This window comes from Photorhabdus noenieputensis, from assembly GCF_018448935.1.
Taxonomy (GTDB): Bacteria; Pseudomonadota; Gammaproteobacteria; order Enterobacterales; family Enterobacteriaceae; genus Photorhabdus; species Photorhabdus noenieputensis.
Map to the genome: position 1 here is coordinate 57672 of NZ_RCWC01000005.1, position 57671 is coordinate 115342.

The window sequence follows — 57671 nt, forward strand, 5'->3', positions numbered from 1 at the left end:
CTTATAACGCATATCATCGTCAGTAAGAGGAACAAGTGGTGGGTTATTCCAGGCATGTAAATGCATACCAATTTCCCCCTGTCCTCTGGCAATAATATCTTTGGCAAATTCAATGTATAAATCATCCATTGCCATTTCATAGTTCGTCAACCAAACTGGCTTAAAACCAAAGCGCTCACATAAACGCTGAAATCTTGGTAAATAATGAGTATTTTTTGTCGAGATCTGACCGTGATTTTGCCACAGGTCATCGCCCTCAGTATCAATAGTGATAATAAATGCAGGTCGAGTCATCAGAATATGCCCACAATAGAATAAAATGATGGCTTTATAGTACTCAGATCTATAAAATAGTGCAATTATCTTATCATACGTATAGCAGCTCTATATCTTAATTAAATTTCATACTTCATATTGTTAAATCAACAATATAGATGTTATCTCAGCTCATAATACACTTACTATTAAGCAATATATGGAAATATCAGAGAATATTATTAATTTCGGTTTCAGTGACTGTAAAGTAACAAACTTTGCTTTTCTGGGCGATAAATTTGATCCCTCTGTGGGATATTTTGATGTTTTCTTTGGCGTAACCAATGATTATTTAAAGCATGCAATAACGACTACTGCCTCAATAATTGAGAATAACAAAAACATTAGTTTTGTATATCACTTTATTTCTTCTGATGATTTATTAAATTACCAACACTCCATTCTTCAGCAAAATCAAGAATTGAATTTTTAGGTCTAAAAGATAACAATTATTTCAATTCAGGAATTCTTGTTTTTAATAATAAACCCTGGATAGAAAAGCAATTAACGAAAAGAATCATTAATTTTGTTTTGAATGATACTAGAGAGTTTGATTTTCCCGATCAAGATGCTATAAATGGTTGTTTATCCAACGAGATAAAATGTTTAGATGATAAATACGATTATCTAGTAAACTCAAATACACTAAATACAGATAAAATTGTATTCCTACATTTTGCTGGTGATAAGAAGCCCTGGTTTCCATAGTATTCAGAATTACCTTGTTCAAAACTCTACATAAAAGCCACCGCCTATTCTCCCTGGAAAAATTCACCTCATATTTTAGAAACTAAAAATATAGTACAATTAAGAGCAGCTTATAAATTTTACGCAAAAAATAAAATGATTATCCATTTTCTAAAATATTATGCAAAGTACCGATACTATAAAATGAAATTATAAATATTTTGTATCTATAAAAGCGCTGATAAAGTCATCAGTGCTTTTATTACTATATCTTTATATATCTTTATATATCTTTATATATCTTTATTAAATAATCCCAATAAATAGAAATCCAATATGTACACAATATCATAATATCTAATGGATTGAGAATATCTTATCCGTTATCGCTACGTAGATATCAGACAATGGAATATCACCTATTTTCCCATTTTTACTAATGAGTTGGGTTGCATTTTTATTTCCAGGTCCCCAAACGTCATTATTTACAAACTTACCATGAAGATCATTACCATATAATGCGATTGTATTTTTTTCATAAGCGGCTGCCACATGGACTATTGATGTATCCGGAGAGATTATTAAATCAGCATTCTTTATTATTTCCACCGCACTCAAAAAATCACCAAAGGGGTTACAGATACTCCCATTCAAATAAGAAAGGGATTTTAACTTATCAGATTTACCAATAAGAATAATATTAACTTTCCTATCCAAGCTTTTAAAATAATCAACAATGCCAATTAATTGCTCTCTGGATATATCTCTTTTCCTTTCCGCCGCAAACGGATTAATGACTACGGTAATACCACCTAATAGTCCTAATAAAAAATTATTTACTTTTTCAATCGTATCCGCTGGAATATGAATATCATACCTCATATTATATTGATTAATATCCATAGCGCTCAAAAGAAGTTTATATCTTTCTGTAATATGAGAGTTATATTCCAAATATTTAATGCTCTTACTATAGGTGTTAATATTTTCTTTATTAAATCCAATAACATATTTAGCATTAATTATTCTTATGAATAAAAGATAGATAATGGGTATCTGTTCACCCATATCAATGATCAGATCAAAGTTTTCCTTTCTTAAGGAAAATGCTAATTTTATAATAGCAAAAGTTTTTTGGGGATAAAAATATACTCTACCAATATATGGATTACTCTCAATCACACAGTAGTTTGCTTTCCCTGATAATACATGGAGCTTTATCCCTTTTTTATCCAATTCTCTAAAAACAGGCGTGGATACAATCATATCACCAATCTTATCATCATCTCGAAGAAATAAAACTTTTTTGATGTCTGATGATATAAAATTATCTCTTCTGATTTTATCGATAAATAATTTTAAAAAATCAAATCTTAGAGATTTCAAAAAGTAATTTTTTCTTCTATTTAGCTCTCTTAATTTCTGGAACTTTTTTTTCTTCATTCTTTTACCTCAACAACCAAGCTTAAAAAGCTCATACAACAATACTTACTATTTTAGCAAAGTTAAATATTTTACCAAAATAATATCTAAATCAAACTTCTTATACATATTCTCTGTAATCACAGGAGGTTCATCGTAGACAAACTTTATTTTCTCTGCAAGCGAATCAACTGTCAGCTCTGATTTATATTTTTCCAATTCACCAACCATAATTTCATTAACGCCACCAGGACACATCGTGCTAACAATTGGCGTATCGCAAATCAATGATTCAATCAGTACGTTACCTAATCCCTCGCTATCAGAACTCAAGACCACGGCTTTAGCTCCACGGATAACAGGTAATGGGTTTTCAAGGAATCCCGTTAAAATAACTTTAGACTGTAAGTTTAAATCCACAATCTTCTGCTTTATCTGTTGAGTAATAGCCTCATCTCCGTGGCCAACAATCAATAACTTACACGGAATATCTGCTTTCGCAAACGCTTCTAATAAACGATCATGACGCTTAACCCGGTGAAATCTACCAACATGTAATAAATAGGTTTCATCCGAATAAGGGTTATTTTGCAGAGATTTTTCTTTAATATCTGAGATATTGAAAGGATTATAAATCGTCACCGTTTCATTAGGCGTAAGTAACAAATTATTTTTTAAATCTTTCCCTACAGCATCAGATACGCAAATTAAATTCCGGTTATTATATGTCCACTTGATTTTTTGTTTCTTGACCCAGCGAGATAATCCCGTTTTATTACCAAGATATGAGCTAGAGAATACACCATGAATACAAAACCATACATTTAACCCCGCTAACACTTTTGATTGCACGACAATGCGATCAGTCTTATGCAAGTTTGAGACAATTAATGCAGGAATTCCCTTGCGAAGAAAAACTTTTTCTAAAACCTTATCCATAGATTTAGCCCTACGGCAAATCTCAGTCTGTCTCCTAAAAGGCCCTTTGTACCTATCAGCATCAATGATCAGTTCAACACCATCAGGTACTGAATATTCACATTTCTCTGCCAAAGAGAGCAGCGTAACATCATATCCTCTCTGTTGCAGACCATCACAAAGCCGGATAGTGACATTTTCTGCACCGCCACCAGGTAATCCATCAATGATAAATAATATATGTCCTTTCATGATGAGAGCACTCTTTCATATAATCCAATGAGCTGTTGTGATAAATGTTCCGGTGTATAACCAAGTATTCCCGTTCTCGCTAATTCTGACATTTTATTATTCAAATGATTTGAAGGCGTATTCTGAATCGCTTCCGTAATATCTGATATAGCCAGAGCATCACATACAAACCCGTTATTCCCAGAGTTAATAAATTCAGCGCCACCACATGTCGTACTGGTTATTACCGGAAGCCCGCAAGCCATTGCCTCCAGTATCACATTCGGGAATGGATCATATAAGGTCGGTAGCAACAAGCCATCTGCAAGCTGATAAAAAGGCAGTGTTCTTTTCTGAACCCCCATAAACCTAATTCGTTCGTTACATCCCAGTGAATTGGCTAACTGCTTATATTTTTTTTCTTCTTTATCTTGTCCCACAACGATTAAATAGGCATCAGTCGCACTCACTGCTTGAATCGCTGCTTTTAATCCCTTTCGCTCAAACCCCGAACCAACATAAACTAAACATTTAGCCTGAACAGGAAGGTTATGTTCTTTCCTTAATTCTATTCTCTGAGATTCCGTTGCCGGAAAAAATTGTTTATTGTCTATCGAATTATAAATAACCGATATTTTTTCCTCAGAAAGCCCAAAATCTGTCATGACCTCCCTTTTTACCATTTCCGAGTTACAAATAACCCTTTTTAACTCTGGTGCCGAATACATCTTTTGCTCAGCATCCATCACATAACGATGGTAACGACTCGTAAAAAGCAATTTGCTTCGCCAAGGAGATAAAACACGCGCACGCTGCTGTAGCCAGCGCTGATGAACACCATCACCCGCACGATAAATATCGCAACCAGCAATACGTTCATGACTTTGAACAAGATCAAATTGCTCTTTTTCCCATATTATTTTAGCAGCTTTGGCAAATCCTCTCTCACGGCTGATGCGCCCCCATTTATGAGGATTTGCTAAATGCACATGCCAATCAGGATTAATGTCTCCCTGCCAGGAGCGCGTAATAACGTTAAGCTCCAGATTTTCATTCCCTAAAGCTTCTAAGGCGCGGGAGACAAAACGTTCTGCACCACCATCCGGACGATATTTCTGCCGAACAATCGCAAGACGTACTAATTTCATAATAAATTTCTCCGGGCGGCAGCAATAACCATATCACTGGGAATGACATTCAGATAACGTATATCCGTTTTAGTATCAACATCATCAGGATCAGGTAAATCACCATAATCACCAGCCCAAACAACTTCACCTTTCGCTTCCCACGGACGCCAGAATACTAACTTTGATGGCCCAAATAAAGCGATAACCGGTGTTTTCAACGCAGCGGCCATATGCATAGCAACAGAATCCATCCCTATGAATAAATTAGCCCCCTCAATCAGCACTGCAAGTTGCGGTAAAGTTAACTGGCCCGCAAAAGAAACGACTCTTTCTTTTGGGCAGCTTGATAAAATCTTCTCCACCATCTCCTCCTCTTTACGATCTGGCCCGGAGGTAACAACAATTGTCCAGCCATCAGACTGCAATGCACTGATCGTTTCACTCATCTTTTTTTCATCCCAACATTTAAAAAGCCAGCGAGATGTTGGTTGCACAACAATATATTTTTGATTCACACCACGCTTATCAAGAAGCGCTAAAACAATCTCTTTATCCTCCTGGCGGTAACTCATCGTCACTTTAGTGTTGATCAACGGAAGATTTAACAGCGAAAGAGCTGACAAATTCTGCTCAACAATATGCAAAAACTGGCTATGCTCTGTCGGAACAAGATTTGTGAAACATTTTTTCCAAAACAGGCTTCGTCGTTTTACTAAATCGAACCCAATACGCACTTTTGCGCCAGTAAATCGTGCCACAAATGCACTATACCATTGATCAGCAAGATTAATAACCAAGTCGTATTGACGATATCTTAATCGTCTAAGCAATCTCCATTCATGACCAAGATGTGCTTTGGTTCCTTGTTTTTTCCATTGTCTATCTATAGAAAATAGATTATCCACGGAAGAAAAATCAGCCAATATTGGTTCGGTTTCTTTATAGAGTAAAACATCAATTTCCACCTCAGAATAATTATCCTTAAGGGTATTAATAACTGGTGTAATTAATAATACATCACCATGATGTCGTAACTTTATTATCAGAATACGGTTAAATTGAGTTTGTAATTTACTCATTGCATTCCCAGTATAAAGATACAGATATAAAGAAAAAGCTGCCGCGACCATATGCAGAAGCTGCAAAAAATCTGTACTACTTTCACTTAATAGAAGCACGATCTTACTCAAAGATCCTAATTTACCTTTCTAATTCTGTTCAGATTCTAGAAGCCATACGCATTTTCATACTTTCTTTGAAGCAATGTGATACTATTGGCGCTAATTTATGTAAATGAATTTGATAGAATGTTACTGCGTTTATATCAGGTACTTCTCTACCTTATCCAACCTCTGATTTGGTTGCGTTTATTGCTCCGCAGTCGCCAAGCCCCTGCTTACCGTCAGCGCTGGGGTGAACGCTACGGTTTTTGTGCTGGTAAAGTTGCCGCTGGAGGCATCCTGCTCCATTCCGTTTCCGTTGGTGAGACGTTGGCCGCAATCCCTTTAGTCAGAGCCTTGCGCCATCACTACCCTTTTTTACCAATTACCGTGACAACGATGACGCCAACAGGCTCAGAAAGAGTGCTTTCTGCTCTGGGAAATGATGTTAATCACGTCTATTTGCCATACGATCTTCCCGGCTCTATGGAGCGCTTCCTCAATCAAGTTAATCCAAAGTTAGTCATTATTATGGAAACAGAACTTTGGCCTAATCTGATTTTCCAACTTCACCAACGTAACATTCCTCTGGTCATTGCTAATGCCCGTTTGTCTGCACGTTCCGCTGCGGGATACCAAAAGGTAGGGAATTTCGTAAAAACAATTTTGCGCAGCATTACCTTGATTGCCGCTCAGAATCCGGAAGATGGCGAACGCTTTATTGAACTGGGTTTAAAACGCTCTCAACTGACTATTACCGGCAGTTTGAAATTCGATATCTCAGTAACGCCTGAATTGGCCGCTAAAGCAGTGACATTACGACGCCAATGGGCTGCTCGCCGACCGGTCTGGATAGCCACCAGCACCCATGATGGGGAAGAGAGTATTATTCTGGACGCTCATTGCAAGTTACTGAAACAGTGTCCAAGTCTGCTACTGATCTTAGTTCCTCGTCATCCTGAACGTTTTATTAAAGCTGAAGAGTTAACCAAGAAAGCTGGACTCAGCTATATTCTTCGCAGTTCTGATAAAATCCCTGACGCCAATATTCAGGTTGTTATCGGCGATACGATGGGTGAACTGATGCTGCTCTATGGTATTGCCGATCTGGCCTTTGTTGGCGGCAGCCTAGTTGAACGTGGCGGCCACAATCCACTAGAAGCGGCAGCCCATGCTATTCCGGTGCTAATGGGCCCACATACCTTTAACTTTAAGGATATTTGCGCCAAGCTGAATCAGGCTAATGGTCTGATTACCGTTACGGACAGCCACTCTTTGTTCACCGAGATCAACAGTTTACTGACTGACGAAGATTATCGCCTATATTATGGTCGCCATGCAGCAGAAGTGCTGCATGAAAATCAGGGCGCTCTTCAACGTCTGCTTAAACTGCTGGAACCCTATCTCCCACCTCGGAGCCACTGAATGAGTGACAAAAAACGTCTTTCCGTTGTCATGATCGCCAAGAATTCAGCGGATCTGATAGCAGATTGTCTGGCCTCAGTCCATTGGGCTGATGAAATCATCGTGCTCGATTCTGGTAGTTCAGACAATACTTGCCAGATAGCACAGGCAATGGGCGCAAAAGTATTTTCCAACACAAAATGGCCCGGGTTTGGTCGTCAGCGTCAGCTAGCTCAGCAATATGCCTCTGGCAATTATATTTTCATGATCGATACTGATGAACGTGTAACACCAGAACTCAGAGCATCCATAGAGCAAGTGCTAGCACATGCTGATAACAGCAAAGTCTACAGTTGCGCCCGCCGGAATCTGTTTCTTGGCCGTTTCATGAAACACAGCGGCTGGTACCCGGATCGCGTCATCCGCCTCTATGCCCGTGACCGTTATCAATACAATAACAATCAGGTTCATGAATCCCTTGAAACCAATGGTTCTCCGGTTGTTACTCTGCAAGGGGATTTACTCCATCTTACTTGCCGTGATCTGATGGAATTTCAGAGAAAACAACTAAATTATGCTAAAGCTTGGGCAGAACAGCGCTATGAACAAGGTAAACAGTGCAGTTATTTCTCAATTTTCAGTCACACTTTTGGGGCTTTTTTTAAAACCTGGCTGTTGCGAGCCGGCTTTCTTGATGGTAAACAAGGGTTAGTACTGGCTATTGTCAATGCTCAATATACGTTTAATAAGTACGTCGCGTTGTGGGAAAAGAGACAACAGAAGGGTAAAAATTGATGAAAACTAAAGCCATTTATCCCGGAACATTTGATCCTGTTACCTACGGTCATATTGATATCGTCACCCGAGCTGCGGATATGTTTGACCACATTCTACTTGCTATCGCCAATAGTGCCAGAAAGAATCCTATGTTTACTCTGGATGAGCGCATTACCCTGGCAAAAGAGGTGACCTCACATCTGGATAATGTAGAAGTGGTAGGTTTCTGTGAATTGATGGCTAATTTCGCTAAAAAACAACAGGCCACTATCCTTATCCGTGGCCTTCGTTCAGTATCTGATTTTGAGTATGAATGGCAGCTTGCCAATATGAACCGCCACTTTATGCCCGAATTAGAGAGCGTTTTTCTGCTGCCATCACAAAATCTCTCGTTTGTCTCTTCATCCTTGATTAAAGATGTCGCTCTCCACGATGGCGATATCTCATCATTCCTACCAGAACCTGTCGCCCAAGCCATGCTAAAAAAACTGGGCAAGTAATTTACTCCATTCACTGGAGGCGGCACAAAGCAGGATATTCCCTATGCAACGCCTCCCCGAACTATCCAATATCAACTAATACTGACAGTGACGGCAAAAGAAAGTACTGCGCTGCCCAAGCTTAATACTCTCTATTTTTTCACCACAAATTCGGCATGGCTCTCCTGCTCTGCCATAAACAAACAACTCCTGAGCAAAATAGCCCGGTTTACCATCAGATTGCAGGAAATCCCTGAGTGTCGTACCACCCTGCTCAATAGATCGTTGTAGAACCTTCTTAATCGTTTCTGCCAATAAATTGGCTTCACGCTCAGTTAAAGTATGCGCGGGACGATCAGGCTGAATACGAGCAGTAAATAACGCTTCATTCGCATAGATATTTCCGACTCCAACAACTAATTTGTTATCCATTAACCAAGGCTTAATCAAGGTTTTTTTCTTACTTGATCGGGTGTAAAGATAAGAACCATTAAAATCATCAGAAAGCGGCTCCGGCCCTAAATGAGCCAATACCGAACACCGCTCAAGGTCATTACTCCATAACCACGCACCAAATCGTCTGGGATCGGTATAACGCAAAACCTTACCATCTGCCATCACTAAATCCACATGATCGTGTTTCTCCGCTGGGCGCTCCTCTGGCAAGATACGCAAGCTACCCGACATTCCCAAATGGACAATCATCCAACCATTTGCCAGTTCAATCAGCAAATATTTGGCCCGGCGTTGAATGCTAAGCACAAGCTGGTCACTCAACTTCATTATTTCTTCCGCCACCGGCCAACGTAACCGACCATTCCTGACTACCGCATACTGGATCACATTCCCTACCAGATGTGGCTCTATTCCCCTCCGGCTGGTTTCTACTTCTGGTAGTTCTGGCATGGTAATAACTCCTAACGATGTATATTGTTTCAACTCTATTGCATCTAAGCAGATTAAGATAATCTTTTCATGTATTATTTCCAACCAAACTCAACAGAAACGAAAGCAGATTGATGAATATGTTTAATATTAAAAGTCGTGATAAAAGATCATTATGGAATCTATCCATCATTGGGATTTATATAGCCCTTGTTTATCTGCCCGATATAACGAGATATAAAAACCTAGTTATCGCTCTTATTGGCATTACAGCACTAACCTACCTGGTGACAGATTTTCGTCAAGTGATGCGCTCCATGAGTAATTCTCTGTTTCTATCCATTCTGTTATTCATTTTAGCCATGTTCTATTCAGTGGCGATTTCCGTCGATCCGGCATTGAGTTTTAAGGATATGAATAAACCTATCTTAAATGGACTATTATTGTTCAGTTTTACTTTTCCTGTTGTCTTGTACAAAGAAAACAAAGAAAGTATTGCCAAGATGATCCTGTTCTCATTTGCCATTGGTATGCTGGCAATATGCCTCACTGATATTGGTAAATACATTATTAACTACAATAAAGGTGAAATGCCTTTTACTGATTTCAATCACCGAGAATTTTCTTACGGTTTTATTTTCTATTTTCCCATCTTGCTTTGTACTTGGGCATTGTGGAAGAAACATACCTTAGTGAGTTGGCTGATACTGGCTGTTGCTTCCGCTATCAGTCTGTTTTTATTATTAGGTACCTTAGCTCGTGGCGCTTGGGTCGCCGTTGCCGTCATCACTGCTTTTATCATCATCATTAATCGGGAATGGAAACTGACCATAATAGCGAGTTTAATCCTTAGTTTTTCAGTTGTACTTTCTCACACCACGATCATAGCTAATGAAAATACTAAATTATTATTTTGGAAGCTTACTCAAACTGATAGCAGCCATCGTTATAAAAATGGCACACAGGGTGCTGCTTTTGAGTTGATCCAAGAAAACCCGATTAAAGGCTACGGTTTTGGCAATAAAGTCTATCACAAGGTCTACAATGAACGAGCTGCTGACTATCCAGACTGGATATATCGCACATCCATCGGCCCCCATAATATCTTTCTGGCACTCTGGTTTGCCGGTGGAATCATTGGTTTGCTTACCACTCTACTGATGACCTTCTCAGCACTGTACACAGGTAGCCAAATTATTAGACGTAACAATGGCGTAATAAAGCAAGCCAGTATTATTCTACTGACAGGATTTATCGGATTATTTATCGTCCGAGGAGCCTTTGAAAATACCTATATCAATGAAATAGGTATTCTATTCGGCCTGATGATCGCGCTATACCAGCAGAAAAACGATTAACCAGGCATCTCCCCTATACTATCAAACCGATTATTATGCAGAAATATCCTTTGATATTGTCTGCATAATAAGCTTCGCTCGCTGCTCCCAATTAAAACGTTCTGTCACCAACATTTTCGCATAACTGACTTGTGACTTAACTTTTTCTGGATTATCCCTCAGTAACTGAATTTGTTGAGCAAAACTCTCCGCGTTTTCACTGTCAGCAAAACTGACCGCGTTTTCATCAGCTACATCACGAATCGAAGGAAAATCGGAGATAACCACAGGCTTATCCATCGCCATATATTCAAATAGTTTCAGTGGCGAAGTATAGCGACTGCCAATGCTAGTTTTAGTTAATGGCAACAGACAAATATCATTATCTGCAATTATCTGAAAACGTAACTTAGGTTGAATAAACCCAAGAAAATTGATTTTATCGCCAACCCCCATTTGCTGAGCAATCTGTCGTAATTGCTGAATTTGCTCTGGTTCACCACCAGCAATATTCAATATTGCATTTTCAAGGTAAGCCATCGCTTTAATCGCCGTAGGAACACCTTTCCAACGATGCAAGCTGCCCAAATAAAGGATCTGGGTTGGTAATTCACCGTCGTCTGGTGCATGATTATCTAATGACATCGATTCGACTGCCAGCATATCCACACCATCTGGCGCAACAACTATTGGCGTGCTGACATTATATTCACTAATAATATCATCACTGAGTAACGACGTGAGAACGAAAATAATCCTGGACTGACGATAAACAAAGTGTTCGATTTCTCTCAGTTTTTGATATTTACGCTGATTTTTGTTTTTACTTAAATCATGCGATTCTTTAAACGACTGGGCAAAAATCTCATGACTCTCAAAAAACAGCGGAATTTCTGGATGTTCACATAATAAATACTTTGCCATTTTCAGATTACGGGTGAAAACGGCATCTACCCCATTTCTCTTCAACCAATGGGAAACCTGGAAATAGAACATTTTTTGGGTATTGAATGGGAAATACCATTTACGCCGAATATTGCGTAAAGATATCAGCTTAGCTGATGGTGATAATGAACGTCCCAGTATCTCTTCTGCGGTATTTTTACCTTCCGGTGTAACCAGATATACGTTAGCTACTTGGCGAGCAAACGCATCAACATTCTGCAAAATTTGCAATGATGCTACCCGATAATCAGGAACCGGATAGGGATCAATATAGGCAATCTTCATTATTTATCGCTTTCAGTAAACGATTTGCTGAATGCTCCCAGGTATACACTGTTTCAATCCGCTGGCGAGCTGCTTTTCCCATTTCTTCCCTCCTGTCTGGTTGAAACAATAAAAAATTAACCGCATCGGCAATTGCTGAAACATCCCCTGGCGTGACCAAAATACCCGAATTATTTTCGTTACCGACAACTTCAGGTATGCCTCCGATATAACTAGCAATGACTGGTCTGCCACACGCCATCGCTTCCGCAATCGTAATCCCAAACGCTTCGTCACCAATACTTGGGAAAATCCCCGCGTCACCAGCAGCATAATATTCAGGCAACTGATCATGTCCTACAGGTGGATGGAAGATGACCTGTTTTTCCAACTGTAGTTCTGCAACCCGCTTTTCCAAGCGTTTCAGATCTTCACCGGACCCGATAATCAGTAATTTAACATCTTTATCCTGTAGCTGAGCCATTGCATCAATAGCCACATGCATGCCTTTCCAGCCAACCAACCGCCCGGCAAAGGTCAGCAAAAATGTTTTATCACTGATCCCAAGACGAGTTCTGACAGAAGAGTCTATCGGCTTGAATTTATTAATATCAACACCATTGTAAATCACCTTCGGAAATTGTTTAAAATGGTGTTGAATCTGCCAGGCATTAAAATGGCTGCATGCCACCCAAGCTGAAATTCGCTTACTCAGTTTTCTGTCACCTCTGAAAAAACTGGTGCCACCGCTCATATAGCAAAATTTAGTGCGGCTCTCTTTTGGCATCATTCGAGGCCAGAAAAAATCAAATGGCTTCGTCAGAATAACCCAGTCAAAATCTTCAGCAATAACTGTATCGCGAGCATGGCGAGCAAATGAGTAGCGTTCAATAATACGTTGAAAACGGCGACCAATATTAATCACCTTCTCTCTGGGAATGAATGGAAAAGTATGAACCTGGATTACTCTTCCATTGAGTTCCGGCTGGACATCACCCTTCCCGCCAAAAATATGGATCTCATGCCCGGCATCAGTCAACGCTTTCGCAAGTTCCCAGACTGCCGTCTGAATACCACCGTAAGACATAGTTACAGTGACATCAACCAAACCTATTTTCATCTTTTCTTCCTGACGACGTAGTTTCTAGTAACTTTTGCGTTGCCTGCCAAACTTGTTCAACAGATATTGCAGACATCGGGTCTTTGCGGGTGGCTTGCATATAGTGAACCGGATGTTCAATAACCGCCAAATGTGAATGCTGTTGAGGCGCTAAAAAGCAGCCTGGGTGAAAACTATGATACATAGCAACCATCGGAATACCCAATGCACCGGCTAAGTGTGTTGGCCCGGTATCAACACCAACATACAAATCAAGTTGACTCATTATTGCTGCATTATGTCGCATTGTTAGTCTGCCAACCAATGAAGTACACTTTTCAGCCCCTAATCTTTTTGCCAGTGACTGTGCAGCAATTTTACCGTCAGTACTGCCTAATAACATAATATGCGACTGGGGATAACGGCTATAAATGTGTTGCGCTAATTGGTAAAAATGTTCAACCGGCCAATCACGATAAGCTTTTGCCGGGAAACTTTGTAACTGAAAACCAATCAGGAGTTTATTCTCTAAATGATACTGCCGCATGAAACCATCGGCAAAATGTAACTCCTTTTCACTAACACAATAATTCAACCGCCAGTCACTTACCTCAACATCTACCGCACCAGCAAGCATGGCCCGTTCCTGTTGAGCTGGCATTAACACCTTTGGCTTTTCCACAGTCAACCAACCAGATTGCAACGCAGACTTATCTGAAAACGAAACTGTTAAGCGCGATTTACGCTTTGCGTACTGCAATAAAGGTTTATCGTCACTATATACTAAAGCCAGATCATAATGTTTACGGGTAAACCAACCACACCATTTTGCCTTACCTTTCGAAAAAGCAGTCAATTTATTGATATCATTTATATTTTCAAGGATCTGTTTCGTCCTTTTATGAGCCATAACATCAATATTCGCACCAGGCCATTTCTGTTTTAAAGCACGAATCACCGGCGTTACCAGTAAGGTATCACCAAAACGTGCTATAACAATGACCAGAATATTCTTGATCTGCATAAGACAATTATCTAATTAATCTGCTATAAAATTCAACAAAATATACAAAAAACCATTTTGCATACAATTGATTGCAACAGAGTGATTTAACGAATAATCAACCTTAAAGTGATTTTATATCAATAAGTTGATATTACCCAAAACCATAAGCCAAAGAATCAGGACCAGAATAAATCTTAAAAAATGTTAATGTTTTTTACCTTTAATGCTGTGAAAAAAGATATTTTCCATTTTATCCAACATATTATCCATGCCAAATAAAGCAATCGCCCGCTTTAATGAAGAATGACTAAATTGCAAGCGCAGTTCATTATTATGAATCAACAAATCTAAACTTTTCGTCAATAACGCTGTATTTCTGGGTTCCACGATATAGCCCGTTTCACCATCAACGACCGCTTCGGCAATTGCACCAACGGAGGTTGATACAACAGGTATCCCACACGCCATTGCTTGCATAATGCCTTGTGGCACGCCTTCATTGCCAAAAGAAGGTAATGCAAATAAATCCATCGCATTCAAACAATCAGGAACATCCTGACGGTTCCCTAAAAAAATAACGCTGTTTGACAAACCCTCTCGCTTTACTAATGGTTCCAATGATTTACGTTGTGGCCCATCACCAACAAATAAAAGTTGCCAATCAGGATATTTCTGGTGCAGAACTTTCCAGCTTTCTAACAGATAACGATGCCCTTTCCAGGTTCTCATGGTCGCAACGACACCTAACGTCGGTTTATCTTGAATCCCAATCCGCTGACGGCAAACTTTCTTATCTTCCGGTCGAAAACGATCTAAATCGATGCCGGTAGGCACTGATGTCATATGCTGTAATGGATAACGATTATTAGCATGCAGATGTTGGCGTAGTTTTTCACCGGTAGTCACAATATGTCGGCATGCTCTCAGATACAACCAACGGGTTGATATTGAATTAGAAACATGGGTAGAAACATGCCTGGTTCTGACTATTGGCGGCATATGCCTTAACGTTGTGCAAGCCGCAGCAACCAACCATGCATCTGTCGAGCTATGTGTATTAATCACGTCAAATTGACGGCCTTCTTTTTTCAGCCAATGACGCATAGCACGAAAGCAGGACAACCGCTTTTTCTCAATAGGCAGAGCTACTGCTGGTACACCATAAGATTTTGCTTCACGGTAGATATTCGAACCAGGACAACAGACAATAACTACCTTGTGTCCACGTCTTATCATTCCTTGGGATTCCGTCAGAATACGTATTTCCTGACCACCCCAACCACAAGAAGATTCCGTATGTAAAATATTTAGTTTTTCTTTAGCCATTTCGGTTTCATATCCAGCCTACCGGAAGGCGTTAGTATAGCGAAACAACATCTTACGTCTACGAATAACAGGATATATATGAAATGCAGAGAAGAATCAGTGAATATCTGTTAAAACTCTTCAGACAACAAAAAACCCGACCTAAGCCGGGTTTTTATCAAATCAACCAAAATCTTATTTAATCTTGGCTTCTTTATACATAACATGCTGACGAACAACTGGATCAAATTTTTTCATTTCCAGTTTCTCAGGCATAGTACGCTTGTTCTTCGTAGTGGTATAGAAGTGACCAGTACCAGCCGAAGAAACTAGCTTAATTTTATCGCGAATACCTTTAGCCATTTTTCAGCTCCTTAGTACTTCTCACCGCGGGTACGAAGCTCAGCCAAAACTGCATCGATACCCTTCTTATCAATCACACGCATACCTTTAACAGATACACGCAGAGTCACAAAGCGCTTCTCGGACTCAACCCAGAAACGGTGGGAATGCAGGTTAGGCAGAAAACGACGCTTAGTCGCATTCAGTGCATGAGAGCGGTTATTACCACTCATCGGGCGTTTGCCAGTAACTTGGCAGACTCGGGACATGTCTATTCTCCAAAAATCAAATCAGCTCGAGCTTTGTATTGGGTATGGCCGCCTCGTCAGGCTTAGGAGCCCATCTCAGCAAATTCTACTGAAAAGACTCACATTTACTCAGAAAATGTGCTGAGATAGGCTCTTCTCGCCAAACCAAAGATCCTCAAAGGTGGCGTAGTATACGCCCTCAATCGCTGACGCTCAAGTCCCGCACAACCAAAGATCCACAAGGATCTTGAAAAAGTTAGCTTAAATCCATCCTCGCTCAGCAAATGAGACACAACATTGCCGGCCAATAACCAGATGATCCAGCACTTTTATACCCACCAAATTACAGGCATCAATCACTTTATCCGTAACAATCTTATCTGCCAAACTCGGCTCTGCATGACCTGATGGATGATTATGAGCCAAAATAACGGATGAGGCATTCACCTTTATCGCCGATCGGACAATTTCACGAGGATGAACTTCAACTTTATTGATTGTGCCTTTAAACATCTCCTCATGACAAATGACTCTATTTTGATTGTTGAGAAACAACACAACAAATATTTCCCTATCACGCCCTGACAATAGATTTTGCAAATACTCTTGAGTCACACTTGGACTACTCATAATATCCTCATGCATGAACTGGCTGGAAAAAAAACGTTTTGCCAGTTCTGCAATAGCCTGTAATTGTGCATACTTGGCTAATCCCATTCCTTTATGAGAACAAAAAGTGTCATAATCAGCAGAGAGTAAATGGTATAAAGACCCAAATTCTTTCAATAGAAATTCCGCCATTCGTAAAACAGGAAGTCCTCTGGTCCCGGTACGCAAAAAAATAGCCAGTAACTCAGCATCTGTCAGAGAAACCGAACCATAAGCCAGTAATTTCTCTCTGGGAGCTAAATTTGAATATATTTCTCCTATATTTTCAGCGATATCAACTCCCATATAGTCATCTCCCTGCTCTGTTTCACCTGATACAAACAGTATTCCATGCCTTAAATATCAGGGCGAATATCATATTCAAGAGCTGCGTAGCCGCTCGCAAACTTATTCTTTTTTACAATCAAAGCTCAGACTCTGCTCAACTCTGTAATCTCTTGTGATAAAATCTTGGCCCCTTGCAACTTAATATTCGGACAATCATGATGGCAGGACTTTCCGGCAAACAGATTGTGCTCGGTATTAGCGGCGGAATAGCCGCTTACAAAACTCCCGAGCTGGTACGTCGCCTGCGTGATCGCGGCGCACAAATACGTGTCGTGATGACACCAGCAGCAGAAGCGTTTATTACACCAATGACGTTGCAGGCAGTTTCTGGTTATCCCGTTTCTGATGATTTGTTAGATCCAGCAGCAGAAGCTGCTATGGGGCATATTGAACTTGGCAAGTGGGCTGATCTGATTATTCTCGCCCCTGCTACCGCTGATTTACTGGCGCGCCTGGTCGTCGGTATGGCAAATGATCTCGTGACAACTGTCTGTTTGGCTTCCTCGGCCCCAATTGCCGCAGTGCCCGCAATGAATCAACAGATGTTCCGAGCTCAAGCAACACAACATAATCTCAAGCTCCTTGAAGAACGAGGCATTCTCCTGTGGGGACCAGACGATGGCAGCCAAGCTTGTGGCGACGTTGGTCCCGGCAGGATGCTAAATCCCCTAGCAATTGTCGAACTCGCCGAACAACATTTTCAAACCAACCAAGACTTAGCTCACCTAAAACTTGCTATTACCGCCGGACCAACCCGGGAAGCATTGGACCCAGTTCGCTTTATCAGCAATCACAGCTCAGGCAAAATGGGGTTTGCTATTGCTCAAGCTGCGGCAACACGTGGTGCAGACGTCACCCTAATCACTGGCCCCGTTAATTTACCGACACCACCGGGAGTCAAACGAATCGATGTTACCAGCGCTCTGGAAATGAATGAACAAGTACAGGCAGTAGCGGGTTCACAGCATATCTTCATTGGTTGTGCCGCGGTTGCAGACTATCGCGCTAAACAGATTGCCGAAGAAAAAATTAAAAAACAGGGTGATGAAATCACTTTTACCCTGATCAAAAACCCGGATATTGTTGCCAATGTAGCTGCAATGCAAGAAAACCGCCCCTTTGTGGTTGGATTTGCGGCTGAAACCCAGAATGTGGAAGAATACGCACGAAAAAAACTGAACCAAAAACATTTGGATCTGATTTGTGCAAATGATGTATCCCTTACTGGCCACGGCTTTAACAGTGATACTAATGCATTACATTTGTTCTGGCATGAGGGAGAAATTCGCTTACCTCATAGTAATAAGTTATTACTTAGCCACCATTTATTAGACGAGATAGTCAGACGCTATGATGAAAAAAATCGACGTTAAAATTCTTGACCCACGTATCGGGGAAGAATTTCCTTTGCCAACTTACGCCACGCCAGGCTCCGCAGGTTTAGATTTGCGGGCTTGCCTGGACAATGCGATAGAACTGGCTCCAGGGCAAACCGAACTGCTGCCAACCGGGCTTGCTATTCATATTGGCGATGAACAATTGGCAGCCGTTATTCTGCCCCGTTCTGGCCTTGGACATAAACATGGCGTCGTTCTGGGTAATCTGGTGGGTTTGATCGATTCTGATTACCAAGGTCAGCTCATGGTTTCCGTCTGGAATCGTGGTGATAAAACTTTCACTATCCAGCCAGGCGAACGTATCGCTCAGATGGTTTTTGTACCCGTTGTCCAAGCTGAATTCAATCTGGTAGCAGATTTTGAAACCAGCGAAAGAGGCAGCGGTGGTTTTGGTCATTCTGGTCGCCAATAAATCTCTGTAAAACCTAATACCATTTAACCCATTATCATATTCTTTGCCCAAAATACCCTTGGGCAAAGAATGACTGATTTGTTTGTTTTGCTGTTCTTAACAAAGGTCTTGTCAGACATGGCAGAAAACGAAAATACGAAGAAAAGAAACAGGCGCGAGGAGATCTTGCAGGCGCTGGCGCATATGTTGCAATCCAGTGATGGTAGCCATCGAATCACTACCGCTAAACTGGCCGCCAACGTGGGCGTTTCCGAAGCTGCCTTATACCGGCATTTTCCTAGTAAAACCCGGATGTTTGACAGCTTGATTGAGTTCATTGAAGACTCATTAATTTCCCGGATTAACCTGATTCTGCAAGATGAGAAAGATACTACGACTCGTATTCGCTTGATATTGATCCTGATTCTGGGTTTTTCAGAAAAAAATCCCGGTCTGACCCGCATCATGACAGGTCATGCTCTAATGTTTGAACAAAACCGGCTGCAAGGGCGCATAAATCAGTTATTTGAACGAATTGAAGTACAGATCCGTCAAGTTTTAAAAGAGAAAAAATTACGTGATGGGCAAGGTTTCAGTTATGATGAGTCGTTATTAGCTTCCCAGTTACTCGCGTTTTGTGAAGGGATGCTATCACGTTTTGTACGCTCTGAGTTCCACTATCGTCCAACGCAGGAATTTGAAGCACGCTGGCCATTATTATTGGCTCAGTTACAATAAGTTATTCTACTACTCACCCCGCCCGTTATTGGGCGAGGGCTTTTTTTGAAGCTTATCTATCAGATTCCGTACTGTGCACGATAGGCTTCTACTGCATCCAGATGAGCTTTCATCTCTGGCTGACCACTCAAATAATTAATCAAATCATTCAAAGTAATGATAGAAAACACTTTGCAACCATAATCTCTTTCCACTTCCTGAATTGCCGAGATTTCACCATTCCCACGCTCCTGACGATCAAGACAAATCATCACGCCGGCAAGCGTCGCATTATGCTGCTTGATAATCTCCATAGATTCACGGATAGCTGTGCCTGCGGTAATAACATCATCAACCAGAACAACATTGCCTTTAAGTGAGCTACCAACCAAAGTACCACCTTCGCCATGATCTTTAGCTTCCTTACGGTTAAAACAGTATGGCATATCAATATCATGATGCTCTGCTAGTGCAACTGCCGTTGTCGTTGCAATTGGAATACCCTTGTAAGCCGGTCCGAATAACAAATCGCACTGAATACCGCTATCCAACAATGCTGCTGCATAAAAACGCCCGATTAACGCCAAATCACGCCCAGTATTAAACAGCCCGGCATTAAAAAAATACGGGCTTTTACGTCCTGATTTCAGGGTAAACTCCCCAAATTTCAGTACCTGTTTTTTTAGCGCAAGCTCGATAAATTCGCGCTGATAGGCTTTCATTGGTGTCTCTCCTCTCTATTTAGTCATCGTTATCGCCATACAACAGGCACAAAAAAGGCGACTACTCCGTCGCCTAATCAATTTATTATTTTAATGCATTTCTCTGTGCTGCAAAAATATCCTCTAATCCTCCCTTGGCAAGGGCCAGTAAGGATAATAACTCATCATGACTAAATGGCTCGCCTTCCGCGGTGCCTTGCACTTCAATCATTCGGCCATCTTCCATCATCACGACGTTCATATCAGTTTCAGCGGCGGAATCTTCCACATATTCCAGATCACAACGGCCTTCACCATCCACAATGCCAACAGAGACCGCAGCAACCATTGATTTCAGAGGACTCTCTTTCAGCCTGCCTGCTTCAACCATTTTATTCAACGCATCAGCTAGCGCGACACAAGCCCCCGTAATAGAAGCTGTACGGGTACCGCCATCAGCCTGAATAACATCACAATCCAGTGTAATGGTGTATTCACCCAGTTTTTTTAGATCAACAGCGGCGCGTAGCGAACGAGCGATTAAACGCTGGATTTCCATCGTACGCCCGCCCTGTTTGCCTTTAGCTGCTTCACGAGCATTTCGGGTATGAGTAGAACGCGGTAACATGCCATATTCCGCCGTCACCCAACCCTGCCCCTGACCTTTCAAGAAACGAGGAACCCCTTCTTCAACGGATGCATTACATAACACTTTGGTGTCCCCAAACTCTACTAGAACCGAACCTTCCGCGTGCTTAGTATAATGACGGGTTATAGTGATAGGACGCACTTGTTCTGCCGCTCTTCCTGTTGGGCGCATAGTGTTATCTCCGTTGTTAAACCATTATTGGGGGCGCATTATACGGCCTAACAGGGCTAATTCCTATCCTGCATCTACAACGAGCGTTATAATCCCTTAATCTTTTGTTTAAATTGGGAACGAATCATGATCCGTAGTATGACTGCTTTTGCACGGCGAGATATCAAAAGTGAATGGGGAAATGCGGCCTGGGAACTACGCTCCGTTAATCAGCGTTATTTAGAAACTTATATTCGCCTACCAGAACAATTCAGAAGCTTGGAACCGGTAATCCGTGAACGTATTCGTTCCCGTCTGACTCGCGGGAAAGTTGAGTGCAACCTGCGTTTTGAACTGGACTCACGCGCACAAGGCGAACTTATCCTGAATGAAACTTTAGCAAAACAGCTAGTCAATGCGGCGAACTGGGTCAAACAGCAGAGTAACGAAGGTGAAATCAATCCTGTTGATATTCTGCGTTGGCCTGGCGTTATGGCCGCAGAAGAGCAAGACCTGGATACTATCAGCACTCAATTGTTGCAAGAACTGGATACAACACTGGATGCCTTTATTCAAAGCCGTGAAGCCGAAGGCAATGCACTTAAGATTATGATTGAACAACGTTTGGACGCGGTGACCGAAGAAGTCGGTAAAGTTCGCCAACAAATGCCTGAAATCATGCAATGGCAACGGGAACGCCTGCAAACCAAACTAGAAGAGGCACAGGTACAGCTTGAAAATAACCGTCTTGAGCAAGAGTTAGTTTTACTGGCTCAACGCCTCGATGTGGCAGAAGAGTTAGATCGCCTTGATGCCCACACCAAAGAAACCCGTAATATTCTAAAGAAAAAAGAAGCCGTTGGTCGCCGCCTGGATTTTATGATGCAGGAATTCAACCGCGAATCTAATACGCTTGCCTCCAAATCTATCAACGCCGATATCACTAACTCCGCTATTGAATTGAAGGTGCTGATTGAGCAGATGAGAGAGCAGATTCAGAATATTGAGTGACGTTTCTTAGCATTGCAGAGCGAATCACAGTAGCGCATGATTAGCGTGTACCCAAAGCGCATTCAAAAAACCATTTTGGGTACACCCCCTATTTCATACTGGAAATTGCACAAGTGCCTAAATTCACAGATAAAGAAATCAGGGCATGGATAAAGTCAGGCGAAAGGTTCGAATTTTCAAAAATAACAATGACCCGTGGTTTATTGCTGCGGACGTGTGTAAGGCTTTGGGGATCACGAACCCAAGTAAAGCTCTAAAGGCTTTAGATTTGGATGAAAAAAATACTGTAACTTTAAGTTATGGTATTCAGGGAAATCCAAAACGAGCTGGCATTTCAGAGTCTGGTTTTTACAAACTAATCACTCGTAGCCGCAAGGCCACCAAGCAAGGAACGTTTGCCCATAGATTCGCTAATTGGGTATTCCGTGAGGTTATCCCGTCTATCCGCAAAACGGGTTCTTATGGTGTGCCATTTGCCGCGCTGAACGACTTCACCCGGCGACAAAACGAATACAAAGCAATTGCGTCTCAACGTGGGCGCGATCTTCAATCATGCAAAGGAGAACTAGCCAGCTTAAATAAAGAAGGACGGGAACTGTGGAGAACATACCAGCCTGACCTTTTGGAAGAAGCAGAGTGATGATCATTGTTAACTGCGTAGACTCCTTGAGGTTAAAGAGTCCTACTTTTGAAGTCCTCACTTCGGCTGCTCCGATAATTTCGGGTCAGTTACCTAACCCATTGAAATATAGTCACACGGCATATTTGCAATCTGGTCATAATATGCTCGTATCATTTAGCGACGCGGTTAATTTGCGATCCTCATTGAGTGGAGCACAAAAAGAAAAGGATGGCACGAAGAAAGCAAAAGAACACATCATCGATAATCGCCACGGTCACAGGGAAGGTAACCGTAGCGCCTAGGCGTATTAAGTGCCAAACAGATAAAGTCTACCATGCAGGCACAGAGTGAAAAGCGCAGTGATTACCCGCTGCGTGTAGTGGGCTTTGATGAAATAGCGCTGTCGGTGATGCTATTGCGGAAAGGTCAGGTGATCACTGTTATGGGAGGATCTTCTTATTGGCAGGGATATCAGTTAGCTGTCTCCTCAATCACTCAATAGGTTCCGACGCAATACGTCGCGACTTCTATAGCTCAGAACGTTAAACGTACCAACCTACTCACTGAATTTGCAGGGCTTAATTTTAAGCTTTGCCATGAAAACAATGAGTAACAGAATGGTGAGCCCAGTTCTTCTATTCACTTCCGACGATATTCGTTGTCAGTCATTAGCTCAGTGCGTTTAGTGTACTGACTTCACTTCATTGATTGTGGGGATATCAGATAACGACAAAGAAAATGATTAATAAAGTGAAAGGTAACAAAATAATGCGGAGGTTCAACTACCGAGGATTTTCCGGTAGTTCGATAGCCACGGTGAGATTACGGAGAGGGTTATTCTTGGATGGCATAACAGTATTTGAATTACACTAAAGGTAAGCTATCCGTATTATCAATCTATACCACTACAAATATGAGAGGTTCGATACATGGAGCAACACCACCAGCCATTTGAAGAAATAAAAAGAATTGATGAATCTGATATTGAATTCTGGTCGGCTAGAGAGCTTTCTAAGCTTCTTGAATATTCAGAGTACCGTCACTTCACGCCTGTTTTAGAACGAGCTAAAGAAGCCTGCTCCCATAGCGGACACAATATTGAAGACCATTTCGAGGATGTCCTCGATATGGTCAATATTGGCTCCGGTGCACAAAGAAAATTAAAGGATGTAATACTGTCTCGCTATGCCTGCTATCTCGTTGTACAAAATGGCGATCCTAGCAAGCTAGTGATAGCGGCAGGGCAGACATATTTTGCGATTCAAACTAGGCGGCAAGAGCTAGCAGATGATGCGACATTTAAAAGACTACAAGAAGATGAAAAGCGGCTATTCCTGCGTAATGAGCTAAAAGAGCATAACAAGCAGTTAGTTGAAACAGCCCAGCGAGCAGGCGTAGAAACAAATACTGATTTTGCCATTTTCCAAAATCACGGCTACCAAGGTTTATACGGTGGACTAGACCAGAAAGCAATCCACCAGCGAAAAGGCTTAAAAAAATCACAACGAATATTAGATCACATGGGGTCAACAGAGCTTGCTGCTAACTTGTTTAGAGCAACCCAAGCCGAGGAAAAGCTGAGACGAGATAACGTAAAAACCAAAACACAAGCAAACCAGACTCATTTTGACGTTGGAAGAAAAGTTAGAGATACGATCCAAGAGTTGGGCGGAACAATGCCAGAGGATTTACCATCACCAGAGAAAAGCACCAAACAATTAGAAACGATAGCAAAGAAAAAACTCAAAAAGTAATCACATCGCTAATATGTAACTTTCATGATTGTACACATTTCAATCATCCCAGAGGTACACCTCGATTTAGCGTGTACCCAAGGGTGTACCCCTATAAAATATTGAATAGATCAAACCCAGTAATGACGCAACCTAACTCCTCATACTCAATGAATTGATTCAAGAGTAAGGTTTCAGACGATATCACATTGTCTCAGCCTAACTAACCACTCCCCTAATAGCCGTAACCCCATAAAGTTGAACAGGTTACATTACGCGGCTAACAAGGTCTGAGTTCGGAACTCTACCGGACTCAGGCCGTTTAACTTCAGACTAATATGCTCGTTATTGTAATAATGGATGTATTCATCGATAGCCTTTCGCAACTCGCTAATACTCATGAGCTGGCGAAGGTAAAAACACTCTGATTTGAATGCGAGGTGGTGGGTACCGTGGTACCTGCAATTAACGCGGGAAAGTCGATATCAAGCTAAACCCAAAAATCGGCGCTGACGGGTATTTAAAAAGGCAGCAGAAACGTATCGTGACACCAAGAAAAAATCAAAAACATTACTTTGCGGGTTGCCTAAATGTTCAATCGGGGAAAATCACTTATGTTGACGGGTTAAATAAGAATTCTCGATTATTTATCAATGCATTGGAAGAACTTGATCGCCAATATTATCATTCTGAAACCCTCACATTGATTTTGGATAATTACAGTATCTATAAAAGCTGGCTGGTCATTGATTGGCTGGCCTGTCACCCTAAATTTAACCTATTGTTTTTACCTGTTTATTCTCCCTAGCTGAATAAAATTGAACTCCTGTGGTAATCCTTGTATGAAACGGTGACTCGAAATCATTACTGTCAGTATATGTGGCAGTTGCTTGAGAAAGTGAAAACGTTTTTAAATTCATATCTCTACAGGAATAGCAGAGAATAAAAAGAGTGGGTGTATCATAATTATGAAATAATGAAATGGACACTTCCCTAAAACGGCTTCAATGACCCATTTTTCGTTAACTTTCTGTACGCTAAAGTCTCGTTTTAGGATATTTGGTGCTGTTTTACCGACTCCCCTTTCCATGAGAGATATTTCTTCACCCTGATTAATGCCTGAGAGGCTGTTCTGCCATAAGTCTCTGTATCGTCTTATGGTTTACGTGGTATCCCTGTTTTCTCAGTGAGACCGTGATTCTGCGATAACCGTAACAGCCTTTATTATGGTGATATACCTCGCTAATTTTACTTTTTATCTCAGCGTATTTGTCCTTTCGGTTCAGAGCATTAACATCGTAATACCATGTGCTATGGGACATTTTTGTCGCCCTCAAACAGAGACGCAAGCTTATTGATATTGACCTAAATAAACACCCACAATTTTTGCGCATCGAAGTTCGCTTTAAACCTAAAAAAACCATCACCTAAACATGGTAACGCACTCATACTATAAAGCATTTGCCAAATGAGAAACCCTTTTAAACGGCTTCAAATTTATTCAAGAAATCTAAGGTTAGAATTAATTACGAAAGGATTTATTCACAAGATTCCTGAGTAACTAACAGTTAGGAAATATAATCACTATATTATGCAAAGCATGAAATGCTCCCGATTGCCAAGAAAAGTCATGAAGTTAATCAGCAGCTATGAAATAGAATTATTTAACAAAGGAATAGTATGGCTTCAATGGAAAAGTATATAAGTCGTCTAGGTAGCACATTAGTATTAAATACATTAATCTCTCTTGATTGGTGTAAATATAAAAACTTGATTAAAGCGGAAAATACAAATAAAAAAATATATACCCTATGGATTTCAAAATGCATCGCGACGGCAAGGGAGAAAATCCCCGGGAGCATAGCGAACTATGTGACCAGGACAGCAGGAAAAAATCAAGGCCAGTTGTCTCAAAAAAAACCACGAATACACTCATGATGAGTGGTGACTTCATCATATTTTGCGAAAAACTGACACAACAGATAGAAATTATCGCCCAATTCTCTCCTGACTATTATTTTTGCAAAGCGATTATTGCCAGAGAGGAAAAGAAATTCCAAATTGAAAGACAGTGCATCCTTAATCTATTGAGGTACACTGATTCACCAAAATCCTTTTTGATTGAGAAACTTTTAAATAACCAACATGAATTTATTTGTAGTCAGCAAGTTGATACTATTCTCTCTCATAAGAACAAATACAGCATCCAATGTGTACATTTAGATAATTAAATCGTTTATTTTATCTGGCACAAAACAACAAATAGCGCCTTATTTTAATTGTCTAATGGGCTATTCTCAAAATTTTAATGAGGAGCAGCCATATCTTGATATAGACACTATATCAGATAACCAATTATTAATGTTTTATGAAGAAACTCACAGAGTATTATTAGACAACTCTAATAATGCCGATATTCTAAAAAACTTACTAATTTTATTTTTAGTAAAGTCACAGAGAATACATGCCAAAGTCTTTTATTTTTCATATCATATTTTAATATAAAATCCAACCCAGAGTATGCTATTGAAATAGCCAATCGTTTCTTGGAAGCTCCAAATCTATCGACTGATAACACAAGCTATTTGCCGAATTTAGCATACAATACAGCTTTGGCTGCGATAGATTTTGCGGATATAAATGAAGCTTACTTTTGGCTTGAGTATATAAATAATGAGGAAAGATCGCAAAAAATAAAAAATGAGATCGATAGCCTAGAAGAAAAGATACATACAAGGAGCAACCATCCATTAAATCCAGAAAATATTCCTCCCAAATATATCGATGATATTTCAACTAAAGATATCATTATGTTATGTTCATATCTTGATGGTTGTGGTGATGATTGGGGATTGAAAGAGTTAAATCGTTCAGGAAAGTATATTTTCCCTTCTAAAACTGTCACCATAGAGACATTCAAATCTTTAGCGCTCAATGGATTAGTAAAGATGTCTCAAACTTCTCTTAATAGCTTTGAAGATAAACATTTAAACGATTTTAATGACATAATATTTAACGCTAAATTCCATACTAATATTCATGGAGTAGGTGATAGTAAACTGTTAGCCCTACCGATTTTATTAGAGGAATTAGATCGGAGAAATAATAAACTCGATGCATCTTCTTATATTTAGAAAGTGATTTCCACTGGCTATTTTTATAGTGCATTTGAGTATTACCTAAACAACGTAAGTGATACTTGGACTCGCGAATTCACTCTTAATGAAAAAACTATAGAACGGATATTTTCATCGTCATTAAGTGCAAAAGACTTATCATACATAGCAAGATCTGCAATTGGCTATACAGCAGGACAGCACTCAATCGGCGGAACAAAAGGTAATAAACATACCTGTAATGTTTTGATTGGCAGTATAAACCGCAATTTTGATTGGGTTGATACAGATAAATTTTATCCTAAAAATTTTCCGAGAGATAAGAAACAACCAGTTATGTCATCTGAAAGGATTATGGAGAAAATCTGTGGCATTACACCGGATGATTTATATAATCTTCCGCCACAAACACTAGAGCACAACCAAAATGAATTTTCGGAAGATGAATTCTAGAATGAGTGCAGAAGAACATTACCTTTTATTTGAATTTAACGATACCTTAACTTAAATTGTGTGACTGCCTGTTTTGAATAGGTTCATTCGAACAACAAAGACAGGCACATTATATGGCCGAAAAGAAGTGACCACATCAGCGATCACCTCTAATACAGTCAATTACACAGAATTAACTACAGGGTCCATCATGTTCGGCTTCAATTTTTGCCAGTTATTCACAAAAGTTTTTAATAAACTTGATCTGAATGCTTTTCAGACCATGTAATAACTTAATCTATTACTATCCTTAGTCATTAACTGTACCAGTTTAGGGTGAACAAATAACTTTTCTTTCCCGGCCTGAATTTCTCGTAATACTCCAATATCGACCAACTGTTTTAAATAAACCGAAGCAGTTTGACGTTTAGCAATATCACATTCAACCAAATTACTAATACGGCAATAAGGTTGTTCAAATATCACCTGTACCAATTCATGACTATAAATTTTAGGCAGGCTTTGCTTTATATACTCACTGGTATGTTCAATCAATTTTCTTACCGCAGCAATTTTATCCGTAGTCCATTTAGCAGTTTGCTCTACTGCGGTTAACATATAGATAATCCACTCTTCCCATTTGCCAGCAGCGGTAACCTGGGAAAGCAGCCGATAATAATCACTCTTATGTTGTACAATGTAGCGACTTAAATAAAGAATTGGTAATGTCAAAAGCTGCTGTTCAATAAGATAGAGAATATTAATGATACGACCAGTACGTCCATTGCCATCAGTAAATGGATGAATAGCCTCAAACTGGTAGTGAGCAATAGCCATCTTGATTAATGGGTCGATTCCATCTTCTGCATGAAGAAATTGTTCCCAATTGCTGAGTAAATCACGTATCTGAGATTCTCCCTCTGGCGGCGTATAAATAATCTCACCCGTTGCCTGATTACTAAGCGTTGTACCGGGAACTTTGCGAATATTCATATCAACAGCTTTTAATCGGCTACAAACTTCAATCGCTGTATTCGTGCATAGTGGCCGCCGAGTTAATTGTATAAACCCTTCATAAAGTGCGGTGCGGTAGCGTAGTGCTTCTTTTGTTGCAGGATCAGCCAGACTGTCTTCTTGTGCATATTGGAACAGTTTGTCTAAAGTAGTAACAATATTTTCGATTTCTGAGCTGTCTTTTGCTTCCAGCAGTGGCAACAAGTTAATAAGTAACCCTTGATTAGGCAGCAATCCACCAGCTTGCTTAAGCTCAGCCAATGCAGCTCTGGCAGGTATACAGGCTTTTAGTACCGCAATGGACTCCATCACCTTTATGGCTGGTGGCAATAAGGGAATAGCATTAAAAGGCGCATCGGGCTGCCGTGTCATGTTTATATTTCCTGTTTTTTTCGACACGTTGCAAGTATATGTTGACGGCATCGACACGTACAGTCTTCATGTCGATAAAATCGAGAAATTTCGACATGTATTAGCAATATGTCGATGGAATCGACATAAGGAAACCGTGCGTCGAAAAAACAGGAAAATATCGACGTATCATCAACAAACGTCGATATCAGGAACTATTTTTTACACCATAAAACAGAACTACTCAGCCACCAACCTAATCTTCGCTGCTCTCCACGCGGTAAACAGCGCCAGCAAGGGTGCGATTGCAAATAGCAGGAATAACCAGTATGCGGCAGAAGCTGTCCCCGTTACACCACCCGGTTCATTAAACCCCGAAAGGTTCACCACCATCCCCGCCAATGCCGCCCCAAAAGCAGTAGCGAAGAGCTGCACGGTTGTAATTGAAGCACCAGCAATATCTTTATCCCTCTCTGACGAAACCTGTAATATGCGAGTGAGCAAATGCGGCCAGCCAAAACCGATACCAAATCCCACCAAAGTCAATGCAGTCACGATGGGTATCATTACTTGCCAATGTCCCACTGAAGGCTGTGATAATATCAGCGACAGAATCAGCATACCGATTAATACCAATATTGGCCCACTGATAATTGCCCAACGCATACCGGCTCCACGCCAACTCGCGCTGATTATCTCCGCAATTGTCCAACCGGCTGCCATTGCCGCAGCCATATAACCAGAAATTAGCGGTGACTGACCATGCAATATTTGCAGGAAATACGGAACAAATACTTCACTGGTCATGCCAACCACTAATAATGAAATCGTGGCGAATAGCACAGCATGAGGTGATCCAAAATGCAATGCACCATGAGGTAATAGGCGTGTGACAGAACGCCGTTCGTGACAAATTAGTAATATTATTAATATTAATGCCAGCATGATTCCTGCAAAATTCAACTTCACATTTTCGGATACACTACCCGCAGAAACCATCAATACCGCTCCCGTTAATAAAACTAGCTGTACCAGTGGTAACGCTGTTTTATTCCGCTCATGAAGTTTACCTTTTGGCAAAGTTAAGCAAGTGAAGACCACATACAACAGCATTATTGGCAGCATAATGCCAAAGGCATAACGCCAAGCATGCATCTCAGCAAAAACACCGCCCACAGCAGGGCCAACTAATGTCGCAACGCCCCACATACCGGATATCAGAGCTATCGCCCGCGGCCAAAGCGCCTGTTCAAATACCAGATTGATCATAGCATAGGAGAGTGCAAACAACAGTCCACCACCAAAACCTTGCACCGTTCGCCCGATAAGCATCACCTCCATTGTTGGAGCAAGTGCACATAACAAGCTGCCAAAGAAGAACAACAGCGCAGCAACCAGATAAGCGTTACGTGCTCCCTGCGCATTAAGCAGACTCGGAGATAATACTGAACCAATAATAGAAGCAACAACAAACAACGTCGTATTCCAAGCATACAGGTGCAAGCCCCCAATATCCTGTACAACCGAAGGTAAGATAGTGGTGGCAATTAAGATATTAATCGCATATAACGCAACTCCTAGCGATAAAACCAGAGCGCTGGCCGCGTTTTTACCGGAGAACAAATCGCTCCAGCAGCTTTCATCGTTTGTTATCACAGTCATTATCCTGCATTAGCATTGAGTTAATATGAGTCTTACGTTAAATTAAACAAGAATTATCTTGGAATAAATTAAGGTGAGGAAACGGAGTATGTCAAGAAAAAGCTTTGAAAATAGCACAAGCATGACACAATCAGTAGGTGAAAAGTTACTCATGCTATTGAAAACCCGTGGTCCTCAACAAGCTTCTGACGCCGGGAAAATACTAGGCACAACCGGGGAAGCTGCCCGGCAACAGTTTGTGAAGTTAGCTAAAGAAGGGCTGGTGGAAGCGATTGCAGAAGCGCGAGGTGTTGGTCGTCCAATACAACTTTGGCACCTGACAGCCGCAGGTCATAATCATTTCCCAGATGAGCATGCTGAATTGACGGTACAATTACTCAGCACTATCCGTAAACAGTTAGGTGAGCAAGCCATAGATTTATTGATTGATACCCGTGAGCAAGAAACCCGGACTAATTATCAGCAAGCAATGAATGGAGCAACCAGTCTACAAGAGCGAGTCGAACGGCTGGTTGCCATAAGATGCCATGAAGGTTACATGGCTCAATGGTCATCTACCGAAGATGGTGCTATTTTGCTGGTAGAAAATCATTGCCCAATTTGCGCTGCCGCTACCGCCTGCCAAGGCTTTTGCCGCGCTGAACTCAATGTATTCCGGGATATACTCCAGGCTCAAGTAGAACGCGTGGAGTATATGCTCACCAATTCACGGCGCTGCGCTTATCGCATAACTGGCAACATCAAGCCTGATTAAACTGCTCTGCTACTTTCTCTGCTGCCTTCTCCGTTAAACATAAAAAACAGTGCGCCAGTCAGTAATATCAATCCACCAGATACCATTAAAAGAGATTGAATACTAATATAGTCAGCAATGGGGCCAAACAGCACCATACCTAATGGCAGAGAGCAGGACAGAGCAATCTGAACTAAACTAAATACCCTACCCATCATTTCAGGTTCGACTCTTTCCTGAAAAACCGCGGTTATCGGTGCGTTAAAACAAGGTGTTACCACACCTAAAAAGACATTGATTACTAGATAAAGTGGGAACCAATAGGCATTACCAAGAGCGATCATAAATATGCCAAAAAAGGCGCAAGCTATCGCCGTTATACGCATTTTATTTTTATATTCACTCCAGAAAGAAATCAGCAATCCACCTAAAACCGCGCCGGCACTGAATGTCATTTCATTGACGGCTAAACGCCACGGCTCTTCCCCAAATGTCCGATTAACTAATAAAGGTGTCAGAAATGCAGCCGGACTAATCAGAAAACAGACACAAATCAGAAAAATCAAAAGATTTCTGATTAATTTATTCTCTTGCAGATAACGAAAACCCGCTAAGATTGCCTGAAATTTATTATCCGGCATAGAACCAGAAACAACTTTGGGAATAGGAATAAACGCAACAATACTAATGCCGATAATGGCCGTCGTTACGTCCACTAAAAAAATATTTTCCATCGAAGTCTGAGAGTACAAAAAGCCACTTATAGCTGGAGATGCCAGCATCATCAGTGAAGTCAAAGAAGCATTAATACCATTAACCCGCAGTAATTTATCTTTCGGCACGAGTTGCGGAATAATAGCACTAACTGCCGGCATCTGGATGCCCGTCCCGAACGAGCGGACAATCAACGCGACAAATAACAACTCAATGCTCTTAAATCCGAGCATAAAAGAGATTGCTAAACCAAGAGTGACTAATGCAATTGCTGCATCAGAGGCAATACTGAGCAGCTTACGGTTATAAGTATCCGCCCAAACACCTGCAAATAAAGAGATCAATACCTGTGGAAGAAATGCACAGAGTACCGAAATAGCCAGCATTTCTCCCGATGAAGTATTTAAGGTGATATACCAGACGATAGAGAACTGGACAATGGAAGAACCTAGCAAAGAAATTGTTTGAGCTGATAAAAATAAAGCCGTTTTGCGTTTCCAACCTGGAAGTAATGCACTCATTTTAACTACACCCCTTAAAATCTAAGAGGCGTAGTACCTGAAAATAATTATTCAAACACAAACTCCTCTAGTTCTTTTATTGTTGGTGCACCCGCAGCACCAGAACGGTTGACGACAATGGCAGCCACCCGATTGCCAAGCTCAACAGCATCTCTTAACGACATTCCCTGCGATAATCCCGCCAGCATGCCGCCACTATGAGCATCACCAGCACCGATGGTATCCACCACTTTCACTTTATAAGCAGCAACATATTCTGGCTCACGATCAGGCAGACATATCCACGTACCCTGTGAACCTAACCGACAGATAATAGTGATTTTTCTTTTACTGGCATAACGGCTAGATTGGAAGACAGGATCACCTTCTCCGCACAATACAGCAACTTCATCACGGTTCAGTGTCAGAATAGTCCGGTCAGCAGGTAATGCATCAAGGAAAGCAGGTGCTATTTCTGGTAAACGTGGGCCAAAATCCAGCAATAACGTCTGCCCGGATGGCGACGCCAGTAACCAGTCGCATAAAATCGCCGTTGATTTACTCGCCATGACATAACCACTGGAGTAGATATACCCCCTTTCCGGCAAAGCAATAGAAGAGAGCATGGCCGTACTCCAGTCAACTTCACAACCACTCACGGAGACAAAACTTCTTTCACCGTCCGGTTCAACCATTGCCAAACACCAACCATTATCAAGAGATGAATGGGTCAATGTGACCTCAAGCCCAAGGTCTTGCATCTCTTTGGTTATCTGCTCCCCCCAGTATCCGTTACCAACCGGTATACCATTAATCACAGGGATTTGCAGGCGAACCAAAGCCCGAGCAACATTGAAACCAGAACCACCAATCTGCCGAGCAATTTCTTTAGCTTCCTGATCTGCTCCACTACGGGGAAGCCTCGGCAAACTAAGAATAATATCTCCTGCCGCCGCCGCAATTACAGTAATCGGCAGTAAACCTGCCATTAGGCTCTCCTCTTACCGGCCTAAATATCAGCCATAGTCACATCAAATTGGAAAAGAAACAGATAAATCACTTAGGAAAGAAAACTTGCAGCAATTATTGCCGAATTCACATACATAAGAAATACTTATACTTTAACATTAATCGGGTCCAATAAAAGTCAACCTGTATCAATTATGTGATACCAATGTGATTGATCTCCAATTTATCGGTCATAAGGCGATGACAATCCCTATGTGAAATAGTGACACATAATCATTGTTATCAAGATATATGAAAACTCATGGAAAATATTGATGAATTCATAAAATTATCCTCATGAGGAGAGCCAAAACGAATGAATTATTTAAAGGAATACGAACATGTTTACTTCCGGATTAACGATGTTGCATTTATTATGTGAATCCAAGTATGCTTGATAAATAAAAATTTAATTTAAGTAATTAATAAAAAATACAATATTTATTTAATTAGCTCTTAGTAATAACTACTTAAAATACATTATCTATTTATGTCTATAAATATTACTGCTATTCTACATAATTATCATTATCAACTCATGAAGTACTTATCAATCTTACAAATTACCTTTACCGGAAATCCTACGTTGAAAACACACATTATTATTCAATCTGCAAAACAACGACCTGATTTAAAAAATGCCACTGATGAGCTTATTTATAATAATTGGCCTTTGTTTATACAGAACTCCCCAGTGACATATGAGCATTGGAATAAATTATTTAAATCAGATTTCAGCCGTTTTCAGCAATTTGCTATTTTGCAGCAAGGGGAAAAACAGCGATTAATTGGTGTTGCCAATGCAGTGCCTTTCCCTTGGGAAGACGATTCATTAGAACAACTGCCAGATAATGGTTGGGATGAAGTTTTCCGCAGAGGTATGTTTGCCCGTGGAAAAAAAGTAACAAAAATGTTGTCAGCACTGTCAGTAACAGTATCTCCTGAATTTCGTGGCAAGAATTTACCGGCATTACTCATTAGTAGCTTAAAACAAACAGCTATTGAGGAGGGGTTAAAAGGGTTAGTTGTTCCTGTTAGGCCGACATTGAAAAAAAACTATCCATTGCAAGATTTTGTACAATACTGTGAATGGAAAAATGATAACAATGAACCTTTTGATCCCTGGATTCGGGCACACTGGCGTCTGGGAGCGAAGATTATTCGACCGGCTATGCACTCAATGTATATAAATGCCTCGATTGATCAATGGCAGGAATGGACAGGAATGAAATTTCCGCAAAGTGGGCAGTATATTATTCCTGGTGGTTTAGTACCGCTAGTGGTGGATGTACAACAACAAATGGCTTATTACATTGAGCCCAATTTATGGATGTTTCACAACTTGCATGCGTGATTTAGCATTATTGAGGCAATTAACAGGGAATATGGAAGCTCTTGATATTGCATATTTTCGGCTCATTTAACTTATTAATCTCTCAGCATGGGTATAAATAGTCGCTTTACCGGGTTTACAAAAACCAACCAAGGTCAAATGACATCGGTCAGCGATTTCTACAGCCAATGAAGTTGCTGCTGAAACAGCAAATAAAATTTCAACGCCGCAGGTGACTGATTTTTGCACCATCTCATAACTGGCACGGCTAGATACCAGAACAGCGCCCTGCTGCCAGCCTATTTTTGCCTTCATGCCCAACATTTTATCCAGTGCAACGTGACGGCCTACATCCTCACATCCTCCCAATAATTTACCGTCTGGATTAATCCAACTTGCAGCATGGGTGCAACCCGTCAATGCACCAACATCCTGGACGTTAGTCAATTGAGAGAGAGCATGGTCAAGGTGGTTTAATGAAAAGGTTTGAGTGAAAGGCAACGGGGAAATCGGGCGAAAAATATCAGAAAGTTGCTCTGTACCGCAGATGCCACAGCCTGTTCGTCCAGCCAGATTACGCCTGCGTTCTTTCAAACCAGCAAAACGACGGCTAGAAAGTTCGATTTGCAACTCAATGCCGCCGTTACAATTAGGGATAATATCAATGCCACGAATCTCGTGTTGAGATTCAATAATGCTTTCGGAAAGCGAAAACCCAATAGCAAAATATTCGAGATCTTTGGGACTTGCCATCATTACGGCATGCGAAATACCGTTGTAAACTAAAGCAACAGGAACTTCTTCTGCAATCCAATCAGCTTTTAATGTATCGAGATGGTGTTTTTGTTGAACGTTCGTTCGTTTTACGCCCTCAATCACACCAAATGGTAACAACTTCCCTGATTTTACGTTATACATTAGATGAGTTCCTAATAGTGTTACGACATAATAATCGTGTGAAAAAAGAGTCTATACTATTTGTCAGGCAATAAATCTGATCCCGCTACGGAAAGTGGTTTTAATAAGAAAGAACACATTCGAAATTTTTCCCATGATGGAATGGATACTGTTTTAAGACAATGCATTTCAAAACAATGCATTTTAAGACAATGTGAGCGAGGAGATTCCCATGCAAGTCAGCAGAAGGCAGTTCTTCAAGATCTGCGCTGGCGGTATGGCAGGTACAACGGTAGCCGCGTTGGGCTTTGCACCAACCGCAGCCCTTGCACAAACACGTAATTATAAATTGTTGCGTGCACGTGAAACCCGAAATACCTGTACATACTGCTCTGTCGGTTGTGGGCTGTTGATGTACAGCCTTGGCGATGGCGCAAAAAACGCGAAAGCAACTATTTTCCATATTGAAGGTGATCCTGATCATCCGGTAAACCGCGGCGCACTTTGTCCTAAAGGGGCTGGCCTGGTTGATTTTATCCATAGCGAAAGCCGCCTGAAATATCCAGAATATCGCGCAGCGGGTTCTGACAAATGGCAACGTATTACTTGGGATGAGGCATTTGATCGCATCGCTAAGTTAATGAAAGCAGACCGTGATGCCAATTTCATTAAAACCAATCAAGAAGGTGTGACAGTCAATCGCTGGCTGACGACCGGCATGCTGTGTGCATCTGCTTCCAGTAACGAAACAGGGTATCTGTCACAAAAATTTAGTCGCGCTCTCGGCATGCTTGCCGTAGACAACCAAGCACGTGTCTGACACGGACCAACGGTAGCAAGTCTTGCTCCAACATTTGGTCGCGGTGCGATGACCAACCACTGGGTTGATATCAAGAACGCGAATCTGATCGTCGTTATGGGTGGTAACGCTGCCGAAGCGCATCCTGTGGGATTCCGTTGGGCAATGGAAGCCAAAATCCATAATAACGCTAAGTTAATCGTGATTGATCCGCGTTTTACCCGAACAGCATCTGTAGCGGATTTCTATACTCCAATCCGTTCTGGTACTGATATTGCTTTCTTGTCAGGTGTCATCTTATACCTGCTAACCAACAATAAGATTAACCATGAATATGTTGAAGCATATACCAACGCCAGTCTAATCGTGCGTGAAGATTATTCGTTCAATGATGGTTTATTCAGTGGTTATGACGCAGAAAAACGTCAATACGACAAAACCAGTTGGAACTATGCACTGGATGAAAACGGCTTTGCTCAACGTGATATCACGCTTAAGCACCCACGTTGTGTATGGAATTTGTTAAAAGAGCACGTTAGTCGCTACACGCCCGATGTCGTCACTAATATTTGCGGTACGCCAAAAGAAGATTTCCTGAAAGTCTGTGAATATATTGCAGAAACTTGTGTTAAGGATAAGACTGCTTCTTTCCTGTACGCACTGGGTTGGACTCAACACTCAGTTGGTGCGCAGAACATCCGAACTATGGCAATGATCCAACTACTGTTGGGCAATATGGGTATGGCGGGCGGCGGTGTTAATGCATTGCGTGGTCACTCGAATATTCAAGGCTTGACTGATTTGGGGTTATTGTCGCAAAGCTTGCCGGGATATCTGACACTCCCCTCAGAGAAACAGGCTGATCTGCAAACTTACCTCCAGGCAAATACGCCAAAACCAATGCGGCCGGGCCAAGTTAACTATTGGGGTAACTACCCAAAATTCTTCATCAGTCTGATGAAGAGTTTCTACGGTGATAACGCGCGTAAAGATAACAACTGGGGTTTTGACTGGCTGCCAAAGTGGGACAAAGGTTATGATGTTCTGCAATTTTTTGACATGATGTCGAAAGGTGAAGTGAATGGCTATATTTGTCAGGGCTTTAACCCGGTAGCTTCTTTCCCGAATAAAAATAAAGTCGTTGATGCCCTGTCGAAACTGAAATTCCTGATCACTATCGACCCACTTAATACTGAAACTTCAACTTTCTGGCAGAACCACGGTGAATTTAACCAAGTCGATTCATCCAAAATTCAGACAGAAGTTTTCCGCCTGCCATGTTGCTGCTTTGCAGAGGAAAACGGTTCAATTGTTAACTCTGGTCGCTGGTTGCAATGGCACTGGAAAGGTGCGGATGCGCCGGGAGAAGCCATCGGTGATGCAGAGATCCTTTCCGGAATCTTCAAACGTCTGCGGGATATGTACCGCGCTGAAGGTGGTGCATCACCAGAGCCGGTGCTAAACATGACCTGGGATTACTTCAACCCGGACAGCCCCACATCGGAAGAGGTGGCCCAAGAGAGTAATGGCCGAGCACTGGTTGATTTGATTGATGCTGATGGCAATGTCATCGTGAAACAAGGTCAGCAATTAACCTCTTTCGCGCAACTACGTGATGATGGTACTACCGCTAGTGGTTGTTGGATCTTTGCCGGAAGCTGGACGCCGGAAGGTAACCAGATGGCCCGTCGTGATAACGCCGATCCGTCAGGATTGGGTAATACGCTAGGTTGGGCATGGGCATGGCCGTTAAACCGTCGTATTTTGTACAATCGCGCATCGGCTGATCCGCAGGGCAAACCTTGGGATGCGAAACGTCAGTTATTGACGTGGGATGGCATTAAGTGGGGTGGCGTCGATACTGCTGATTACAGTGTGGCTGCGCCGGAAACGGATGTCGGTCCATTTATCATGCAACCGGAGGGTATGGCGCGTCTGTTTGCTATTGATAAGATGGCAGAAGGGCCATTCCCTGAACACTATGAACCCTTTGAAACACCATTAGGGACCAATCCGTTGCATCCAAATGTGGTATCCAACCCGGCTGCCCGAGTGTTCAAAAGCGACTTTGAAGCAATGGGTAAGCCAGATAAATTCCCTTATGTGGGAACGACTTACCGCTTGACCGAACATTTCCACTATTGGACAAAACATGCCTTGTTGAACTCGATTATCCAACCTGAACAGTTTGTGGAAATCGGTGAAAAACTGGCAGAAAAGAAAGGCATTAAGCATGGTGATACCGTCAAGGTTAGCTCCAATCGTGGTTATATCAAAGCGAAAGCGGTTGTCACCAAACGTATTCGTACCCTGAATGTACATGGTCGTGAAGTGGATACTATCGGTATTCCTATTCACTGGGGCTTTGAAGGGGCAGCGAAGAAGGGCTTTATTGCCAATACATTGACACCATTTGTTGGTGATGCGAACACACAAACGCCTGAGTTCAAAGCGTTCCTGGTTAATGTGGAAAAAGTGTAAAGGGAAAAATTATGTCATTGCAAACTCAAGACATCATTCGTCGCTCTGCCACAAATTCTTTTACTCCTGCACCACGGGTGCGGGATGACCAGGAAGGCGTTGCGAAACTGATTGATGTGACAACATGTATCGGCTGTAAAGCTTGTCAGGTGGCCTGTTCTGAGTGGAACGATATCCGTGATGAGATTGGTTATAACGTTGGTGTTTATGATAACCCGGCTGATTTAACCGCTAAATCATGGACTATTATGCGTTTCTCAGAGGTTGAAGAGAACGGCAGGCTGGAATGGCTGATTCGTAAAGATGGTTGTATGCACTGTGCTGATCCAGGTTGCTTGAAAGCTTGTCCAGCAGAAGGGGCGATCATTCAGTATGCAAATGGGATTGTTGATTTCCAATCGGAACACTGCATCGGCTGTGGCTACTGTATCGCGGGTTGTCCATTCAATGTACCGCGACTCAACAAAGAAGATAACCGGGTATATAAATGCACTCTGTGTGTTGACCGCGTTAACGTCGGTCAGGAACCTGCCTGCGTGAAAACCTGTCCGACCGGTGCAATCCATTTTGGTAGTAAAAAAGCCATGAAGGATTTGGCGGCTGAGCGGGTGAGTGAGTTGAAAGGCCGCGGTTATGAGAATGCGGGTCTGTACGATCCTGATGGTGTTGGTGGTACTCATGTGATGTATGTACTGCACCATGCTAACAAACCACAGCTATATCATGGCCTGCCGGACAATCCCGCGATCAGCCCGACCATCACCTTCTGGAAAGGTATTTGGAAGCCACTAGCCGCGGTGGGATTTGCAGCCACATTCGCAGCCAGCCTCTTCCATTATGTGGGTATTGGCCCGAACCGGGTAACCGAAGAAGACGAAGAAAATGCGCGTCGTGATGCTGAGTCTTCACCGAAATCAGCTAACGGGGAGGAACCGCGATGAAAGGTAGGAAAGATATTATTATCCGTCACTCACCGGTTGAGCGAATAAACCACTGGGCGGTGGTACTCTGTTTTCTATTTACCGCCATTAGTGGGTTAGGATTCTTTTTCCCCTCTTTTAACTGGCTGATGAATATCTTCGGGACGCCGCAATTGTCACGGATTTTGCATCCATTTGTCGGTTCAGCGATGTTTATTTTATTTATCTTTATGTTTTTCAGATATTTTAAACATAACTTTATCGACAAAGATGACATTGTATGGCTAAAAAACATCCGTAAGATTATGAAAAATGAGGAAGCGGGCGATATTGGTCAGTATAACTTAGGTCAGAAAGGGGTTTATTGGTCTATCAGCATTTGCTTGATATTACTTGCTGCCAGTGGTGTTATTATTTGGCGTCCCTATTTTGCTGATCTCTTCTCTATCCCGCTAATTCGAATTGCACTTCTAGTCCATTCAATGTCAGCTATTGGTTTAATCTTGACGATTATGGTTCACGCTTATGCTGCATTCTGGGTGAAAGGATCTCTCCGAGCAATGGTTGAAGGTTGGGTAACTCGTGGTTGGGCGAAGAAACATCACCCACGTTGGTATCGCGAAGTGATGAAACAGGAACAACAAGAAGATAAACGTTAATACGTTTCGAATATAATCATAAGCAGGATAGTCATATCCTGCTTATGACTCATTAAGTGTGAATAAACACAAGGAATGATTAGATATTAAGTTCAATACTTTTGTTTAAACTATTTTTTATCATAAACTTTTAAATTAAATTCACTTTCTATTTTAATCTGTTTTCTCCTTTGATATAAAATAAGGCATCAAAAAATTTGATGCCTTATTTTATATATTCTATCCTTAAAGAGACAATATCCATATAATCATCTTTGGGAATAATCTATAGTTCCTACAATTTATTTTATCCGTAGTTCGATAAATGAATATGGTGAATATGATTGATCAACAAGTTTAGTCTCTTGAACGACAAGTCCAGCTTGGTTCGCCAGATTTTCAAATTCAGCAAAACTACGTTCTTTCCCTAAAAATAACATATCCATTAATATATCGAAAGATCTCGAAAATTCTGGCTCTTTCACCATATTTATCAATAATAGAGATGCATTTTTATCCATTGCTTTGCGGAAATTCTCCAAAATAAGTATTGAGTCACTATCTGACCAATTATGGAGAACATTTTTTAAAATATACAAATCATAACCGGATGGAATTGACTTGAGAAAATCCCCATTGATAAAATCTATATTATCAGAAACGGGAAGTTCATTATATCTATCCAATACAGCATAATGTTTTCCTTTTACCTTTTCACTGATTCTTGTTAAAAGCTCTCCCTCTCCCCCTCCAACATCTAATATTCTATTGTGCTGATTAAAATCATAAATACCAAGTAACTTCTCCACTATTAAATTTGAGACTCTTGTCATTAAAGAATCAAAATTTGATTTGAGAAATTTGTTACCATCCAAATATTCAAAGAATGGCTTACCATGTGCCATTTCAAATGCCGATTTACCATCATCTTCAAATAAGGATTTTCCATACATTAACCAAGCATTACAGTAATATGAGCAAATTTCAAGCTTTATCATGAATGTCTCAAAACTTTCAGGATCGGAAAACACCTGGCACTCATCAGAAAGCCTAAATTTATTATCCTTACTAACCAACACCCCCATTTCAACTAAGAAATCACATAATCTACTAAACCGAGCATAATTAACACCAGATTTACGGGAAAGCTCGCTTATATCGACATAAATTCCATCTTTAAAGTGAGTAGATAATCCGGTATCAACAAAAGCATGAATTGCAGCTGATCTTCTATTTGATGCAATCAGTTCAGTTAGCATTGAGCCATCCTTTATATCTGTATATTATGAAGAAATTAAGTATTTTATCAAAAATCCAAGAAATACCATGATGATAGATTGGATATCCTGACAACCCATTTGAATTAAAATGTAATTATTAGCTTCGTTATCTTTTCATGTAAAGATTCAATTCATCTTACTTCCGCATTTTTGAGAGTAAGTTTTTAACTATCAGATTATATTAAATTTGATAAAAAAAAATGACAAAGATCACAATTAACTCTTCTCATAACCCTTAAAAATTAAACAACCGAAAATAACGTAGTGTATATATTGCCATTTACATTCATTTATAAAAGAAATGATAATTATAAAACCTGAAAAATTATAGGTATTTTTTAAATGTACTATTTCTGCAACAGGAAAAGAAACATCAATGATGTTCCTTTCCAAATCATCAATTAAGGGTAGCCATATTCTACCTATTGTTAATTAATTTTAATGCATATGTTTTTATAATGTAAGATAAAAATATGGCATCAGGTATTTTGATGCCATACTTGTTATATCTATTTTCAGAGATACAATATCCATATAATTATTTTTGTGAAACTCCATGATTATCTGTAATTTATTTTACCCTCAGTTCTATAATTGCATATTTCTCATTTATATCTTTGATATCCTTAACGACAAACCCTGCTTGGTTAGCTAAATTTTCTAATTCATTCAAATAACGCTCTTTTCCTAATAATAGTACATCCATTAATATATCCGTAGAGTCAATTATTTCCAATCGTAATTTTTTCACTGTGCTTATCAACAAAACAGTTGCATTATCACCCATAGCTTTTCGGCAGCTCTGCAAAATTAACACCGCGTTATTATCAGACCAATTATGGATAACATTCTTTAAAATATATAAATCATAACCGGATGGAATTGACTTAAAAAAATCTCCGTTTATAAATTCAATACCTTCTAAAACTGGAACTTCATTATATCTGTCTAATACAGCATAATGCTTTCCTTTTACCTTTTCACTCATTCTTATCAGAAGATTTCCTTCTCCTCCTCCAACATCTAATATTCTGTTGTATCGACTAAAATCATAAATATCGAGTATTTTATCTATTATTTTATCCGAATTTTTTGACATAAAAGAATCAAAATTTGATCTGAATAATTCATGATTGTCCAAATATTCAAAAAATGATTCTCCATGCGCTATCTCAAATGCCGTTTTACTATTATTCTCATATAATGATTTTGAATACATTGACCAAGCATTCCAATATTCTGGGCTAACTTCGCACCTTATCATTAATGACTCCATACTTTCAGGATCGGCAAGTGCACTGCATTCCTCAGAAAGTGTCACTCCCTCATTGCTATTAACCAATACTCCTATTTTGATTAAATATTCACATAACCGGCTAAAACGAGAATGATCAAGACCATATTGACGGGAAAGTTCGCTGATATTTACGCAGGCCCCATCTTTAAAGTGAACAGACAAACCCATATCAACAAAAGCATAAATTGCGGTTGATTTTCTACATGATGTAATAAGATCGATTAACATAGCGTTATCCTTTATATCATAAAGAAATGAAGTATTTTATATAAAACCCAAGAAATACCGTGATGATTGATTAAGTATTTTAACAACATATTTTCACCAAATTGCGATTATTAGTTTTGTTACCTTTTCATCATGAAATAATAAATTTTTATTCCCATTATTTTCCAACAAGTTAACTCAATTTAATTATCCATTTCTAGTCGTAACTTATTATACTATATTAAATTTGATAAAAATAAATGATAAAGATCACAATTAATACTTTCCTGGATATTTGAAAATTAAACAAGGAAATATAATTTAATTTTGATATTAAACCACGATTATTATAAAATTTAAATCCACATTCTATTTAAACATTTTATTGATATAAAGTAAAAATATGGCATCAAATATCTCGACGCCATATTTTCCATATATTTATCAAAAATACAATATCCATATCGTTATATTTAATTAAGCTTCATATTATCTATAATTTATTTTACGCCTAGTTGAATAATTGAATATGATTCATCGATATCTTTAACATCTTGAATAATCAACCCTGCTCGTTTAGCCAAACATTCAAATTCCGTTAAGTTACGCTCTTGCCCTAAAGATGTCATATCCATCAATATATCTAAATATTTAACAAATTTAGATTGTGGTTTTTTCATTAAAGTTATTAATAAAATAGTTGCATTATTATCCATTGCCTTTCGGCAATTTTCTAAAATGAGTATTGATTCATTATCAGACCAATCATGAATAATATTCTTTAAGATATATAAATCGTAACCTGATGGAATTGATTTGAAAAAATCTCCATCTATAAAATTTATATTTTCGTAAGTAGGACTCTTATTATATCTATCCAATACAGCGTAATGTTTCCCTTTTACCCTTTCACTGATTTTTATCAAAAGATTCCCTCTTCCTCCTCCAACATCTAATATTTTATCGTGTTGGCTAAAATCATAAATATCAAATAATTTTTCAATCATTTTATCCGAGTTTTTTGACATTAAAGAATTAAATTTTGCTCTGAGCAATTCATTGCTATCCAAATATTCAAAGATTGGTTTTCCATGTGCTATTTCAAATGCCGATCTACCATTATTTTCAAGCAAGGATTTTGGATACATTAACCAAGCGTTCCAGAAATCCGAATCAAATTCCCACTTTATCATTAACGATTCTATACTTTCAGGATCGGCAAGCGCACGGCATCCATCAGAAAGTGCAACTCTATCATTGCAACTAACCAATACTCCAATTTCAATTAATAAATCACATAATCTATTAAGTCGCGAATAATCAATACCACATTGACAGGCAAGTTCATTGATATCCATACAGGCCCTATCTTTAAAGTAAACAGACAAACCTGTATCAACAAAAGCATAGATGGCAATTGATTTTCTATATGACGCAATAAGTTCAACTAGCATTAGTTATCCTTTATATTTATTTTATAAAAAGATGAATTGTTTTATTTAAAAATCAGAAAATACATGATGATTTATTAGGTATTCTGATAACTAAAATGTAATCATTAACTTTATATCATTCTCCTTATCTTACAATTTGTTAACTCACCTTGATTCTGTGTTTTAGAGATTCAAATTGTTACTTATCAGACTATATTAAATATAATAGAGAAAAATAATGAAGATTACAATTAACTCTTTAAAGGGGTTTTAAAAACAAAACAAAATGATTTAATATATTTATTCTTGCTATTTAAATAATTTTCATCCCCGGAGAATAAATTTCCTCTCCGTTTTAATGCCTATATATTTCATTAATATAAAACAATCATGGCATCAAATATTTCGACGCCATGATTGTTACATATTTATTCAGAGGAAAAATATCCATATAATTATCTTTACGTTACTTTATTCCCAATTGAATAATTGAAGATAATTCATCAATATCCTTAACATCTTGAATAACCAATCCTGCCTGGTTAGCCAAACGTTCGAACTCCGTCAAATAACGTTCTTTCCCTGAAAATAGTACATCCATTAACATATCCAAATACAGCACCGCTTTAGATTGTGGTTTTTTCATATAATTTATCAATAAAATCTTTGAACTACTATCCATTGCCTTGCGGCAATTTTCTAAAATTAATACTGCTTTATCATCGGGCCAATCGTGGAGAATATTCTTTAAAATATATAAATCATAACCTGATGGAATTGATTTTATAAAATTTCCATTTATAAAATCTATATTTTCCAAAACAGGAGTTTCATTATATCTATCTAATACAGCGTAATGTTTTCCTTTTATCTTCTCACTGATTCTTACCAGAAGATTTCCCTCCCCTCCTCCAACATCTAATATTCTGTCGTATTGACTAAAATCATAAATATCAAGTAGCTTTCCAATGATTTTATCTGAGCCTTTTAACATTGAAGAATCAAAATGTGATTTGAGTAATTTATTACTAACCAAATATTCAAAGAATGATTTTCTATGCATTATTTCAAATGCAGGTTTTCCATCATTTTCAAGTAAAGATCTTGAATACATTGACCAAGCATTCCAGCAATCTGGGCTCAGTTCCCATTTTACAATTAATGACTCCATACTTTCAGGATCAGCGAGTGCACTGCATTCTTCAGAAAGAGTGACTTTATGGCCGTGATTAACCAATATCCCAACTTCAATTAAAAAATCACAAAATCGATCAAGTCGGGAATAATCAATACCACATTGACGGGAAAGTTCGTCTATATCTACATAAGCTCCATGTTTAAAGTGAATAGATAAGCCTGTATCAACAAAAGCGTAGATTGCGGCTGATTTTCTATATGATGTAATAAGTTCGGCTAGCATTGAGTTATCCTTTATGTCTTTATCTTATAAAAATATGAAGTATTTTATCTAAAATGCATTAAATACCATGACAATTAATTGGGCATTCTGACAACTAATATGTGATTATTAGCTTTGTTACCTTTTCTCAGTGAGATAATAAAGATTTTATTCTCCTTATTTTCACATTGTTCAACTTATTTTAATAACGCATTTTTAGGAGCAGAATTGTTAACTATCAGACTATATTAAATTAGACAAAAAGAAATGACAAAGATCACAGTTAACTGTTCTCAGAAATTTATAAAATCAAATAGGATTTTTTAATATAGTTATTAATCGTTTTTATTGTCAGCGAATAAATTTACTTTCTATTTTACTACATATATATTTCATTAACATAAAAATTGGCATCAAATATATTGATGCCAAATATTTCACATATGTACTCCCCAACGATGGGATATATTTATTTTATCCCTAATTCGATAAGTGAAAATATTTCATCTATATCTCTAGAATATCGAACGACAAGTCCCGCCTGGTTAGCTAGATGTTCGAATTCACTAAAATAACGCTCTTTCCCTAAATATAGCATATCCATTAATAAATCGACAGATTTAACTATTGGGGATTTTTGTTTTTTCATTAAGGTTATTATCAGGATATTTGCATTATCATCCATCATTTCTCGGCAACTCTTCAAAAGAGATATTGCGTCATTATCAGACCAGTTATGGAGTACATTCTTTAAAATATATAAATCATAACCTGACGGAATTGACTCAAAAAAATCACCATTTATAAAATCTATACCCTCATAAATAGGAATTTCATTATATCTGTCCAATACAGCATAATCTTTTCCTGTAAACTTTTCACTGATTCTGATTAAAAGCTCTCCGTCTCCACCTCCCAGATCCAATATTCTGTTATATTTATTAAAATCATAAATAACAAGCAGTTCTTTAATTATTTTATTTGTATATTTTGACATTAAAGCGTCAAAATTTGATTTTAGTACTTTATCATTATCCCAAATCTCATAGAATGATTTTCCATGCGCCATATCAAATGCCGGTTTACCATTGTTTTCCAGTAAGGATTTTGGGTACATTAACCAAGAATCCCAATGTTCTCGATTGATTTCATATTTTATTGTCAAGACTTCAAAACTATCAGGATCAGCAAGTGCACTGCATTCTTCAGAAAGTGCAACCCCATCGTTGCCGCTAACCAATACGCCTATTTCAGTTAAGAAATCACATAGTCGATTAAGTCTAGAATAATCAATACCATATTGATCAGCAAGTTTGTTAATATCTACATAGGTTCCATTTTTAAAGTGAATAGATAAACCCGCCTCAACAAAAGTGTAGATTGCGGCCGTTTTTCTATATGACGTAATGAGATTGATTAGCATTGAATTACCCTTTCTGTATTTTTAAATGAGGTTATTATATAAAATATAGATAGTACCACTATGACTAACTATATATATTTGAGACGCATTTAAACCAAAATGTAATTATTAACTTTGCTATCTTTTCCTTATGCGGCAATGAATAATTAATTCTCTTTTTACAATTAATTATTCACTTTAATTATATGTTTTTAGGCGTGAATCAATGAATCATTAGGCCATATTAAATATAATAGAAAGAAATGTTAAAAATCACAATTAACTCTTTTTAGGGATTTTTAACATTAAATTGAAAGAAATTTCTTAACAAGATTTTTCTTTCAGAAAAAATTTACACAAAGAATGAATGGTTATAAAAAATTCGCAATCATTTCATGAATATATTGGTTATAACTGATCACATCATTTCTAGTATTATCTCTATAGCCCAGAAACCACTTTTGATCTATGCTGAGCGCTAACAACAAGCTTAAGATTATTATTAATCTGAAAGCCCCAAGGAAGATAGAACCTAATGAGTATCCACATCGTTCCTAAAGAACAACTAAGCAAAGATCGTATCAATGAAAAAGCAGCAGATTATATCCCGCCATTGCTTTTTGCTAATCTAAGAAACCTTTATCAACGCCGGGCAGAGCGCTTGCAACAACTAACAGAAAAAAGCCCGTTCGTTGATTATCTTAACTTTTCAGCACAAGTTGCCCAAGCTCAGCAAAAAGCATTGCATGATAATCCATTGACAATGGAGATAGCAGATATCTTAGAAAAATCTGTCATTGACGGTAAACCACCTCTGGATTGCAAAACCTTCCAACGTACTGAACATTGGCAAAAACTGCTTCACTCTCTAATAGCAGAATTATTGCCCGATGCGTCGGAACATGTTAATGCCGCTTTGGATAATCTAGCCAAGTCATCAGAACAGGAGCTGGAACAGATGGCCGATGCTCTGCTGAAAAATGAATTCAGTAAAGTCAGCCCTGAAAAAGCACTTTTTATCTGGGCGGCACTCTCCCTCTATTGGGCGCAAATGGCAAATCAAATCCCCGGAAAAGCGAAGGCAGAATATGGTGAACATCGTCAGTTCTGTCCGGTTTGTAGCAGTATGCCGGTCTCAAGTGTTGTTCAGATCGGCACAACCAACGGGCTGCGTTATCTGCATTGTAGTTTGTGTGAAAGTGAATGGCATGTGGTACGAGTAAAATGCAGTAACTGCGAACAGACACGCGATCTTAATTATTGGTCGCTGGATAGTGAGCACTCCGCAGTGAAAGCGGAAAGTTGCGGTGATTGTGGTAGTTATTTGAAAATCCTCTATCAGGAGAAAGATCCGAAAGTTGAAGCTGTTGCTGACGATTTAGCTTCACTGATCCTCGATGCCAAAATGGAAGAGGAAGGTTTTGCCCGCAGTAGCATCAACCCGTTTTTGTTCCCAAATGAGTAATAGAGAGTTGACGGAATTGCCATGACATATAAACCGAGCCTGTTGTACAGCCAGCTTCCCGCCATTGATCGTCTATTGCGTGAGCCACAAATAACACCATTCGTGGAACAATATGGACAGACGCTGGTCACTGCCACATTAAGAGGAATGCAGGAGCAGGCCAGAATCTATATCAAGCAGCATCAAGCACTGCCTGATTGGTGTGATAACTGGTCCCTGGCTCTCGGTCAGCAACTGGAACAAAAACAAACTTTGGCTTTAAAGCCGGTGTTCAATCTCAGTGGTACGGTGATTCACACCAATCTTGGTCGAGCATTAATGGCAGAATCGGCTATTGAGGCGGTAACACAAGTGATGCGTTCACCCGTAACATTGGAATATTCCCTCAATGACGCCGGGCGTGGGCACCGTGACCATGTTTTGGCAAATTTACTGCGTGAATTAACCGGGGCGGAAGATGCCTGCATCGTTAATAACAATGCAGCGGCTGTGCTGTTATTATTGGCAACCGTGGCATCCGGTAAGCAAGTTGTGGTTTCTCGCGGCGAACTCGTGGAAATTGGTGGCGCATTCCGTATTCCTGATGTGATGGTTCAGGCAGGATGCCGATTAGTTGAAGTCGGTACAACAAACCGCACTCACCTGAAAGATTATCAGCAAGCGATTAATGAAGAGACCGCTCTCCTCATGAAAGTGCATACCAGTAACTACAATATTGAAGGTTTCACCGCAGAAGTGTCTGGCCGTGAATTGGCCGCTCTGGGAATAACCTCGCAAATTCCCACTGCAATTGATCTGGGCAGCGGCTCCATGATAAATATGGCGCAATATGGCTTGCCGACCGAACCTATGCCCCAGGATTATCTGAATCAGGGCATCGATCTGGTCACTTTCTCTGGTGATAAATTACTGGGGGGACCACAAGCTGGCATTATTCTCGGCAAAAAGCGTTGGATAGAAGCAATCCAGCGTCATCCGCTGAAACGTGCTTTACGGGCAGACAAGATGACGCTGGCCGCTTTGGAAGCCACATTGCGGTTATATCAGCGCCCCGAACAACTTTGCCAGCAATTGCCAACGTTACGTTTATTAACCCGTTCACAACAACAAGTGCATAATATGGCACAACAGCTATTACCTCAGCTTCAAGCACATTACGGTGACCAGTTTATTGTTCGTGACGAGCCATGTTATTCACAGATTGGCAGTGGCTCACTGCCGGTTGATCGTCTGCCAAGTTGGGCTTTGACTTTCACCGCTATTGATGGTCAGGGAAGCTCGTTGGAACGGTTAGCCCGGCGTTGGCGTGAATTAGCCAAACCCGTTATTGGCCGTATCTCCGACGGACGTTTGTGGCTGGATTTACGCTGTCTCGAAGATGAAAAAGCGCTATTGCAGGCACTATTACTGTAATTTTCTGAAATACAATAATTTACCAAAATACAATAATCTCCTAAAAATATTATGATTTTTGCCACCGCGGGCCATGTTGATCATGGTAAAACCACACTTATCCAAGCGATTACCGGCGTTAATACAGCCCATTTGCCGGAAGAGAAAAAACGCGGGATGACCATCGATTTAGGTTATGCCTATTGGCCGCAACCGGATGGCTTTTCGGTTGGTTTTATCGATGTGCCCGGACATGAAAAGTTCCTCGCCAATATGTTGGCAGGGATCGGGGGTATCGATCATGTTTTATTGGTGGTTGCCTGTGACGACGGAGTAATGGCTCAAACAAGGGAACATTTAGCTATTCTGCGTTTGATTGGCCGCCCGTCTATGACCGTTGCGCTCACTAAAGCAGATCGAGTGGAATCACAACGAATAGTTGAAGTCCGCCAGCAAATTGAACATGAGCTGGCAAAGCAGGGTTGGGGCGTCCCCTCTCTATTTGTCACGGCTATGACGGATGAAGAAAGTATTGCCCCTTTGAGGCAACATCTGTTGCAGTTACATCAGCAAAATAAGCAGCATGAAAAATTACATCAGCGTTTTCGTCTAGCGATAGATCGCGCTTTCAGTGTCAAAGGAGCAGGTCTGGTAGTCACGGGAACAGCATTGGCTGGCCGGGTCAGTGTGGGAGATCTCCTCTGGCTGACCGGTCGGGATCAACAAGTCAGAGTACGTAGCTTGCATGCTCAGAATCAACAGACTGATACGGCTCAGGCCGGGCAACGTATTGCACTGAATATTACTGGTGATGTTAGTAAAGAACAGCTTTCCCGTGGTGATTGGCTACTTTCCCACAAACCCTTTGAGCATGTAGAAAAGGTATTGGTGGAAGTAGAAACTGATGAATCTTTGCGAAACTGGCAACCACTTCATATTCATCATGCTGCCAGCCATATAACGGGCCGGATTTCATTACTAAATCAACTTTCTGATAAGCCTCTGCTAGCTGAATTGGTGCTTGATAGCCCATTGTGGTTGGTCGAGAATGATCGACTAATACTGAGAGATATCAGTGCCAGAAAAACACTGGCTGGCGCGCGGGTGATAAACCTAAATTCCCCCCGCCGTGGTAAGCGCCAATCAGAATTTTTGCATTGGCTCACTCTGCTTGCCAAAACATCAGATCATGCGGCTAATTTAGCGCTCCATTTGCCACGAGGCGCACTTTCTCTCGACCACTTTTCTTGGGCACGTCAATTAACGGAAACAACTCTCCACCAGCTAATCGTTGATAAGGATGTGGTTATTGCCAATGGTATGGTGTTATCACAGAACAATGCCAGGTTAGCAAAGCAGAAGTTACTACAAATTTTAGCTGAGTATCACCGGCAACATGTTGATCAACTGGGTTTGGGAAGGGCCCGTCTGAAACGGATGGCGCTGCCAACGCTGGATGAAGCACTGGTTTATACTCTGATAGATGCATTGCTCAGTGATGGACAGCTAAAACAATTACGAGGTTGGTTATATCTTCCTGAACACGGTTTGGCTTTTAGCGATGAACAGGCAAAATTGTGGCAACGAATAGCCCCCTATTTCATAGATGATCCGTGGTGGGTACGTGATCTGGCTGCTGATTTAAAAGAAGAAGCAGCAACTATCCGCAATTTGTTGAAAAAATCTGCCCAATTGGGGCATATTATCGCGATTGTTCCTGATCGTTATTATTGCATCCAACGAATTCAACAATTCGCGGAACTAATTCGCCAATTTAATCAAGATCATGGTGCAATTACCGCTGCGGATTTTCGTAATCAACTCGGTATCGGTCGTAAATTGGCTATCCAGATATTGGAATTTTTTGATCGCAGTGGTTTTACTCGTCGTCAGGCTGAGTCACATATTCTCAGAGATAATGGGCTATTCTGATGATTTCTTTATTTAAAATATAGATGATTTCAGCAAAATCACCGTCTTGAACTGATCTGTGTTATTTTGCCAACCGTGAACCATCTATTAATTGGATTCAATACGATATGAAAAAGAAGATAATATCAGGTGTTTATCTGGGATTATTGTTCATTGCAACTTTAATACTAGTTTTTGAAAAAAGTGAAGATATTTACCCGGCACTGATCGCTGTCGGTGTGTTTGGTGTGATATTTGGCCTAGTATTTTCTGTATCAGCCCGGCTACTGTTTTCCGCTGCCTTTACCGGAACGCTGTTTATTATCTTTAAGTTTCTCAATCAGATAAAAGTTCATTACTACAAAGAGCAATTGATGTTCTCCGATCTGAACTTGATGCTTGATCCTGCCAATCAGGAAACATTGCGCCACTATTGGCTGGCCGGTTTAGGCGTTGTCGCTATGTTTATCTGGTTGATGTTTAACATGACGCTGAGCTGGAAAAAATCATCTCCCCGCCGTGGTTTCAAATGGCGTACCGTCGGCTTAGTTCTGGCGGCGTTCTGTACATGGGAAGTGAGCGCTACTGCCAATGCGTTCAGAGAGCAGTGGGAATCTTCACTACCAAAAGGACGTGGCACCGTTACCAATATGGTGATGTCGGCAAAGAATGCCAAATATCATGCGCCTCAGTTTGGGCAATCATCCGATTATTTTCTGCAACAGGCTAAGAATGTTGTGCTGCCTGTGCCGCAGTCAGCGATTAAACCTGATGTGGTGATGTTATTACAGGAATCCACCGTGACTCCGCATATCTATCAATTGCCTGATGATATCCGCTTACCTAATCTTTATATGTTCCAGCGGGATTCTGGTGTCAGCGCACAAAGCCCAATGCGGGTGCAAACTTTCGGTGGTGGTACTTGGTTATCTGAATTCTCCGCCCTGACTGGCTTAAATACGGACGATTTTGGCTCACGTAAGAATGCGGTTTTTTATTTTATTGTTGATCACCTGAAATACAGCTTGTTCCGTGAAATGAAACAGAATGGTTATTACACGGTTGTTTTGACGCCATTTAATAAATCTTCTTACCATTCCGGTCATGCTTATCAGACTCTCGGCGTTGATCGTATTATTCAGCCACAAGAATTGGGATATCCCGCTAGTCTCGATAAAAATCTGTGGACTATCTCTACGCAAGAGATGTTGGGTTATGCGAAAGAAATTTTGGCACAAGAAACGGATAAGCCACTCTTTATTTTCTCACTGACTATGTATGAACATGGCCCATATGATGAAGATCACGCTGATGATTACGGGCTTACCGGGCATGTGAAAAATTCACAGGCAGTGGGTAAATTCAGTCACTATATAGAGAAAATCAAAACTTCTGATCCAGCAATTAAAGATTTCAGTGAGTTTGTTGCTAAACGGGAAAAGCCAACCATGTTCCTCTATTTCGGTGATCATCAACCTAATATCAGCCTAAATCAGTACAATGGCGTATTTTCAAATCCAAGTCATATCACCCAATTTACTATGCGGGATAACTTGCAACAGGGAGAAGCTATCCAGACTGATGAACTGACGGATATTTCATTCCTTGGGGGCATGATTATGGAGAGAGCTAAACTAGATGCTTCACCTTTTTATCGAGCAAATATGACCATGCGTCATCTCTGCCGGGGAGCGTTGGATGATTGTCAGGATAAAGCGCTAGTGGAGAGTTATAAACACTATATTTATCAGCAATTAGACGTTGCAGGTAAAAAGTAAGTTATACCCGTTATCTTTCAAGCTGCCTCTTTGTTGGCTGCACTCACTCACCCCGGTCACATAGTTACCTATGCTCCCGGGGATTCGCTCCCTTGCCGTCGCGATGCATCTCGAAATCCATAGGGTATATATACCCATAATGTGAGTAGGTGCCATATTTATATGGCGCTTGCTGTAGATAATGTTGATGAGAATGTTAATCCCACCCAATTTTCAGGCGCTTTGCTCTGGCTTGTAACCCTCCCAATATCGAATTACTGATATGAACAGGGAAATCTATCGGCAACTGGTCTCTGACATTCATGACAACGGTATCAACCGTCTCAGCATATTCAGTAAGAATTCTTGCCATCGAATCCTTATCAAATCCAGCGACGTTGGCTGTTTGAAAAAAGTGCCTTGGGAATATCTGCTCTATGTTGTACTTCCTACCTCTCGTCCCAGTTAGCCCCATCGCCAATTTGGCATCTCGGGGATGAAGCCCTCTACCTCCGAATACAGGGTACATGGAAAGAATGTCATAAAAAGGCGTTAGCCGATAATGCCCCTCAGCCTCAATAAACAGCGAAAAGTTTTTTGCATGGCCGTCTGTGGCGGCCAACAGCCAAAATAATACCTGGATCTTCATAAATTCATAACGGTCAGTCTCGGCTTTAACCGAACCCAAGAGGCAGGACATGATCTCGGGAATCCCAGGGCCACCATGACTCTCATACTTTTTCGCCGAAGGCACGCTCAAGGTTTGGCAGAAATCTTCCTGAGGCAGCCGCATTATCCAACTGTTGTCAGATGAGTACTTGCGATCAAATCGTTCTACCGCTAATGCTTTTATCTCTCCCACTTTCATCATTAAGCAGTGAGGAACAGGCAGCCCAAACATCCTGGCAATCAACATGCACAGATATTCATTTTCCACACTTTCAGACATATCAATGGAATGTGAATGACTCTCAATTTTACCAATGGGAAGTTTGATGATGTGTGTTGTCGGCGTGGCATTTAATGGCAAACACCAATTTCCATCAATATTTAAAAGCGCTGTCTTTTCCTGTGCGCCAGCAATGGATATACGAAAATCTTCCTCTTCTTCGATCATCCCCAATGGCGCACCAGCTTGGTAGCCAGTTAGCACTTTCTCTAGTTCCACCTTGGATAAGGGCTTGTATTCAATCCTCTTGATATCATTAGCGGATGTACCTTGCGGTACCAATTGCAAAGCTCCTACACTATCTTGACCAACTTTAGCCAGCAGATCAAAAGGTTGAGTTGATTCAGCATTGTGCCTAGCAACAATTCTTCTTCTGACTTCCGGATTATCCGGCAGTAGATTATCGAAAAAGTTATATACCTCGTCACCCTGATAAGCTTGATGACGCAGAGGCATAGACAGTGAAATGGGACGACTACCCGATAACCTAAGCCAGGACTCATCATATTTGAAATGGTGGGAACCAGTATTGGCTTTGGTGAATACTCCAACCCGATAACCATTCATGTAGACATCCAGTGCTGCCATTACCACTCCTCTTTCCACACCGGGTCCGACGTTGTGCAATCATCTTCCACTGACGAATTTATCTTAGCAACGTTTCTTGGCCGGATATCGAGTTCTAAATTCAACGCCGACATAATCTTAAAGAAGGTCTCCAGTTTGGTAGAATCTGGGTGCAGCTCAAAGCTTGATACCGTGTCCTGCCGAATACCCACTTTGCTTGCCACTTTGCCCTGAGAAAGTTTTTGAGTAAGCCTGATATCTTTTAAATACACGCTAAGTTGTTTCGAGTTAGTCACTTTCATATTGAGGTCAACCAATTTGAACAGTTAACCTCATTGTTACACGCTATGGCAGGTAAATCAATTTTTACACGCTATAGACGGTAAATATAATCTTACCTGTTATAACCGGTAAAAAAACCTCACTTCTGCCTTTTACCCACTTACTTCCCAATACAAAAACTCGAAAAAATCCTTCCTAGCAGATCATCGGAGGTAAATTCACCCGTGATCTCACTCAATGCCTGCTGCGCCAGACGCAGCTCTTCTGCCAGCAATTCACCTGAACGGGCAGTCACCAATTGTTCATGGCCCTGTTGTAAATGCTCCGCTGCGGTATTTAATGCTTGTAAATGACGACGACGAGCCAAGAAACCACCTTCGGTATTACTGCTAAAACCCATCGTCTCTTTTAGATGATCGCGCAATAAATCGATACCTTCACCGCTACGGGCAGAAAGTCGAAATAGGGAACAGACTTGTTAGCCTTAGTGACTTTAGAACCATGTTCGGAATTGAAGATAAATATTTACAATTTGAAGATTTGAATAAGCTACTTTTAAAACCAACCATTAAGGAATTAAATCAAAAAAGCAACCTTAGATGGTCGTAATGTTATCTCGTTGTCTCTTTACATTTCAATTTTAAAGAAGACAACCAAATAAAAAAGGTGATTTAAATCACTTTTTACGTTCAAATTTAATAAAATTAACAAACAACATTTTAGATTGCTATTTCTTGATTTATATTACCATTGTAATTTTTACTTATATGTTAGGGTGTATAGTTAATTTATTAAACAACCGGCACATCTGCTTATATCATATAGGAAAATAGAAATCATTAAATAAAAACAAAACACTAATCATATAAAAAACATATTATTAGTGACAAAGAGAAATATCCTTAACATACTTATTTTGAGCCATCCATGATGATTTACTACAGATTAAATATCCTTCAGACTTTAATTTATCATCAACATAAAAAGACACAAACAAAGTAAGAATAAACCCTATTATTGATACACATGAAATATAATCCCCAATTTTACTATTAAGATGTTTCACTTTACCCAATGATATTCTATATAAAATAAAAGAAATATAAATCAACACAGGACTAAACCAAATAGCTCCCGCGCTTTTCCATGAGAATATAATAACACTATCATGCTTAAAAAAATCGATATAATCATTCAATGAAAAAAATATAGATAACACTGCCATAAAAAGAAGCAATAAAATTCCAGAATATAATTTTGCTTTATTTTCATTTATATTATCCACGGCTATATCTACCCCACATATTAAAAAACTGATCCGGATGGTATAGTGTCGGATTTGTTTTTTTATGTTTTATGTTTTTTAAAATTAAGATAATCTTCTAATCTGTAATTATTATCAACAAATGTT

The 57671-nt window shown here is 40.1% G+C and carries 56 protein-coding genes and 4 pseudogenes (1 of these 60 only partly in view); 29 read left to right on the plus strand and 31 right to left on the minus strand.

Translation table 11 applies throughout. The annotated features are described in order from the left end of the window. Positions 1-294, minus strand: partial view of a polysaccharide deacetylase family protein gene (locus EAE91_RS05660; protein WP_214087635.1) — the 5' end (the start) only. The gene continues 666 nt to the left of window position 1, outside the view; only the first 294 of its 960 coding nucleotides appear in the window; it begins with the start codon at positions 292-294; the stop codon falls past the left edge of the window. Positions 295-475: 181 nt separating this feature from the next. Between EAE91_RS05660 and EAE91_RS05665 the strand changes: the two genes are divergently transcribed. The 3 genes and pseudogenes from EAE91_RS05665 to EAE91_RS24915 all read left to right on the plus strand — a co-directional run. Next, the gene (locus EAE91_RS05665) at positions 476-748 is read left to right on the plus strand and encodes a hypothetical protein (protein ID WP_214087636.1); all 273 of its coding nucleotides are present in this window, start codon (positions 476-478) and stop codon (positions 746-748) included. Further along, on the plus strand, positions 736-1023 hold the full coding sequence (locus tag EAE91_RS24910; protein ID WP_376744752.1) for a glycosyltransferase: 288 nt from the start codon (positions 736-738) through the stop codon (positions 1021-1023). Before EAE91_RS05665 ends, EAE91_RS24910 begins: the two co-directional genes overlap by 13 nt. Before the next feature lie 24 nt (positions 1024-1047). Then, a pseudogene (locus tag EAE91_RS24915) lies at positions 1048-1218 on the plus strand (glycosyltransferase family 8 C-terminal domain-containing protein); the annotation flags it as partial. A gap of 141 nt (positions 1219-1359) precedes the next feature. Here the strand turns inward: EAE91_RS24915 and EAE91_RS05680 are convergent. The 4 genes from EAE91_RS05680 to rfaQ are packed head-to-tail and all read right to left on the minus strand — an operon-like array spanning position 1360 to position 5782. Further along, positions 1360-2445: a glycosyltransferase family 9 protein gene (locus EAE91_RS05680; RefSeq protein WP_214087637.1), complete on the minus strand. Its 1086-nt coding sequence runs from the start codon at positions 2443-2445 to the stop codon at positions 1360-1362. A gap of 48 nt (positions 2446-2493) precedes the next feature. Continuing rightward, on the minus strand, positions 2494-3594 hold the full coding sequence (locus EAE91_RS05685; protein ID WP_214087638.1) for a glycosyltransferase: 1101 nt from the start codon (positions 3592-3594) through the stop codon (positions 2494-2496). Continuing rightward, complete coding sequence (locus EAE91_RS05690) at positions 3591-4721, minus strand: glycosyltransferase family 4 protein (protein WP_214087639.1); 1131 nt, start codon at positions 4719-4721, stop codon at positions 3591-3593. The genes EAE91_RS05685 and EAE91_RS05690 overlap by 4 nt, the downstream gene beginning before the upstream one ends. Continuing rightward, a complete protein-coding gene (gene rfaQ / locus EAE91_RS05695; RefSeq protein WP_214087640.1) occupies positions 4718-5782 on the minus strand; it encodes a putative lipopolysaccharide heptosyltransferase III in 1065 nt (354 codons plus the stop codon). The genes EAE91_RS05690 and rfaQ overlap by 4 nt, the downstream gene beginning before the upstream one ends. Before the next feature lie 228 nt (positions 5783-6010). Here rfaQ and waaA point away from each other — a divergent pair, with 228 nt between their 5' ends. Genes waaA through coaD form a run of 3 tightly spaced genes read left to right on the plus strand, consistent with a single transcriptional unit; the run spans position 6011 to position 8544 of the window. Then, complete coding sequence (waaA, locus tag EAE91_RS05700; protein ID WP_049584951.1) at positions 6011-7288, plus strand: lipid IV(A) 3-deoxy-D-manno-octulosonic acid transferase; 1278 nt, start codon at positions 6011-6013, stop codon at positions 7286-7288. After that, positions 7289-8062: a glycosyltransferase family 2 protein gene (locus EAE91_RS05705; protein ID WP_214087641.1), complete on the plus strand. Its 774-nt coding sequence runs from the start codon at positions 7289-7291 to the stop codon at positions 8060-8062. Next, the gene (gene coaD / locus EAE91_RS05710; protein WP_214087642.1) at positions 8062-8544 is read left to right on the plus strand and encodes a pantetheine-phosphate adenylyltransferase; all 483 of its coding nucleotides are present in this window, start codon (positions 8062-8064) and stop codon (positions 8542-8544) included. The genes EAE91_RS05705 and coaD overlap by 1 nt, the downstream gene beginning before the upstream one ends. A gap of 75 nt (positions 8545-8619) precedes the next feature. Here the strand turns inward: coaD and mutM are convergent, their stop codons facing one another. Then, positions 8620-9429, minus strand: coding sequence for a bifunctional DNA-formamidopyrimidine glycosylase/DNA-(apurinic or apyrimidinic site) lyase (mutM, locus tag EAE91_RS05715; RefSeq protein WP_214087643.1), 810 nt, complete (start codon positions 9427-9429; stop codon positions 8620-8622). A 119-nt stretch (positions 9430-9548) separates the two neighbouring features. Here mutM and rfaL point away from each other — a divergent pair, with 119 nt between their 5' ends. Further along, positions 9549-10766, plus strand: a complete 1218-nt coding sequence (gene rfaL, locus EAE91_RS05720) for an O-antigen ligase RfaL (RefSeq protein ID WP_244868686.1) — start codon at positions 9549-9551, stop codon at positions 10764-10766. Between the two features lie 33 nt (positions 10767-10799). On the opposite strand, the gene EAE91_RS05725 is transcribed toward rfaL, so the two are convergent. The 7 genes from EAE91_RS05725 to radC all read right to left on the minus strand — a co-directional run bounded on the left by EAE91_RS05725 (position 10800) and on the right by radC (position 16908). Then, positions 10800-11975: a glycosyltransferase family 4 protein gene (locus EAE91_RS05725; protein ID WP_214087645.1), complete on the minus strand. Its 1176-nt coding sequence runs from the start codon at positions 11973-11975 to the stop codon at positions 10800-10802. Further along, positions 11956-13074: a glycosyltransferase family 4 protein gene (locus tag EAE91_RS05730; protein ID WP_214087646.1), complete on the minus strand. Its 1119-nt coding sequence runs from the start codon at positions 13072-13074 to the stop codon at positions 11956-11958. The genes EAE91_RS05725 and EAE91_RS05730 overlap by 20 nt, the downstream gene beginning before the upstream one ends. Beyond that, entirely contained in the window at positions 13055-14077 is a 1023-nt protein-coding gene (locus EAE91_RS05735) for a glycosyltransferase family 9 protein (RefSeq protein WP_214087647.1), read from the minus strand. The genes EAE91_RS05730 and EAE91_RS05735 overlap by 20 nt, the downstream gene beginning before the upstream one ends. Positions 14078-14263: 186 nt before the next feature. After that, positions 14264-15385, minus strand: coding sequence for a glycosyltransferase family 4 protein (locus EAE91_RS05740; RefSeq protein WP_214087648.1), 1122 nt, complete (start codon positions 15383-15385; stop codon positions 14264-14266). A gap of 174 nt (positions 15386-15559) precedes the next feature. After that, the gene (rpmG, locus tag EAE91_RS05745; RefSeq protein WP_010847629.1) at positions 15560-15727 is read right to left on the minus strand and encodes a 50S ribosomal protein L33; all 168 of its coding nucleotides are present in this window, start codon (positions 15725-15727) and stop codon (positions 15560-15562) included. A gap of 11 nt (positions 15728-15738) precedes the next feature. Further along, on the minus strand, positions 15739-15975 hold the full coding sequence (rpmB, locus tag EAE91_RS05750) for a 50S ribosomal protein L28 (protein ID WP_011148921.1): 237 nt from the start codon (positions 15973-15975) through the stop codon (positions 15739-15741). 240 nt (positions 15976-16215) lie between these two features. Continuing rightward, positions 16216-16908, minus strand: coding sequence for a RadC family protein (radC, locus tag EAE91_RS05755; RefSeq protein WP_214087649.1), 693 nt, complete (start codon positions 16906-16908; stop codon positions 16216-16218). Positions 16909-17105: 197 nt separating this feature from the next. Here radC and coaBC point away from each other — a divergent pair, with 197 nt between their 5' ends. From coaBC to slmA, 3 genes are all read left to right on the plus strand, one after another. Further along, positions 17106-18323: a bifunctional phosphopantothenoylcysteine decarboxylase/phosphopantothenate--cysteine ligase CoaBC gene (gene coaBC / locus EAE91_RS05760; RefSeq protein WP_214087650.1), complete on the plus strand. Its 1218-nt coding sequence runs from the start codon at positions 17106-17108 to the stop codon at positions 18321-18323. Beyond that, on the plus strand, positions 18301-18759 hold the full coding sequence (dut, locus tag EAE91_RS05765; RefSeq protein ID WP_036778501.1) for a dUTP diphosphatase: 459 nt from the start codon (positions 18301-18303) through the stop codon (positions 18757-18759). Before coaBC ends, dut begins: the two co-directional genes overlap by 23 nt. A 117-nt stretch (positions 18760-18876) precedes the next feature. Beyond that, positions 18877-19476 (plus strand): nucleoid occlusion factor SlmA, encoded by a 600-nt coding sequence (slmA, locus tag EAE91_RS05770; protein ID WP_036778585.1) that lies wholly within the window; start codon positions 18877-18879, stop codon positions 19474-19476. Between the two features lie 59 nt (positions 19477-19535). Here the strand turns inward: slmA and pyrE are convergent, their stop codons facing one another. Both pyrE and rph read right to left on the minus strand, forming a co-directional pair. Then, a complete protein-coding gene (gene pyrE / locus EAE91_RS05775) occupies positions 19536-20177 on the minus strand; it encodes an orotate phosphoribosyltransferase (protein WP_214087651.1) in 642 nt (213 codons plus the stop codon). 85 nt (positions 20178-20262) lie between these two features. Continuing rightward, on the minus strand, positions 20263-20976 hold the full coding sequence (gene rph, locus EAE91_RS05780; protein ID WP_214087652.1) for a ribonuclease PH: 714 nt from the start codon (positions 20974-20976) through the stop codon (positions 20263-20265). A 126-nt stretch (positions 20977-21102) separates the two neighbouring features. Here rph and EAE91_RS05785 point away from each other — a divergent pair, with 126 nt between their 5' ends. From EAE91_RS05785 to dinD, 5 genes are all read left to right on the plus strand, one after another. After that, complete coding sequence (locus EAE91_RS05785) at positions 21103-21966, plus strand: YicC/YloC family endoribonuclease (protein WP_214087653.1); 864 nt, start codon at positions 21103-21105, stop codon at positions 21964-21966. Between the two features lie 145 nt (positions 21967-22111). Continuing rightward, on the plus strand, positions 22112-22606 hold the full coding sequence (locus EAE91_RS05790; protein WP_214087654.1) for a BRO-N domain-containing protein: 495 nt from the start codon (positions 22112-22114) through the stop codon (positions 22604-22606). Positions 22607-22749: 143 nt separating this feature from the next. Further along, positions 22750-22890, plus strand: coding sequence for a hypothetical protein (locus tag EAE91_RS24065; protein ID WP_244868687.1), 141 nt, complete (start codon positions 22750-22752; stop codon positions 22888-22890). Between the two features lie 32 nt (positions 22891-22922). Further along, a complete protein-coding gene (locus tag EAE91_RS24070) occupies positions 22923-23090 on the plus strand; it encodes a hypothetical protein (protein WP_244868688.1) in 168 nt (55 codons plus the stop codon). 427 nt (positions 23091-23517) lie between these two features. Further along, positions 23518-24342: a DNA damage-inducible protein D gene (gene dinD / locus EAE91_RS05800; RefSeq protein WP_214087655.1), complete on the plus strand. Its 825-nt coding sequence runs from the start codon at positions 23518-23520 to the stop codon at positions 24340-24342. Between the two features lie 251 nt (positions 24343-24593). On the opposite strand, the pseudogene EAE91_RS05805 reads toward dinD, so the two are convergent. After that, a pseudogene (locus EAE91_RS05805) lies at positions 24594-24752 on the minus strand (IS3 family transposase); the annotation flags it as partial. A gap of 44 nt (positions 24753-24796) precedes the next feature. Between EAE91_RS05805 and EAE91_RS05810 the strand changes: the two are divergent. Then, positions 24797-25267: pseudogene (locus tag EAE91_RS05810) on the plus strand (IS630 family transposase); the annotation flags it as partial. Positions 25268-25433: 166 nt separating this feature from the next. Here the strand turns inward: EAE91_RS05810 and EAE91_RS24920 are convergent. Beyond that, positions 25434-25745, minus strand: a complete 312-nt coding sequence (locus EAE91_RS24920) for an IS3 family transposase (protein WP_376744734.1) — start codon at positions 25743-25745, stop codon at positions 25434-25436. Positions 25746-26144: 399 nt separating this feature from the next. Between EAE91_RS24920 and EAE91_RS05820 the strand changes: the two genes are divergently transcribed. The 3 genes from EAE91_RS05820 (at position 26145) to EAE91_RS05830 (ending at position 27890) form a co-directional block, all read left to right on the plus strand. Next, entirely contained in the window at positions 26145-26552 is a 408-nt protein-coding gene (locus EAE91_RS05820) for a hypothetical protein (RefSeq protein WP_214087657.1), read from the plus strand. Between the two features lie 315 nt (positions 26553-26867). Then, positions 26868-27455 carry a hypothetical protein gene (locus EAE91_RS05825; RefSeq protein WP_214087658.1) on the plus strand — a complete coding sequence of 196 codons (588 nt, stop codon included), beginning with the start codon at positions 26868-26870 and terminating at the stop codon, positions 27453-27455. A gap of 3 nt (positions 27456-27458) precedes the next feature. Beyond that, a complete protein-coding gene (locus tag EAE91_RS05830) occupies positions 27459-27890 on the plus strand; it encodes a hypothetical protein (protein WP_214087659.1) in 432 nt (143 codons plus the stop codon). Between the two features lie 255 nt (positions 27891-28145). Here the strand turns inward: EAE91_RS05830 and fic are convergent, their stop codons facing one another. Both fic and EAE91_RS05840 read right to left on the minus strand, forming a co-directional pair. Continuing rightward, a complete protein-coding gene (gene fic, locus EAE91_RS05835; RefSeq protein WP_214087660.1) occupies positions 28146-29255 on the minus strand; it encodes a protein adenylyltransferase Fic in 1110 nt (369 codons plus the stop codon). Between the two features lie 219 nt (positions 29256-29474). Further along, complete coding sequence (locus tag EAE91_RS05840) at positions 29475-30890, minus strand: MFS transporter (RefSeq protein WP_214087661.1); 1416 nt, start codon at positions 30888-30890, stop codon at positions 29475-29477. A gap of 94 nt (positions 30891-30984) precedes the next feature. Here EAE91_RS05840 and EAE91_RS05845 point away from each other — a divergent pair, with 94 nt between their 5' ends. Beyond that, complete coding sequence (locus EAE91_RS05845; protein WP_214087662.1) at positions 30985-31650, plus strand: helix-turn-helix transcriptional regulator; 666 nt, start codon at positions 30985-30987, stop codon at positions 31648-31650. Here EAE91_RS05845 and EAE91_RS05850 read toward each other — a convergent pair. Beyond that, positions 31647-32864 (minus strand): MFS transporter, encoded by a 1218-nt coding sequence (locus EAE91_RS05850; protein WP_214087663.1) that lies wholly within the window; start codon positions 32862-32864, stop codon positions 31647-31649. The genes EAE91_RS05845 and EAE91_RS05850 overlap by 4 nt on opposite strands. Positions 32865-32911: 47 nt before the next feature. Continuing rightward, positions 32912-33832 carry a carbohydrate kinase family protein gene (locus EAE91_RS05855; protein WP_214087664.1) on the minus strand — a complete coding sequence of 307 codons (921 nt, stop codon included), beginning with the start codon at positions 33830-33832 and terminating at the stop codon, positions 32912-32914. A 605-nt stretch (positions 33833-34437) separates the two neighbouring features. Between EAE91_RS05855 and EAE91_RS05860 the strand changes: the two genes are divergently transcribed. Beyond that, positions 34438-35205: a GNAT family N-acetyltransferase gene (locus EAE91_RS05860; RefSeq protein WP_214087665.1), complete on the plus strand. Its 768-nt coding sequence runs from the start codon at positions 34438-34440 to the stop codon at positions 35203-35205. Positions 35206-35271: 66 nt separating this feature from the next. Here the strand turns inward: EAE91_RS05860 and fdhD are convergent, their stop codons facing one another. Continuing rightward, a complete protein-coding gene (gene fdhD / locus EAE91_RS05865) occupies positions 35272-36102 on the minus strand; it encodes a formate dehydrogenase accessory sulfurtransferase FdhD (RefSeq protein WP_214087666.1) in 831 nt (276 codons plus the stop codon). Between the two features lie 211 nt (positions 36103-36313). Between fdhD and fdnG the strand changes: the two genes are divergently transcribed. From fdnG to fdoI, 3 genes are read left to right on the plus strand one after another with little or no spacing between them, the layout of a single operon-like run. Continuing rightward, positions 36314-39361, plus strand: coding sequence for a formate dehydrogenase-N subunit alpha (gene fdnG / locus EAE91_RS05870; protein ID WP_214087667.1), 3048 nt, complete (start codon positions 36314-36316; stop codon positions 39359-39361). Positions 39362-39372: 11 nt separating this feature from the next. After that, positions 39373-40302, plus strand: coding sequence for a formate dehydrogenase subunit beta (fdxH, locus tag EAE91_RS05875; RefSeq protein ID WP_214087668.1), 930 nt, complete (start codon positions 39373-39375; stop codon positions 40300-40302). After that, positions 40299-40940 (plus strand): formate dehydrogenase cytochrome b556 subunit, encoded by a 642-nt coding sequence (fdoI, locus tag EAE91_RS05880; protein ID WP_214087669.1) that lies wholly within the window; start codon positions 40299-40301, stop codon positions 40938-40940. The genes fdxH and fdoI overlap by 4 nt, the downstream gene beginning before the upstream one ends. Positions 40941-41221: 281 nt before the next feature. Here the strand turns inward: fdoI and EAE91_RS05885 are convergent, their stop codons facing one another. The 5 genes from EAE91_RS05885 to EAE91_RS05905 all read right to left on the minus strand — a co-directional run bounded on the left by EAE91_RS05885 (position 41222) and on the right by EAE91_RS05905 (position 47958). After that, positions 41222-42178, minus strand: coding sequence for a methyltransferase (locus EAE91_RS05885; RefSeq protein WP_214087670.1), 957 nt, complete (start codon positions 42176-42178; stop codon positions 41222-41224). A gap of 592 nt (positions 42179-42770) precedes the next feature. Next, the gene (locus EAE91_RS05890; protein ID WP_214087671.1) at positions 42771-43724 is read right to left on the minus strand and encodes a methyltransferase; all 954 of its coding nucleotides are present in this window, start codon (positions 43722-43724) and stop codon (positions 42771-42773) included. Between the two features lie 479 nt (positions 43725-44203). Next, positions 44204-45157, minus strand: coding sequence for a methyltransferase (locus EAE91_RS05895; protein WP_214087672.1), 954 nt, complete (start codon positions 45155-45157; stop codon positions 44204-44206). A gap of 445 nt (positions 45158-45602) precedes the next feature. Beyond that, positions 45603-46556 (minus strand): methyltransferase, encoded by a 954-nt coding sequence (locus EAE91_RS05900; RefSeq protein ID WP_214087673.1) that lies wholly within the window; start codon positions 46554-46556, stop codon positions 45603-45605. 448 nt (positions 46557-47004) lie between these two features. Continuing rightward, positions 47005-47958 (minus strand): methyltransferase, encoded by a 954-nt coding sequence (locus EAE91_RS05905; RefSeq protein WP_214087674.1) that lies wholly within the window; start codon positions 47956-47958, stop codon positions 47005-47007. 514 nt (positions 47959-48472) lie between these two features. On the opposite strand from EAE91_RS05905, the gene fdhE reads away from it, so the two are divergent. The 4 genes from fdhE to EAE91_RS05925 all read left to right on the plus strand — a co-directional run bounded on the left by fdhE (position 48473) and on the right by EAE91_RS05925 (position 54483). Continuing rightward, positions 48473-49402, plus strand: coding sequence for a formate dehydrogenase accessory protein FdhE (gene fdhE / locus EAE91_RS05910; protein WP_214087675.1), 930 nt, complete (start codon positions 48473-48475; stop codon positions 49400-49402). A 21-nt stretch (positions 49403-49423) separates the two neighbouring features. Next, a complete protein-coding gene (selA, locus tag EAE91_RS05915; protein WP_214087676.1) occupies positions 49424-50815 on the plus strand; it encodes an L-seryl-tRNA(Sec) selenium transferase in 1392 nt (463 codons plus the stop codon). A gap of 51 nt (positions 50816-50866) precedes the next feature. After that, positions 50867-52726, plus strand: coding sequence for a selenocysteine-specific translation elongation factor (selB, locus tag EAE91_RS05920; protein WP_214087677.1), 1860 nt, complete (start codon positions 50867-50869; stop codon positions 52724-52726). Positions 52727-52833: 107 nt separating this feature from the next. After that, positions 52834-54483: an LTA synthase family protein gene (locus EAE91_RS05925; protein WP_214087678.1), complete on the plus strand. Its 1650-nt coding sequence runs from the start codon at positions 52834-52836 to the stop codon at positions 54481-54483. Between the two features lie 196 nt (positions 54484-54679). On the opposite strand, the gene EAE91_RS05930 is transcribed toward EAE91_RS05925, so the two are convergent. The 3 genes and pseudogenes from EAE91_RS05930 to trmE form a co-directional block, all read right to left on the minus strand. After that, positions 54680-55999, minus strand: coding sequence for a type II toxin-antitoxin system HipA family toxin (locus EAE91_RS05930; protein WP_214087679.1), 1320 nt, complete (start codon positions 55997-55999; stop codon positions 54680-54682). Further along, positions 55999-56280, minus strand: a complete 282-nt coding sequence (locus tag EAE91_RS05935) for a helix-turn-helix domain-containing protein (protein ID WP_214087680.1) — start codon at positions 56278-56280, stop codon at positions 55999-56001. The genes EAE91_RS05930 and EAE91_RS05935 overlap by 1 nt, the downstream gene beginning before the upstream one ends. A 140-nt stretch (positions 56281-56420) precedes the next feature. Beyond that, positions 56421-56729, minus strand: a pseudogene (trmE, locus tag EAE91_RS05940) (tRNA uridine-5-carboxymethylaminomethyl(34) synthesis GTPase MnmE); the annotation flags it as partial. Here trmE and EAE91_RS24925 point away from each other — a divergent pair. Next, positions 56723-56869 carry a hypothetical protein gene (locus EAE91_RS24925; protein WP_376744753.1) on the plus strand — a complete coding sequence of 49 codons (147 nt, stop codon included), beginning with the start codon at positions 56723-56725 and terminating at the stop codon, positions 56867-56869. The pseudogene trmE and the gene EAE91_RS24925 overlap by 7 nt on opposite strands. 271 nt (positions 56870-57140) lie before the next feature. Here the strand turns inward: EAE91_RS24925 and EAE91_RS05950 are convergent, their stop codons facing one another. Next, complete coding sequence (locus EAE91_RS05950; RefSeq protein WP_247983028.1) at positions 57141-57545, minus strand: DUF1240 domain-containing protein; 405 nt, start codon at positions 57543-57545, stop codon at positions 57141-57143. Positions 57546-57671 lie beyond the last annotated feature (126 nt).

Excerpts from the sequence above, each read along its gene's own strand:
- EAE91_RS05845 (WP_214087662.1), top strand. The coding sequence starts at position 30,985 with ATGTCAAGAAAAAGCTTTGAAAATAGCACAAGCATGACACAATCAGTA.
- EAE91_RS24065 (WP_244868687.1), top strand. The coding sequence starts at position 22,750 with ATGCTCGTATCATTTAGCGACGCGGTTAATTTGCGATCCTCATTGAGT.
- mutM (WP_214087643.1), bottom strand. The coding sequence starts at position 9,429 with ATGCCAGAACTACCAGAAGTAGAAACCAGCCGGAGGGGAATAGAGCCA.
- rph (WP_214087652.1), bottom strand. The coding sequence starts at position 20,976 with ATGCGCCCAACAGGAAGAGCGGCAGAACAAGTGCGTCCTATCACTATA.
- EAE91_RS05725 (WP_214087645.1), bottom strand. The coding sequence starts at position 11,975 with ATGAAGATTGCCTATATTGATCCCTATCCGGTTCCTGATTATCGGGTA.
- selB (WP_214087677.1), top strand. The coding sequence starts at position 50,867 with ATGATTTTTGCCACCGCGGGCCATGTTGATCATGGTAAAACCACACTT.
- EAE91_RS24920 (WP_376744734.1), bottom strand. The coding sequence starts at position 25,745 with ATGGTTTTTTTAGGTTTAAAGCGAACTTCGATGCGCAAAAATTGTGGG.
- EAE91_RS05785 (WP_214087653.1), top strand. The coding sequence starts at position 21,103 with ATGATCCGTAGTATGACTGCTTTTGCACGGCGAGATATCAAAAGTGAA.
- coaBC (WP_214087650.1), top strand. The coding sequence starts at position 17,106 with ATGATGGCAGGACTTTCCGGCAAACAGATTGTGCTCGGTATTAGCGGC.
- dut (WP_036778501.1), top strand. The coding sequence starts at position 18,301 with ATGATGAAAAAAATCGACGTTAAAATTCTTGACCCACGTATCGGGGAA.
- dinD (WP_214087655.1), top strand. The coding sequence starts at position 23,518 with ATGGAGCAACACCACCAGCCATTTGAAGAAATAAAAAGAATTGATGAA.
- EAE91_RS05790 (WP_214087654.1), top strand. The coding sequence starts at position 22,112 with ATGGATAAAGTCAGGCGAAAGGTTCGAATTTTCAAAAATAACAATGAC.
- EAE91_RS05850 (WP_214087663.1), bottom strand. The coding sequence starts at position 32,864 with ATGAGTGCATTACTTCCAGGTTGGAAACGCAAAACGGCTTTATTTTTA.
- slmA (WP_036778585.1), top strand. The coding sequence starts at position 18,877 with ATGGCAGAAAACGAAAATACGAAGAAAAGAAACAGGCGCGAGGAGATC.
- EAE91_RS05685 (WP_214087638.1), bottom strand. The coding sequence starts at position 3,594 with ATGAAAGGACATATATTATTTATCATTGATGGATTACCTGGTGGCGGT.
- EAE91_RS05820 (WP_214087657.1), top strand. The coding sequence starts at position 26,145 with ATGCATCGCGACGGCAAGGGAGAAAATCCCCGGGAGCATAGCGAACTA.
- EAE91_RS05665 (WP_214087636.1), top strand. The coding sequence starts at position 476 with ATGGAAATATCAGAGAATATTATTAATTTCGGTTTCAGTGACTGTAAA.
- EAE91_RS05935 (WP_214087680.1), bottom strand. The coding sequence starts at position 56,280 with ATGAAAGTGACTAACTCGAAACAACTTAGCGTGTATTTAAAAGATATC.
- EAE91_RS05730 (WP_214087646.1), bottom strand. The coding sequence starts at position 13,074 with ATGAAAATAGGTTTGGTTGATGTCACTGTAACTATGTCTTACGGTGGT.
- rpmG (WP_010847629.1), bottom strand. The coding sequence starts at position 15,727 with ATGGCTAAAGGTATTCGCGATAAAATTAAGCTAGTTTCTTCGGCTGGT.
- rpmB (WP_011148921.1), bottom strand. The coding sequence starts at position 15,975 with ATGTCCCGAGTCTGCCAAGTTACTGGCAAACGCCCGATGAGTGGTAAT.
- EAE91_RS05735 (WP_214087647.1), bottom strand. The coding sequence starts at position 14,077 with ATGCAGATCAAGAATATTCTGGTCATTGTTATAGCACGTTTTGGTGAT.
- pyrE (WP_214087651.1), bottom strand. The coding sequence starts at position 20,177 with ATGAAAGCCTATCAGCGCGAATTTATCGAGCTTGCGCTAAAAAAACAG.
- EAE91_RS05680 (WP_214087637.1), bottom strand. The coding sequence starts at position 2,445 with ATGAAGAAAAAAAAGTTCCAGAAATTAAGAGAGCTAAATAGAAGAAAA.
- fdhE (WP_214087675.1), top strand. The coding sequence starts at position 48,473 with ATGAGTATCCACATCGTTCCTAAAGAACAACTAAGCAAAGATCGTATC.
- radC (WP_214087649.1), bottom strand. The coding sequence starts at position 16,908 with ATGGGAGTTGATATCGCTGAAAATATAGGAGAAATATATTCAAATTTA.
- EAE91_RS05900 (WP_214087673.1), bottom strand. The coding sequence starts at position 46,556 with ATGCTAGCCGAACTTATTACATCATATAGAAAATCAGCCGCAATCTAC.
- EAE91_RS05905 (WP_214087674.1), bottom strand. The coding sequence starts at position 47,958 with ATGCTAATCAATCTCATTACGTCATATAGAAAAACGGCCGCAATCTAC.
- fdhD (WP_214087666.1), bottom strand. The coding sequence starts at position 36,102 with ATGTATAACGTAAAATCAGGGAAGTTGTTACCATTTGGTGTGATTGAG.
- EAE91_RS05855 (WP_214087664.1), bottom strand. The coding sequence starts at position 33,832 with ATGGCAGGTTTACTGCCGATTACTGTAATTGCGGCGGCGGCAGGAGAT.
- EAE91_RS05930 (WP_214087679.1), bottom strand. The coding sequence starts at position 55,999 with ATGGCAGCACTGGATGTCTACATGAATGGTTATCGGGTTGGAGTATTC.
- EAE91_RS05740 (WP_214087648.1), bottom strand. The coding sequence starts at position 15,385 with ATGGCTAAAGAAAAACTAAATATTTTACATACGGAATCTTCTTGTGGT.
- fdxH (WP_214087668.1), top strand. The coding sequence starts at position 39,373 with ATGTCATTGCAAACTCAAGACATCATTCGTCGCTCTGCCACAAATTCT.
- selA (WP_214087676.1), top strand. The coding sequence starts at position 49,424 with ATGACATATAAACCGAGCCTGTTGTACAGCCAGCTTCCCGCCATTGAT.
- rfaQ (WP_214087640.1), bottom strand. The coding sequence starts at position 5,782 with ATGAGTAAATTACAAACTCAATTTAACCGTATTCTGATAATAAAGTTA.
- EAE91_RS05895 (WP_214087672.1), bottom strand. The coding sequence starts at position 45,157 with ATGCTAGTTGAACTTATTGCGTCATATAGAAAATCAATTGCCATCTAT.
- EAE91_RS05705 (WP_214087641.1), top strand. The coding sequence starts at position 7,289 with ATGAGTGACAAAAAACGTCTTTCCGTTGTCATGATCGCCAAGAATTCA.
- EAE91_RS24070 (WP_244868688.1), top strand. The coding sequence starts at position 22,923 with ATGCAGGCACAGAGTGAAAAGCGCAGTGATTACCCGCTGCGTGTAGTG.
- fdoI (WP_214087669.1), top strand. The coding sequence starts at position 40,299 with ATGAAAGGTAGGAAAGATATTATTATCCGTCACTCACCGGTTGAGCGA.
- fic (WP_214087660.1), bottom strand. The coding sequence starts at position 29,255 with ATGACACGGCAGCCCGATGCGCCTTTTAATGCTATTCCCTTATTGCCA.
- coaD (WP_214087642.1), top strand. The coding sequence starts at position 8,062 with ATGAAAACTAAAGCCATTTATCCCGGAACATTTGATCCTGTTACCTAC.
- EAE91_RS05690 (WP_214087639.1), bottom strand. The coding sequence starts at position 4,721 with ATGAAATTAGTACGTCTTGCGATTGTTCGGCAGAAATATCGTCCGGAT.
- waaA (WP_049584951.1), top strand. The coding sequence starts at position 6,011 with ATGTTACTGCGTTTATATCAGGTACTTCTCTACCTTATCCAACCTCTG.
- rfaL (WP_244868686.1), top strand. The coding sequence starts at position 9,549 with ATGTTTAATATTAAAAGTCGTGATAAAAGATCATTATGGAATCTATCC.
- EAE91_RS05925 (WP_214087678.1), top strand. The coding sequence starts at position 52,834 with ATGAAAAAGAAGATAATATCAGGTGTTTATCTGGGATTATTGTTCATT.
- EAE91_RS05885 (WP_214087670.1), bottom strand. The coding sequence starts at position 42,178 with ATGCTAACTGAACTGATTGCATCAAATAGAAGATCAGCTGCAATTCAT.
- EAE91_RS05890 (WP_214087671.1), bottom strand. The coding sequence starts at position 43,724 with ATGTTAATCGATCTTATTACATCATGTAGAAAATCAACCGCAATTTAT.